At 69.7% G+C, this 56,662-nt stretch carries 55 protein-coding genes and 1 pseudogene (2 of these 56 only partly in view); 25 read left to right on the plus strand and 31 right to left on the minus strand.

Translation table 11 applies throughout. From position 1 onward, the window contains the following. The 4 genes in view from Q9R39_RS04640 to Q9R39_RS04655 are tightly spaced (at most 31 nt apart) and all read right to left on the minus strand, a layout consistent with a single transcriptional unit that may run on beyond the window. Window positions 1-885, minus strand: the 5' portion of a protein-coding gene (locus Q9R39_RS04640; RefSeq protein WP_058252733.1) for a glycosyltransferase. Its footprint begins 414 nt before the window's first position; the window shows 885 of its 1,299 coding nt (coding positions 1-885); it begins with the start codon at window positions 883-885; its stop codon lies off the left edge, out of view. After that, complete coding sequence (locus Q9R39_RS04645; RefSeq protein WP_058252732.1) at window positions 882-2,264, minus strand: hypothetical protein; 1,383 nt, start codon at window positions 2,262-2,264, stop codon at window positions 882-884. Before Q9R39_RS04645 ends, Q9R39_RS04640 begins: the two co-directional genes overlap by 4 nt. A 31-nt stretch (window positions 2,265-2,295) precedes the next feature. Next, window positions 2,296-3,765 (minus strand): hypothetical protein, encoded by a 1,470-nt coding sequence (locus tag Q9R39_RS04650; RefSeq protein WP_058252731.1) that lies wholly within the window; start codon window positions 3,763-3,765, stop codon window positions 2,296-2,298. Beyond that, window positions 3,762-5,114 (minus strand): glycosyltransferase, encoded by a 1,353-nt coding sequence (locus tag Q9R39_RS04655; RefSeq protein WP_254859556.1) that lies wholly within the window; start codon window positions 5,112-5,114, stop codon window positions 3,762-3,764. Before Q9R39_RS04655 ends, Q9R39_RS04650 begins: the two co-directional genes overlap by 4 nt. A gap of 179 nt (window positions 5,115-5,293) precedes the next feature. Between Q9R39_RS04655 and Q9R39_RS04660 the strand changes: the two genes are divergently transcribed. Beyond that, window positions 5,294-6,625 (plus strand): glycosyltransferase, encoded by a 1,332-nt coding sequence (locus Q9R39_RS04660; RefSeq protein WP_231742518.1) that lies wholly within the window; start codon window positions 5,294-5,296, stop codon window positions 6,623-6,625. A 28-nt stretch (window positions 6,626-6,653) separates the two neighbouring features. Here Q9R39_RS04660 and Q9R39_RS04665 read toward each other — a convergent pair whose 3' ends face one another. From Q9R39_RS04665 to Q9R39_RS04675, 3 genes are read right to left on the minus strand one after another with little or no spacing between them, the layout of a single operon-like run. Beyond that, entirely contained in the window at window positions 6,654-7,532 is an 879-nt protein-coding gene (locus Q9R39_RS04665) for a glycosyltransferase family 2 protein (RefSeq protein ID WP_058252728.1), read from the minus strand. A 39-nt stretch (window positions 7,533-7,571) separates the two neighbouring features. Beyond that, entirely contained in the window at window positions 7,572-8,402 is an 831-nt protein-coding gene (locus Q9R39_RS04670; protein WP_269554203.1) for an ABC transporter permease, read from the minus strand. Continuing rightward, entirely contained in the window at window positions 8,399-9,400 is a 1,002-nt protein-coding gene (locus tag Q9R39_RS04675) for an ATP-binding cassette domain-containing protein (protein WP_065632819.1), read from the minus strand. Before Q9R39_RS04675 ends, Q9R39_RS04670 begins: the two co-directional genes overlap by 4 nt. 600 nt (window positions 9,401-10,000) lie before the next feature. Here Q9R39_RS04675 and Q9R39_RS04680 point away from each other — a divergent pair. From Q9R39_RS04680 to Q9R39_RS04690, 3 genes are read left to right on the plus strand one after another with little or no spacing between them, the layout of a single operon-like run. Beyond that, entirely contained in the window at window positions 10,001-11,458 is a 1,458-nt protein-coding gene (locus Q9R39_RS04680) for a condensation domain-containing protein (protein WP_247451892.1), read from the plus strand. A gap of 16 nt (window positions 11,459-11,474) precedes the next feature. Next, complete coding sequence (locus Q9R39_RS04685; protein WP_211538103.1) at window positions 11,475-12,971, plus strand: condensation domain-containing protein; 1,497 nt, start codon at window positions 11,475-11,477, stop codon at window positions 12,969-12,971. 6 nt (window positions 12,972-12,977) lie between these two features. Further along, on the plus strand, window positions 12,978-14,396 hold the full coding sequence (locus Q9R39_RS04690) for a condensation domain-containing protein (protein ID WP_211538105.1): 1,419 nt from the start codon (window positions 12,978-12,980) through the stop codon (window positions 14,394-14,396). 150 nt (window positions 14,397-14,546) lie between these two features. Here Q9R39_RS04690 and Q9R39_RS04695 read toward each other — a convergent pair. Next, window positions 14,547-15,110 (minus strand): annotated as a pseudogene (locus Q9R39_RS04695) (TetR/AcrR family transcriptional regulator); the annotation flags it as partial. Window positions 15,111-15,301: 191 nt separating this feature from the next. On the opposite strand from Q9R39_RS04695, the gene Q9R39_RS04700 reads away from it, so the two are divergent. Beyond that, on the plus strand, window positions 15,302-16,864 hold the full coding sequence (locus tag Q9R39_RS04700; RefSeq protein ID WP_058252722.1) for an NAD(P)/FAD-dependent oxidoreductase: 1,563 nt from the start codon (window positions 15,302-15,304) through the stop codon (window positions 16,862-16,864). Between the two features lie 26 nt (window positions 16,865-16,890). Beyond that, window positions 16,891-17,721: an SDR family oxidoreductase gene (locus tag Q9R39_RS04705; RefSeq protein WP_058252721.1), complete on the plus strand. Its 831-nt coding sequence runs from the start codon at window positions 16,891-16,893 to the stop codon at window positions 17,719-17,721. A gap of 257 nt (window positions 17,722-17,978) precedes the next feature. Here the strand turns inward: Q9R39_RS04705 and Q9R39_RS04710 are convergent, their stop codons facing one another. Next, window positions 17,979-18,929, minus strand: coding sequence for a glycine betaine ABC transporter substrate-binding protein (locus Q9R39_RS04710; protein ID WP_058252720.1), 951 nt, complete (start codon window positions 18,927-18,929; stop codon window positions 17,979-17,981). A 58-nt stretch (window positions 18,930-18,987) separates the two neighbouring features. Beyond that, window positions 18,988-19,608, minus strand: a complete 621-nt coding sequence (locus tag Q9R39_RS04715; protein ID WP_058252719.1) for a MarC family protein — start codon at window positions 19,606-19,608, stop codon at window positions 18,988-18,990. 42 nt (window positions 19,609-19,650) lie between these two features. Between Q9R39_RS04715 and Q9R39_RS04720 the strand changes: the two genes are divergently transcribed. The 3 genes from Q9R39_RS04720 (at window position 19,651) to Q9R39_RS04730 (ending at window position 22,649) form a co-directional block, all read left to right on the plus strand. Continuing rightward, window positions 19,651-20,736: a magnesium and cobalt transport protein CorA gene (locus Q9R39_RS04720; protein ID WP_058252770.1), complete on the plus strand. Its 1,086-nt coding sequence runs from the start codon at window positions 19,651-19,653 to the stop codon at window positions 20,734-20,736. Between the two features lie 49 nt (window positions 20,737-20,785). Further along, a complete protein-coding gene (locus Q9R39_RS04725) occupies window positions 20,786-21,445 on the plus strand; it encodes an endonuclease (RefSeq protein WP_311277149.1) in 660 nt (219 codons plus the stop codon). 166 nt (window positions 21,446-21,611) lie between these two features. Further along, window positions 21,612-22,649 carry an iron-containing redox enzyme family protein gene (locus Q9R39_RS04730; protein WP_058252717.1) on the plus strand — a complete coding sequence of 346 codons (1,038 nt, stop codon included), beginning with the start codon at window positions 21,612-21,614 and terminating at the stop codon, window positions 22,647-22,649. 39 nt (window positions 22,650-22,688) lie between these two features. Here Q9R39_RS04730 and Q9R39_RS04735 read toward each other — a convergent pair whose 3' ends face one another. From Q9R39_RS04735 to Q9R39_RS04745, 3 genes are all read right to left on the minus strand, one after another. After that, window positions 22,689-22,892 carry a CDGSH iron-sulfur domain-containing protein gene (locus Q9R39_RS04735; RefSeq protein ID WP_058252716.1) on the minus strand — a complete coding sequence of 68 codons (204 nt, stop codon included), beginning with the start codon at window positions 22,890-22,892 and terminating at the stop codon, window positions 22,689-22,691. After that, a complete protein-coding gene (locus tag Q9R39_RS04740; protein WP_091344408.1) occupies window positions 22,889-23,605 on the minus strand; it encodes a HemK2/MTQ2 family protein methyltransferase in 717 nt (238 codons plus the stop codon). The genes Q9R39_RS04735 and Q9R39_RS04740 overlap by 4 nt, the downstream gene beginning before the upstream one ends. A gap of 159 nt (window positions 23,606-23,764) precedes the next feature. Then, a complete protein-coding gene (locus Q9R39_RS04745) occupies window positions 23,765-24,358 on the minus strand; it encodes a suppressor of fused domain protein (RefSeq protein ID WP_068969931.1) in 594 nt (197 codons plus the stop codon). A gap of 58 nt (window positions 24,359-24,416) precedes the next feature. Here Q9R39_RS04745 and Q9R39_RS04750 point away from each other — a divergent pair, with 58 nt between their 5' ends. Continuing rightward, window positions 24,417-25,106, plus strand: coding sequence for a metallophosphoesterase (locus Q9R39_RS04750; protein ID WP_311277150.1), 690 nt, complete (start codon window positions 24,417-24,419; stop codon window positions 25,104-25,106). Beyond that, window positions 25,096-25,953 (plus strand): hypothetical protein, encoded by an 858-nt coding sequence (locus Q9R39_RS04755; protein WP_055475023.1) that lies wholly within the window; start codon window positions 25,096-25,098, stop codon window positions 25,951-25,953. Before Q9R39_RS04750 ends, Q9R39_RS04755 begins: the two co-directional genes overlap by 11 nt. Before the next feature lie 28 nt (window positions 25,954-25,981). Here Q9R39_RS04755 and Q9R39_RS04760 read toward each other — a convergent pair whose 3' ends face one another. From Q9R39_RS04760 to Q9R39_RS04780, 5 genes are all read right to left on the minus strand, one after another. Next, window positions 25,982-27,157 (minus strand): ABC transporter ATP-binding protein, encoded by a 1,176-nt coding sequence (locus Q9R39_RS04760; protein WP_058252713.1) that lies wholly within the window; start codon window positions 27,155-27,157, stop codon window positions 25,982-25,984. Window positions 27,158-27,160: 3 nt separating this feature from the next. Then, window positions 27,161-27,991, minus strand: coding sequence for a carbohydrate ABC transporter permease (locus tag Q9R39_RS04765; protein WP_055475025.1), 831 nt, complete (start codon window positions 27,989-27,991; stop codon window positions 27,161-27,163). Window positions 27,992-27,995: 4 nt separating this feature from the next. Continuing rightward, window positions 27,996-29,216 carry a sugar ABC transporter permease gene (locus Q9R39_RS04770; protein WP_082652962.1) on the minus strand — a complete coding sequence of 407 codons (1,221 nt, stop codon included), beginning with the start codon at window positions 29,214-29,216 and terminating at the stop codon, window positions 27,996-27,998. Continuing rightward, window positions 29,213-30,625, minus strand: a complete 1,413-nt coding sequence (locus tag Q9R39_RS04775) for an extracellular solute-binding protein (protein ID WP_175404349.1) — start codon at window positions 30,623-30,625, stop codon at window positions 29,213-29,215. The genes Q9R39_RS04770 and Q9R39_RS04775 overlap by 4 nt, the downstream gene beginning before the upstream one ends. A 220-nt stretch (window positions 30,626-30,845) precedes the next feature. Next, a complete protein-coding gene (locus Q9R39_RS04780; RefSeq protein WP_311277151.1) occupies window positions 30,846-31,334 on the minus strand; it encodes a general stress protein in 489 nt (162 codons plus the stop codon). 135 nt (window positions 31,335-31,469) lie between these two features. Here Q9R39_RS04780 and Q9R39_RS04785 point away from each other — a divergent pair, with 135 nt between their 5' ends. The 4 genes from Q9R39_RS04785 to Q9R39_RS04800 all read left to right on the plus strand — a co-directional run bounded on the left by Q9R39_RS04785 (window position 31,470) and on the right by Q9R39_RS04800 (window position 35,898). Then, window positions 31,470-32,816, plus strand: coding sequence for a magnesium transporter MgtE N-terminal domain-containing protein (locus Q9R39_RS04785; RefSeq protein ID WP_226512981.1), 1,347 nt, complete (start codon window positions 31,470-31,472; stop codon window positions 32,814-32,816). Then, on the plus strand, window positions 32,813-33,328 hold the full coding sequence (locus tag Q9R39_RS04790; protein ID WP_055475028.1) for a DUF1003 domain-containing protein: 516 nt from the start codon (window positions 32,813-32,815) through the stop codon (window positions 33,326-33,328). The genes Q9R39_RS04785 and Q9R39_RS04790 overlap by 4 nt, the downstream gene beginning before the upstream one ends. A gap of 241 nt (window positions 33,329-33,569) precedes the next feature. Further along, complete coding sequence (locus Q9R39_RS04795) at window positions 33,570-34,694, plus strand: lytic murein transglycosylase (RefSeq protein ID WP_311277152.1); 1,125 nt, start codon at window positions 33,570-33,572, stop codon at window positions 34,692-34,694. Between the two features lie 58 nt (window positions 34,695-34,752). Then, on the plus strand, window positions 34,753-35,898 hold the full coding sequence (locus tag Q9R39_RS04800) for an Mrp/NBP35 family ATP-binding protein (protein WP_055475030.1): 1,146 nt from the start codon (window positions 34,753-34,755) through the stop codon (window positions 35,896-35,898). Window positions 35,899-35,902: 4 nt separating this feature from the next. Here the strand turns inward: Q9R39_RS04800 and tatB are convergent, their stop codons facing one another. The 4 genes from tatB to sigE form a co-directional block, all read right to left on the minus strand. Then, window positions 35,903-36,382, minus strand: a complete 480-nt coding sequence (tatB, locus tag Q9R39_RS04805; RefSeq protein WP_247451887.1) for a Sec-independent protein translocase protein TatB — start codon at window positions 36,380-36,382, stop codon at window positions 35,903-35,905. Window positions 36,383-36,413: 31 nt separating this feature from the next. Next, on the minus strand, window positions 36,414-37,934 hold the full coding sequence (locus Q9R39_RS04810) for a trypsin-like peptidase domain-containing protein (protein ID WP_311277153.1): 1,521 nt from the start codon (window positions 37,932-37,934) through the stop codon (window positions 36,414-36,416). Then, complete coding sequence (locus tag Q9R39_RS04815; protein ID WP_055475033.1) at window positions 37,931-38,461, minus strand: hypothetical protein; 531 nt, start codon at window positions 38,459-38,461, stop codon at window positions 37,931-37,933. Before Q9R39_RS04815 ends, Q9R39_RS04810 begins: the two co-directional genes overlap by 4 nt. Window positions 38,462-38,694: 233 nt before the next feature. Then, window positions 38,695-39,315 carry an RNA polymerase sigma factor SigE gene (gene sigE / locus Q9R39_RS04820; protein ID WP_055475034.1) on the minus strand — a complete coding sequence of 207 codons (621 nt, stop codon included), beginning with the start codon at window positions 39,313-39,315 and terminating at the stop codon, window positions 38,695-38,697. 292 nt (window positions 39,316-39,607) lie between these two features. Between sigE and Q9R39_RS04825 the strand changes: the two genes are divergently transcribed. Continuing rightward, on the plus strand, window positions 39,608-40,255 hold the full coding sequence (locus Q9R39_RS04825) for an O-methyltransferase (RefSeq protein WP_055475035.1): 648 nt from the start codon (window positions 39,608-39,610) through the stop codon (window positions 40,253-40,255). An 18-nt stretch (window positions 40,256-40,273) separates the two neighbouring features. On the opposite strand, the gene Q9R39_RS04830 is transcribed toward Q9R39_RS04825, so the two are convergent. Genes Q9R39_RS04830 through rfbD form a run of 3 tightly spaced genes read right to left on the minus strand, consistent with a single transcriptional unit; the run spans window position 40,274 to window position 43,286 of the window. Beyond that, complete coding sequence (locus Q9R39_RS04830; RefSeq protein ID WP_055475036.1) at window positions 40,274-41,407, minus strand: sugar phosphate nucleotidyltransferase; 1,134 nt, start codon at window positions 41,405-41,407, stop codon at window positions 40,274-40,276. Window positions 41,408-41,451: 44 nt separating this feature from the next. Next, window positions 41,452-42,330, minus strand: coding sequence for a glycosyltransferase family 2 protein (locus tag Q9R39_RS04835; protein WP_311277154.1), 879 nt, complete (start codon window positions 42,328-42,330; stop codon window positions 41,452-41,454). 5 nt (window positions 42,331-42,335) lie between these two features. Next, window positions 42,336-43,286, minus strand: a complete 951-nt coding sequence (gene rfbD, locus Q9R39_RS04840; protein ID WP_311277155.1) for a dTDP-4-dehydrorhamnose reductase — start codon at window positions 43,284-43,286, stop codon at window positions 42,336-42,338. A 593-nt stretch (window positions 43,287-43,879) separates the two neighbouring features. Here rfbD and Q9R39_RS04845 point away from each other — a divergent pair. From Q9R39_RS04845 to Q9R39_RS04860, 4 genes are read left to right on the plus strand one after another with little or no spacing between them, the layout of a single operon-like run. Next, window positions 43,880-45,646, plus strand: a complete 1,767-nt coding sequence (locus tag Q9R39_RS04845) for an LCP family protein (protein WP_396275641.1) — start codon at window positions 43,880-43,882, stop codon at window positions 45,644-45,646. After that, complete coding sequence (locus tag Q9R39_RS04850; protein ID WP_311277157.1) at window positions 45,634-46,350, plus strand: TIGR03089 family protein; 717 nt, start codon at window positions 45,634-45,636, stop codon at window positions 46,348-46,350. Before Q9R39_RS04845 ends, Q9R39_RS04850 begins: the two co-directional genes overlap by 13 nt. A gap of 40 nt (window positions 46,351-46,390) precedes the next feature. Next, complete coding sequence (locus tag Q9R39_RS04855) at window positions 46,391-46,765, plus strand: nitroreductase family deazaflavin-dependent oxidoreductase (RefSeq protein ID WP_068971137.1); 375 nt, start codon at window positions 46,391-46,393, stop codon at window positions 46,763-46,765. 4 nt (window positions 46,766-46,769) lie between these two features. Beyond that, complete coding sequence (locus tag Q9R39_RS04860; RefSeq protein WP_159370541.1) at window positions 46,770-47,600, plus strand: dienelactone hydrolase family protein; 831 nt, start codon at window positions 46,770-46,772, stop codon at window positions 47,598-47,600. A 12-nt stretch (window positions 47,601-47,612) separates the two neighbouring features. Here the strand turns inward: Q9R39_RS04860 and purE are convergent, their stop codons facing one another. Then, window positions 47,613-48,125, minus strand: a complete 513-nt coding sequence (purE, locus tag Q9R39_RS04865) for a 5-(carboxyamino)imidazole ribonucleotide mutase (protein ID WP_055475043.1) — start codon at window positions 48,123-48,125, stop codon at window positions 47,613-47,615. Further along, entirely contained in the window at window positions 48,122-49,318 is a 1,197-nt protein-coding gene (locus Q9R39_RS04870) for a 5-(carboxyamino)imidazole ribonucleotide synthase (protein WP_311277195.1), read from the minus strand. Before Q9R39_RS04870 ends, purE begins: the two co-directional genes overlap by 4 nt. Window positions 49,319-49,500: 182 nt before the next feature. On the opposite strand from Q9R39_RS04870, the gene Q9R39_RS04875 reads away from it, so the two are divergent. Then, complete coding sequence (locus Q9R39_RS04875; protein WP_197282748.1) at window positions 49,501-50,061, plus strand: GtrA family protein; 561 nt, start codon at window positions 49,501-49,503, stop codon at window positions 50,059-50,061. Here Q9R39_RS04875 and Q9R39_RS04880 read toward each other — a convergent pair. From Q9R39_RS04880 to Q9R39_RS04890, 3 genes are read right to left on the minus strand one after another with little or no spacing between them, the layout of a single operon-like run. Continuing rightward, window positions 50,033-51,430: a HAMP domain-containing sensor histidine kinase gene (locus Q9R39_RS04880; RefSeq protein WP_311277158.1), complete on the minus strand. Its 1,398-nt coding sequence runs from the start codon at window positions 51,428-51,430 to the stop codon at window positions 50,033-50,035. The genes Q9R39_RS04875 and Q9R39_RS04880 overlap by 29 nt on opposite strands. Before the next feature lie 7 nt (window positions 51,431-51,437). After that, window positions 51,438-52,112 (minus strand): response regulator transcription factor, encoded by a 675-nt coding sequence (locus tag Q9R39_RS04885; protein ID WP_004572230.1) that lies wholly within the window; start codon window positions 52,110-52,112, stop codon window positions 51,438-51,440. Next, window positions 52,109-52,717: a PH domain-containing protein gene (locus tag Q9R39_RS04890; RefSeq protein ID WP_231742513.1), complete on the minus strand. Its 609-nt coding sequence runs from the start codon at window positions 52,715-52,717 to the stop codon at window positions 52,109-52,111. Before Q9R39_RS04890 ends, Q9R39_RS04885 begins: the two co-directional genes overlap by 4 nt. Window positions 52,718-52,870: 153 nt before the next feature. Between Q9R39_RS04890 and Q9R39_RS04895 the strand changes: the two genes are divergently transcribed. Further along, window positions 52,871-53,491, plus strand: a complete 621-nt coding sequence (locus Q9R39_RS04895) for a hypothetical protein (RefSeq protein ID WP_055475047.1) — start codon at window positions 52,871-52,873, stop codon at window positions 53,489-53,491. Window positions 53,492-53,526: 35 nt separating this feature from the next. On the opposite strand, the gene Q9R39_RS04900 is transcribed toward Q9R39_RS04895, so the two are convergent. Beyond that, entirely contained in the window at window positions 53,527-54,318 is a 792-nt protein-coding gene (locus Q9R39_RS04900) for a biotin--[acetyl-CoA-carboxylase] ligase (protein ID WP_247451877.1), read from the minus strand. A 158-nt stretch (window positions 54,319-54,476) separates the two neighbouring features. On the opposite strand from Q9R39_RS04900, the gene Q9R39_RS04905 reads away from it, so the two are divergent. The 3 genes in view from Q9R39_RS04905 to Q9R39_RS04915 are tightly spaced (at most 32 nt apart) and all read left to right on the plus strand, a layout consistent with a single transcriptional unit that may run on beyond the window. Continuing rightward, a complete protein-coding gene (locus Q9R39_RS04905; RefSeq protein WP_055475049.1) occupies window positions 54,477-56,105 on the plus strand; it encodes an acyl-CoA carboxylase subunit beta in 1,629 nt (542 codons plus the stop codon). A 32-nt stretch (window positions 56,106-56,137) separates the two neighbouring features. Next, window positions 56,138-56,356: an acyl-CoA carboxylase subunit epsilon gene (locus tag Q9R39_RS04910; protein ID WP_171011626.1), complete on the plus strand. Its 219-nt coding sequence runs from the start codon at window positions 56,138-56,140 to the stop codon at window positions 56,354-56,356. A gap of 2 nt (window positions 56,357-56,358) precedes the next feature. Then, on the plus strand, window positions 56,359-56,662 hold the beginning of the coding sequence (locus Q9R39_RS04915; protein ID WP_311277159.1) for a Maf family nucleotide pyrophosphatase. The gene runs 365 nt beyond the window's last position; only the first 304 of its 669 coding nucleotides appear in the window; the start codon lies at window positions 56,359-56,361; its stop codon lies off the right edge, out of view.

Below are 56,662 nucleotides of genomic sequence, written 5' to 3' on the forward strand. Positions count from 1 at the left end.
ACGGGCGGCTGTCCGCCAGCGGGCGATCAGAGCCTCCGGGTCGAGGATCGGCATGCTGCCGAACGTCACGAACAGCGGAGCTTCGCCGGCGGCCAGCCATCGGCCGAGATCGGTTGCCCCGGCGTCGATCTCGGAGATACCCGCCCGGCTTCCCGCGGGCAGGTCGAAGAATCCGACGACGGGTTTGCGATCGTCCCACTCCGCGGCGAGGCCCGGAACCATCTCCGCATCGTAGGCCTGGATCTGGGGGATCCCGGAGGCGTTCAGCCGCACCGGCAGCGGTCGCCGAGCCCGGTCGAGCCCGAGTCGGCGCCGGAACCGATTCTCGTTCCATGCGGTCGCGGCCCAGGTCAACCGGTCGGCGAGGCGCCAGGAGCGCCGCTTCCACTCCGGCGACCATCTGTCGGTGAGTCCCGGTACGGCGCCGAGGAGTCCGTTCTCCGACATCGGGCCGTATCTCAGCACGGTCAGCGGGATGCCCAGATGTTCGGCGACCGCCAGCCCGCGGTCCTGGCACAGCGGCGCGACGACGAGGAGGTCGGTGTCGTGCAGCGGCGCCGTACCCGCGATGAAGAGTCGCTCGAGCGCGGCGTCCAGGGCGTCGAATCCGCCGCGGACCGTCCGCAACGCAAACGCCATCCGCGCCAATGGGTTACGACTGTTGCGCGCCGACCGCGCGTCCTCCGACGACCACGCGGTGTCGGAGTCCAGACCGATCTCGTGGACGTCGCGGACGCCGGTGGCCCGCGCGAGGCCGGCCAGGTTCGGCGGGACGAGGGCGCTCACGCGGTGGCCGCGCACCTGGAGTTCGAGGGCGAGGCAGATACCGGGCTGGATGTCGCCCCGGCTGCCGTACAGAATGATCGCGATGTGTGCCGGCGTCACCAGAATCGATGTCCGATCCGCCAGGCGGTCAACTCGTCGGCGATCAGTGTGCGCAGCCGGACGGGATCGCCGAAATCGTCGGGGTCGATGCCGAAGAACGTGAGCGTGACGGTGTCGCCGTAGGTGACCGCCCAGGCGGCGACCGCCGGGCCGCGTTCGCGCCGCTCCTGGGCGGGCATCCCCTGCATCACCGCGCGGATGGCGAACCGGGACGCCGTATGACCGCCGATCCGCATCGCCGAGTCGGGCGTGGCCCCGAGATTCGACACGGTGGTGTCGGGTCCGGGGATTCCGCGCATCAACCGACCGATGAGTCGTCTCGGCAGGATGCGCACGATCGGCTGCAGGTTGTCGGCGGCCTGATCGGCCCCGGACTCGGCGTAGTCGACGAAGGCCCGTTTGCTCGATGACCGGATGGCGGTGAGGTCGGTGTCCGGTTCGACGGGGTCGGCAAGGCGGATCCACACCCCGCCCGACGCATTGGCGCGGTTGTCGTCGTCGCCGTCCCGCTTGCTGACCGCTATGCACACCTTCATCGGACCGTCGAGCGGGCGACCCGAACGGTGCACGATACCGGCGAGCAAGGCGGTGAACAGGGAGTTGCCGGTACCGCCGTGCTCGGTGGCGCGCGCGGCCCATTCGGTTGCCGAGACGTCGACCGTCGCCAGCGTCGTGTCCGGCTCGGGCGCGGACCGTGGTCTCGCCGGACGCGTGGTACGCGACGATTCCGGCGCGGATCGGGTGTCGGCGGACCCGGTGTCGGTGCCTCGCGCCGCCCGGGCCTCGCGGATCAGGATTCGCGCTGATCGGGCGGCTGCGCGCACCGACTCGGCGGCGTCGGCGGCGTCGGCGCGGACCGCCTCCCAAGAGTGTCCGCTGACGGGAGCGGGCAGACCGGCGGTGCGGCCCGCCGCGGCGTCGGCCACCAGCCGGTAGAGGCCGTGACCGTCGGTGATCATGTGGGAGGCGAGCAGGGACACCGCGCGCCCGCCGCCGCGGATCCGAGCCGAGTCGAGCTGCCAACCGGTTCCCCGCACGGGATCGAGACGGCTCGCGCGGAGGACGGCGTCGGCCCACTCCCCGACGGCGTCGGCCTCGACGACCGCCACCGGCCCGGGTCGGACCGGCATCGTCGATCGCACCCAGCGGTGCCGGGCGAACGGGACCCGACGGCGCGACACCGCACGATGCAGCGGCCCGGCCGCGAGTCCGGCGCACAACGACTCGATCGCCGCGTCCCCCGGGTCGTCGTCGAAGACCCAGGTGATCTGGATGGGCGCACCCATCCCGAACAGTTCCGCGACGAGCAGGTACGACTCGTCGGGGCCGGTCACGCGGAGTACCTCGGCGGGACGGGTGTCGGTTGCCGTTGCCGTCACGTGTGCTCCTCAGCTTCACGAGGTGTCATGATCACCAGATCTCATGGGGCAGACCCCAGGCCGTCAGTTCCCGGTCGAGCAGGTCCGCGACCACGGCATCGGAGGGAAAACTCGTCTCGTCGCAACCGAGCACGGTGAAGGTCACCTGATCACGGGTGCGGACCAGCCACGACTGGACGCCGTCACCGAAGCGCTGGCCGACCGAGGCGTCGACGCCCTGAGCCATGCCGCGGAATGCGACCTTGCGCGCCGACCGCCCGCCGAGCACCGTTGCCTCCGGGGGGATGTCGCCGAGGTTGGAGATCACCGCGTCGGGGATCCCGTTGCCCGCGCTGACCAGCTTCACGATGACCGCGGGCGGCAGGAACCAGGCCAACGGCCGCAGGTGGATGTGCGGTGCCCGGCGACCCTCCGACAGCCGGACGAAAGCCGCCTTGCACGCCGCCCGGATGCCGCCGAGATCGCCACCGGCGACCGGCTCGTCGGTGAGGTACACCGACACACCGGCGATCGGGTTGGACCGGGTGTCCGCCTCGCTCTCACGACGGTCGACGGGGACCCCGACCTTGATCGGATTCGGCAGCGGCGCATGGCCACTGGAGCGCAGCAAGCCGGTGACCACCGCGATGAACAGCGTGTTCGCGGTGCCGTCGTGCTCGGCGGCGACCCGGTCGAAGTCCGTCGCGGGGACCGTCGCGGTCGCCCAGGTGAAGTCGGCGGCCGGCGACCGTTCGGCTATCGGCGCGCGGACCGGACGCGGGTCGGGTTCGGGGCCACCGGCCTTGCGCTGCTCGAGTGCCGCCCGCACGAGCCCGGCGAGGACCGCGCCGGCCTGCGACCCGGCGTCGGCGAGGTCGCCGATCCGCTGCCGCCGCCACGAGACCGGCGGACGCGTCGTCGCCGCCGGATCGGCCCCGGACGCCCGGTCCGCGTCGCGAGCCAGTGGCACCTCCGACGCCGAGGCGGCCTCGGCGGCCGCCGCGAGCATGCCGCGACCGTCGGTGACGACGTGCAGGGCACAGAGGGACACCACCGTTCCACCCGACGCGGTGGGCGCCGACCGCAGGCGCCAGCACCGCCCGCCCTCGGCGTCGAGGGGAACCGAGGACATCTCGGCGGTCGCCCAGTCGTCGATCTCCGCCTCCGGCACCGGTCGGCTGTCGGCGGCCAGCCCGGGTGCGTCGGGCGCGGCAACCCACCGCGGGCGGGCTCCGACGACATCCGGTACGACGAGCATGCGGTTGAGGCGCCCTCGCGCGAACGCGGCGTTCATCGCGGTCAGCGTCTCGATCGAGACCTCCTCGTCGAACACCCACACGAGCTGGAGCACCACCGACCAGCCGAGTGCCGGCGTGACGAACCAGAACGGGGCGTCCTCGGAGGTCAGGCGCTCGCCTCGGATCGCCGCCCGCTCGTCGCGGAGCCGGGCTGCGAGGCCACGCAGACCCGGTGCCCGCCCGGCGTCGGGTTGTTCGGCCATGGGCGACTTCGTCGTCGTCATACGTCCACCTTCGTTGCGCTGTGACTGTGTGGTCCCTGTGGGAGCCGTGGCCCCGTGCTCGAGCTTGTCACCGAACGCTCGATCTCGCGCACGGCGTCCCCGAGCGCCACATCCTCGGCCACCAGGGCGTCGCGGAGCCGTCCGGACCGCTCGGCGGCTGCGGGATCGAGCATCGACGCGACGGCGTCGGTCAACCGGTCCACGTCCAGGTCCCGTCCCGCGCGGGCCATGGGCATCGCCACGCCGACCCCCAGGCGTTCGAGTTCGGCGCCCCAGAACGGCTGATCCGCGCCGTACCAGCAGACGACCGACGGCCGGCCCGCGCGCAGAACGGCCGCCGTGGTTCCGGCGCCGCCGTGGTGGACCACCACCGCGCATCGGCCGAAGACCGTGCGGTGATCGACCTGGGACTCGATCCGCACCGCCTCGGATGCGATCTCGGCCCGGACCTCGGCGTCCATTTCGGTCCAGCCGGCGCACACCAGGACTCGTCGACCGAGCCGCCGACCGAGTTCGGTGACGACGCGTAAGGTGGCCGCCTCTCCCCGCAGCGGCATGCTCCCGAATCCGACATAGATCGGGGCGTCCGCGGCGTCGAGCCAGGACGTGAGCGCGTCGGACCCGGCGACGGGCTGGTCTGCCGGCGATCCGAGGAAACCGACCGTCGGACGACGACGAACCGCGGAGTCGGCGGTCCACCTGCGTTCGTGCTCCACGCCGAACATCGGGTCGTAGGCCTGCAATTCGAGGCCGGGCGCTGCCCGCAGTCGGGCGGCGTAGGACGCCGACGACCCGGGCGACCCGAGGTGCATGCGCAGCCGGCGCTCTCGCCGTCGGGTGAGGACGGCGAACGCGGCGTCGTAGGCGACCCATTGCGTCCGGACGGCACGCGGTCCGCCCGGGAGGTGACCGGGCACCGGTGCGACCCGACTGTTACGCCGCACCGGCGCGTGATGAAGGGAGATCAGGGGGACGCCGGCGGACTCGGCGAAGGCGAGAGCGGGCTGTTCGGTGATCAATCCCGTGACGATGACATCGGCACCGTCGACGACCTCGGCCATGTCGGAGACGAGCTGGTCCCACCCGGCGTTCCGGAGCGACAGCAGCACGCGCAGCCGTCGCAGCGGATGACGGCCGGCCTGCTTCCGGGCTCGCGCCACCGACTCGAGGTGGGCCCGGGTGTCCAAGCCGAGACGCACGACCTCGAGCCCGGTGATGCCGTCTGCCCAATCGAGAGCCGGCCCGATCATGTTGGGCGGCACCCCGAGACGGACGTCGTGTCCGCGCCGCGCGAGCGCGCAGGCCAGCACCGTCGCCGGTTGGACGTCCCCGCGGGTTCCGTTGATCACGAACGAGATCCTCATGCCGACCGCCCGGTGATCCTGGTTCCCGGCCGGGTGGTGATCCCGGTCTCCGGCCGCGCGCCGCGGTGGCCGACCGTGTTTAGAATCGGTCCCGATCCGCCACCGCCGGGCACGGGTCGCCCATCCGACCGCACCCAGACGTGAGGGGTTCGACGTTGAGGTTCGTGATCGCAGTCAACGGCAGTCGCGGCGATGCCCAGCCGGCCGTCGCCCTGGCCGCCGAGCTCGTGGGCCGGGGCCACACGGCGACTCTCGCGCTGCCACCCGACCTGGTCGACTTCGGCAGCGGCGCAGGGGTTCCCACCGAGTCGTACGGGTCGAGCACCCGTGCCCTGCTCGACTCGGAGATGGTCCGGGAGGACATGCGGTCGAAGAACCCCCGGACCCGGTTGCGTGCGGTGTCGGCGATGTCGGTGCGGGACGGCCGGGCGATGCAGCAGCGGTTGCTCGAACTCGCCGACGGCGCGGATGCGATCATCGCGAGCAGCGCCGGTCAGGAACGCGCCCACAATGTCTCGGCGGTCCTCGGCATCCCCCACATCCCGTTGCACTACTGCCCCATCCGGCGCAACAGCTCGGTGTCGTTGCTCGCGCACCTGGGCATCGACGCCCCGGCGATCGTCAACGACCTGAGCTGGCGCGTCGCCGAACGCGCCCTGTGGCTCGCCACCCGCTCGGCGGAGACCACGCTGCGGGCCGATCTCGGACTGTCGCCGCTGAACCACCCGTATTCCGAACTCATCGGCCGTACCGGCGTTCCCGAGATCCAGGCCTACGATCCGGCCCTCTTCGACGGACTCGCGACCCAGTGGGGCCGGCGCCGGCCGCTGGTCGGGTTCTTCACCCTTGCGGCCGCGCAACGCGCCGGGGTGGGCGACGCCGGACTCGACGGGGCCTCGGGAGCGGGGACGCTGGCCGACTGGCTCGACGCCGGCGACGCCCCGGTGTACGTCGGCTTCGGCAGCATGCTGCCCGCCGACCCCGACGGTCTGGCCGATGCATTCCGGACCGCAGCGCGGCGACTCGGGATCCGCCTGCTGGTGTCGGGCGGCTGGAGCGGTTTCATGTCGACCGAATCCGGCTCTGCCACATCTGAATCCGAGGCATCGGGACTCACGGATGCGATCCGCGTCGTCGGACACGTCGATCACGACACCGTGCTGCCGCGGTGTCGGGCCGCGGTCCACCACGGCGGCGCGGGTTCGGTGGCCGCCGGGTTGCGTGCCGGCCTGCCGACGCTGATCACGTGGGTCGGCGCCGATCAGCCGATCTGGGGCCGGGCGGTGAGCAAGGCCGCGGTCGGGGCCACGCTGCCGATGGCTCGGGTGACAGCGGAGTCGCTGATCGGCGCCCTCGACACGATCCTGGACACCGAGGTCCGGGGACGGTCCGCCGAGCTCCGCAGTCGACTCATCGCCCCCGACGAGGCCGTACACACGGCGGCCGACATCGTCGAGGACACGGTGCGCGTCACGACGGTGCGCGGCGCCGGCTGATCCCGGAACGCCGACCGACCGCCCGACCCTACGGGAGGACTCGATCGGAACCACCGCCCCGCAACAGGTTTCGCGGGTCGACGCGCCCGGTCCGGGAGTCGTAGGACCGCAACACGACAAGTCGTAGCGCATGCGCGACCGTGATAGCGGGCACGTACACCGCCGCCGAACCCGCTGCCAACCCGAAGCGACGGTGCAGCAGGAACGTTCGCGGCAGGAAACTCATGTAGCGGACGAACGGCACCATGCCGGTCTCCATCCGGCGCGGTGACACCCCGACGGTCAGCGAGCGGAGAAACGCGTTACGGCCCCCGGCGTCACCGACACACAGTCCCATGTCGACGTCTTCGAAGATGTTGCGTCGCATGCTGACACGGTCCCGGATCCGCACCCAGGTCGCACGGCGCAGCACCATGTTCGAGCCGTACAGGACAGGCACCTCGGACACGGACTTCTCGCTCCGCAACTTGTTCAGCGGGTGCAGCCGGGTCTTCCACCGGTCGAACCTGCCGGCGAGCGGCACGTCGTAGGCCTCCCCGCGCCCGCACAGGGCCGCCCAGTCACCGCGGACATCCGCGGTGAAGAACTCCACGATCGTCCGCGCCCAGTCCGGCGGCACCCGGGTGTCGGCGTCGATGCGGGCGATGAGATCACCGGTCGCGGCGTCGAGTCCGGCGTTGCGCGCGTAGACCAACCCCTGTCGTGCTTCGTCGATCACCCGGACACGGGGATCAGCCGAACACCAGGCATCGATCACCGCCCGGCCGCCGTCGGTCGAGTTGTTGTCCACCACCACGATCTCGGTGATCTGGTCGAACTGTGCGGCCAGGCGGGTCAAACAGTCGCCGATCGTGTCCTCCTCGTCGAAGACCGGGACGACCACCGAGAAGGTGAGCGGCGTGCCCATGATGGCTACTCCTTGCGCTGATCGGTTCGGTGCGGACACTCAGGTCCGCCGCATGTAGGTCCGCAGGGTCACCGGCACCACGACGGCGAGGACGGCCGCCGCGCCCACGAGCGTGTAGGCGATGTCGGTTCCCACGTCTTCGCCCGCGGCCAGTCCGCGCGCTGCCGTGACGAGATGGGACACCGGATTCGCCGACGCACAGGCCTGCATCCATCCGGGCATGGTGTCGATCGGGACGAGGGCGTTCGACACGAAGGTGATCGGCATCAGCACGAGCATCGAGACGCCCTGGACGGTCGACGCCTTGTCGAGCAGGACGCCGAGCAGCGCGAAGATCCAGCTCAGCGAGAATGCCACCACCACGATCAGGACGCAGGCGACCGCGACCCCCACGGGGCTCGCCGGCCGGTACCCCATGATCACCCCGACGCAGACCGTGATGGCCGAGGCCACCACGTACCGCAACGTGTTGGCCACCAGTGCGCCGGCCAGCGGCGCGATGCGCGCGATCGGCAGCGACTTGAACCGGTCGAACACCCCGCGATCGAGGTCCTCGCGCAGCTGGACGCCGGTGACCACCGACGCCGCGACACACACCTGGACCAGTACGCCGGGAATGAGCAGCGGCAGGTAGCCCACCACGTTCCCGGCGATCGCGCCGCCGAAGATCGAGGAGAACATGACCGTGAACACGATGGGAAGCACGATGACGTCGAACAGCTGCTGCGGGTTGTGTTTGATCTTCAGCAGGCCACGATGGGTCATGGTGAGTGACTGCATCACCGCGGCGGTCGGCCGAACCCGGTCGTGGGGTTCGGCCGGGGCGTCGCCGGCGGCGAGTGCGCTCGGCTGCAGGGAACCGGTGGTCATGCGCGGGCTCCCGCCGAATCCGCCTGTGCCGCCATCGGTGCCGATCGCGTGGGGTCGCCCCCGTCGGTCAGCGCGAAGAACACCTCGTCGAGGGTCGGGCGTACGACGTTGACCGAGGTCAGCCCGAGCCCGCGCGCGCGGAGCGCACCGAGGATGTCGGCGAGGGGATCGATGTCGGACATGGGCAGTACGAGGATGCCCTCGCCGCGCGCGATCGTCGCCTCGCCGTTCGCGGTGAACGGCGCGCACACCTCTGCCGCGGCGATCAGATCGTCCGCATCGGCCAATTCGAGTTTCACACTCATGTCGCCGACTCCGGCTTTCAATTCGTCGGCGGTCCCGTCGGCGACCACCCGGCCGCGATCCATGACCGCGATGTGATCGGCGAGTTCATCGGCCTCGTCGAGATATTGGGTGGTCAGCAATACGGTCGAACCGCGCGACACCATCTCACGAACCGTCTGCCACATCTGCGCCCGCGTCCGTGGGTCGAGTCCGGTGGTCGGCTCGTCGAGGAACAGCAGGCGAGGCCGGGTGATCAGCGAAGCCGCGAGATCGAGGCGCCGGCGCATCCCGCCGGAGAAGTGCCCCACCCGGCGGGTGGCGACCGCACCCAGCCCGAATTCCTCGAGCAGTTCGTCGGCACGGACCCGGGCGCGGCGACGCGACGAACCGATCAGGCGACCGAAGATCATCAGGTTCTCGCGGGCGGTGAGATCCTCGTCGACCGAGGCATACTGCCCCGTGACCCCGATCAGCGATCGAACCGCCGTCGCCTCCGCGACGACGTCGTGCCCGAAGATCCGGGCGCCCCCGGCATCCGGGCGCAGCAAGGTCGCGAGCATGCGCACGGTGGTGGTCTTGCCCGCACCGTTGGTTCCGAGCAGGGCGAACACCCCGCCCGCGGGTACGTGGAGGTCGACGGCGTCGACAGCACGCGTCCCGCCGTACTGCTTGGTCAGACCGTGGGCCTCGATGGCCGGGACGGTCGTGGACATGGCACCCCCGATGCGTGTATTTGACTTCGAGTGGGCCCGCTCGCTCCGCTGCCGGCACCCTTCTCGGCCCACGGTAGGTGAGCTCTCCGGACGCCGCAACGTGACCTGTCCCGGCATACCGTGCTGCCCGGCAATGCATTTCGGCGCAACGCGGCCTGACCGCGCATTCCCTCCGATGCCACCCCTGTGCGGCAGCCGCTCGTCATGAGTTCTTTACATGAACGCAACGAAACGCCCTTGACCGCAAGGCCGAACACCCAATTCGGATCAAAAACCTCTGTCTCGCAGCGCGATTCCGACACCGACGGTGCGTCCGTGCACACCTGGACACCGTCCCCGTGATCAAGCTCACGGACTCCTGCCGCTGCACGTGTCCGATGTGACCGCTTAGGCTCGGTTCAGACACAGGCGACCGTGATGCGGTCCGTTCGACCGGAGAGACCTCCGGGACGTCGTCGGACAAGGTCGTGCGCGTGCATCGGGGTACGGGCGATTCCTGTTGTCTCAGATCAGAACTCATGGGCCGGGGGGCCATGCCGGCGAAGGCATGGCATGGCGTCGCGGCCCGAGAACGGATGACCGACGCATGGACGACCGCGAATGAAGTTCACCGAACTGTCCGACTATCCCGTCCCGCCCGGGACGGTGACGATCTGGACACCGACCACACGCGCGGATTCCGCGGGCTGGCACACCGATCCGCGACCGTTCACCTACGACCAGACCGCCTCGATACGACGATCGACCGCCTACGACTCCGACGAGACCTCCTGGCTCGGGGCGGTTTTCGAGATCGACGACGATCTCGACGACGAGCACTTCGATGCCTGCCTGCGCGGGTGGATCACCAGGCACGAAGCCCTCCGCTCGACCTCGGACCCGACAGCCGACGACCCGCACCACGGCCGCCGCACCTACGGCGGAGCGCATCTCGGCGTCGACGCCGAGGCGGTCGGCGGATTCGACTCCGGGGACGACGTCCGCGAGCTGCTCACCGCGGTCTTCGACACCAGGCTCGCGCCGACGCGGTGGCCGCACTGCATCGTGGCCACGATCGAATCCGAGCGCGGCTTCACCGTCGCCTTCGCCGCCGACCACGTGGTGATGGATGCGTACTCGATCCTGTTGAGCATGAGCGAGATCCGCCGGCTCTACCTCTCCCCACGGCGCGGCTCGTCCACCGAGATGGCGGAGGTCGGCAGCCACCTCGACTTCAGCGTCCACGATCGGGCGGTGGGACTCGGACTCACCGTCGATCACCCCGTCGTCGCACAATGGCGCACCTTTCTGGACAGCTCCGCCGAGACCCCGGGCTTCGACCTCCCGCTGGTCCGTCCGCACCTGCAGACCCGGGACCGTGCGCGCACCCCGCGCCAGCGCGGCATCTCCGAGTATGTCGCCACCGACAACCAGGCGACCTTCATGACCTCGACGGCGCGTGCGCGCGGACACGGTACTCAGACCGCGGTGTTCGCCGCCCTCGCGGTCACCCTCCGCGCACTCACCGGCCGGGCCACGCTGCGGCTCACGATGCCGATGCACACCCGATCCGAGGCACGGTATGCCGGGTCGGTCGGCTGGTATGTCGGTCTGGCGCCGCTCGAGGTCGACCTCACCGCCGCCCACACGTTCGACGACGCGCTCGACGCGACCGCGGCCGCCATCGACGCCGTGCGCCATCTGCCGTCCTTCCCCTATCAGCGCATCGTCGAACTGCTCGGTAGCGGCGGCGAACCCGAGTTCGTGGTGTCGTATCTCGACATCCGCCACGTCCCCGGGGCGGCCGAATGGGAGGCGGCCCGCGCGCAGATCCTGCGGGGCGGCTCACGGTCGGACCGCGAGGTCTACCTCTGGATCGCGCGTGTACCCGGCGGGATCACCCTGTCCGCCCGGCATCCCGGCCATGACCCCGCCGACGCGAGCATGCGCGACCTCGTCACGACCTACGCGACAGTGCTGCGAGTGCTCGCCACCACCGGCACCGGACTGGCCCTGTCCTCCTACACCCACGCGAACTTCGCCGGCGCCACCGCGATCGACGGCGCCCGCCCCGCATGACCGACGAGAGGACCCGATGAGAATCACGGCCATGGGCAACTGGCGCCCACAACCGGGGACCGCCGTGCGATTCGATCCGACCGAGGCGTGCCGCGAGGCCGCGGCGGCCACTCCCGCCCACACCGCACCGGTGACCTTCCTGGCCCAGAACCACGTCCGCGGTGCTGCGGTGGCCCGGGCCGCGGGCCGTACTCATCGCGGGTACCTGGGATCGGGCACGGAGATCGACGGCGACCTCGACACCGTGGCACTCGGGACCGCCCTGACGCTCTTCGTCCGGCGACACGAGGTGCTGCGCACCTGGTTCGAATGCCGCGACGGAGAGGTCACCGCCCATGTCGTCGAGCCGTCCGACATCGAGTTCGAGGCACACGTCGACGGCGAACTGGCGAGCACCGAGGACATCCACCCCTATCTCGTCGACCGATTCGACCGCGAGACCCCGAGCGACTCCTTCCCCGGTTTCTCCTTCGGAGCCATCCGCCGCCCGGGCGGCTTCGCCATCTTCCTGGCGTGCGATCACGCGCTCTCCGACGGCGCCTCACAGGCCCTCGCCCTCGACGAGATCGCGCAGATCTACGCCGAACTGATCCGGCCGGACGGGCACGGCCACCCCGAGTCGGACCCCGCGACGCCCGCCGCCGGGAGTTACTTCGCCTATGCGGCCGCGGAAGCGGAGGTGACCGCCGTGCATCTGGCCGGATCGCCCCAGACCAGGGCATGGCAGGACATCTTCCGACGCCACGACCTCCAGATGCCGCGTTTCCCACTGGACCTCGGCCTGGGGCCGGGAGAGACAGCGCAGGTGGCCGGGGTCGAGGTCTCACTGCTCGATCGTGCCGGCATCGTCGCCTTCGACGCCGTCTGCCGGGCGGCGGGGGGTCGGTTCGTCGACGGCATCTACGCCGCCATCGCCGTCGCGGACCGGGAACTGGCCGGCGCCGACGACTACTACGGCATGACGGTGTTCAACACCCGGGCCGCGCTCGACGGGTACGCGACGTCGCAGGGATGGTTCTGCAACTTCGCCCCGGTCGAGTTCTCCCTCGCCGGTGCGTCGACGTTCTCCGAACTCATCCCGGCGGCTCATGCGGCCCGTCGCCGCGCTCGTGACCTGGCCGCCGTCCCGGTCGCCGCCGCACTGGCCGCCATCGCCGCCGCCGGGGCCACCCCGGACGCGATCATCACCGCACCGAACCTGTTGTCGTACATAGACTTCCGCTGGTTCCCCGGCACCTCGCGCGAGGCCTTCCGGCGCGGTGCGCTGTTCACCGGGGAGGGGCGCACGGCCAACGCGTCGGCGTGGATCAATCGCGACCACGACGAGCTCTACCTGGGTAGCCAGATCCCGGGCACGCGCTTCGCCGAGTCGGTGGCCCGCCCCTACTACGAGCGGCTACGCGACATCATGACCGACATCGCCGCCATCGGCGACCGGCGGATCCAGGCGCCGGCGGCCGGTTCCGGGCGATCTGCCCCGCCCACCGACACGGCGCTACGCAGAGGAGCGTGAGCGGGCGTGCACGTCACCACCATCGATCGCTACTGCCCGCCCGCCGGCGAGCTGTTGACCTGGACCGTGGACGTCTCGGCCGCCCGGCCCGAGATGTCCGACGTACCACCGTCGTTCAACCAGACCGTGCACCTGGCCACGGCCGGTGACTCGAGTACGTGGCTGGCCGCCGCGTTCACCGTCCGCGGGCGCGTGGACCGTGCGGCGCTCGGGTCCGCCTACCGGGCGCTCATCGCCCGGCACGGCACCCTGCGGTCGTCGTTCTCGGCGGGCCCCGCGGGAATCCGGCGACACGCATACGATCCGGACGACCTGGTCCTGCACCTCGGCAGCGTGGTCGACACGACCGCCGACACCGTCCTGCGCGACCGGCTTCGTGACACCCTCGATCACGCGTGTCACCCCTTCGGTTACCCCGCGTTCCTGTTCGCGGCGATCGACCGCGACGACGCGTCGACGATCATCTGCGGATTCGACCACTCCCATGTGGATGCCTACTCGATCTCCATCGTCATCGACGACCTGCACCGGTTGTACGACGGATTCCGTTGCCACGGCGAGCTTTTCGATCCCACCGCCCTGGCGATGAGCGGGAGTTTCGTCGACTTCTGCGCCGCGGAGTCACAGGCGCCCCCGGTCGCACTGTCCGACCCGCGGATGCGCCGGTGGCTTCGGTTCTTCGACGACCGGGACGGCACACTGCCCACCTTCCCGCTGGATCTCGGGGTCGAACCCGGCGCCACCGCGCCACAGGCCACCGAGGTGCGCGCACTCCTCGACCGGCGGGCGACGGAGCAGTTCGCCGAGTTGTGCCGGCGCAGCGGCGCGAGCGTGTTCGGCGGGACGCTGGCCGCGATGGCCGACGCCGTGCGCCGCTGCGGCGGCGGACCCGAACTGCCCCTTCTGTTCCCGATGCACACGCGACGGGAAGAGAGGTGGCGCAACGCGGTCGGATGGTTCACCACCAATGCCCCGCTGCGGGTCGTGGGCACCGGCGACCTGCTGAAGACGATCCGGCGTACCGGGCCCGAGCTCCGTCGCGCGGTCGCGCTCGGCGAGGTTCCCGTCCCACAGGTGATCGAGGCGATGGGCGGACTCCGTCGCACCCGTTCGGACATCTTCATGGTGTCCTATGTCGACTACCGGCTGCTCCCCGGCGCCGACCGGCACCGGACCATCGACGCCCACCACATCTCGAACGCGACCACCGCCGACGACGCGCAGTTCTGGATCTCGCGCACCGACGACGGACTCGCGCTGCGCGCCCGGCACCCCGACACGCTGACCGCGCATCGCACCATCCGCCGGTTCACCGACGAGCTGATCCGCACCCTGCGGGCGGGCGTCGAACTGGCGGCGGCCGGCGACACCGACATCGAGGAGCTGGACGGAGGCGCGGACACCGCGCACGTGGTCGGTCTCTGATCACCAGGTTTGAGAGGTCGCGAGGGGATGGTCGGTCTCGGCCTGCTCCTGCGCGGTCGTTCGGTCCCAACCGGCACCCGCCGCACGGGACCGGTCGGCGGTCAGCGGATCTGAACCCGGTCCCCGGCCTTTACTGGATCGTCGCCGCCGCAGGGCGGGAAGCGCGGCGGTGATCAGGGCGAGCAGTTCGTCCCGGGTGAGCGCTTCGGCGTCGATCGGTTCGGCGGTGAGCCAGCGGATCGTGGTCTCCTCGACGAACGCGATCCAACCGTGCACGCTCATCTCGACGATCGGCGTCACCTCGACCCCGAACACGGGGGCATGGTCGAGAACCCGGCCGACCATCACCTCGCGGGTGCGGTCGACGACCTCCCGCATCGCCGCGTCCGAACTCGACGCGCCGCGGATCAGCGCGGTGTAGGCGGTCCGGTTCTCGCTCACGTAGTCGACGAAGGCCGCCATCGACGCGGCCAGGATCGCGATCGGGTCGCCGAGGGACTCGTCCGGCTCGGTGCGGGCGAGCATCCGGTCGGCCTGGGCCTGTGCGATCGCGACGTGGAACTCCTGCTTCGACGCGAAGTAGTGGAACAGCAGGGCGCGCGACACCCCGGCGGCATCGGCGATTGCGTCGATCGTGATCTCCTCCAACGGCCGGTCCCTGACCATCGCGAGCCCGTAGTCGATGAGCTGGTCACGACGTGCCTCGGGACTCATGCGCGTGCGCTTGTGCGGCGCGCGCCGGTGGTCACCTCCGTCGTCGCCGGTCGTCTCGCCGCTGATCGTCTTGCCGTTGATCACCGACACCGCGCACATCCTCGTCTACTGGCCACGCGGCCAGCCTACCCTCTATTGAGGGTTGTTCAATAGCTATTGACACGTGTTCAGTACCACCTTATGGTGACACCATGACAACGAACGATGTAGAGATCGCCATCATCGGTGCCGGCTTCTCGGGTCTGGGCGCCGCGGTCCGTCTCAAGCAGAACGGTTTCGACGACTTCGTCCTCCTCGATCGCGGCAGCGACTTCGGCGGGACCTGGCGCGACAACACCTACCCGGGCGCGGCCTGCGACGTCCCCTCGCAGCTCTACTCCTTCTCGTTCGCGAAGAACCCCACCTGGTCGCGGTCCTACTCTCACCAGCCCGAGATCCACGACTACATCAACGGGGTCGCCGACCGGTTCGGAATCGGCGCGAAGGCGCGCTTCGGCACCGAGGTGACGCGGACCGCATGGAACGAGGACGAGGGCCGTTGGATCATCGACACCCTGCAGGACGGCAAGACCGATCAAGTGCGGGCACGAGTCCTGGTCGGCGGTGTCGGCCCGCTCTGCGAGCCCAACCTCCCCGACATCGAGGGCATCGAGTCCTTCGAGGGCAAGATCGTGCACTCCGCGCGCTGGGACAACGACCACGACTTCGGCGGGCAGCGCGTCGCGGTGATCGGGACCGGCGCGTCGGCGATCCAGCTCGTTCCCGAGGTCGCGAAGGTCGCCGGGCGCCTCGACGTGTACCAGCGGACCGCACCGTGGATCGTCCCCCGCACCGAGCGCGCCTACAGCTCCGTCGAGCACTGGGCCTACAAGAACATCCCCGGGTACCAATCCGCGGTCCGCGGTGGCATCTACGCCGCCAACGAGGTCGTCGCGTTCGGTCTGACCTACTCCCCCAAGGCCCTCAAGCCGGTCGAGTTGCTCTGCCGCGCCAACATCCTGCGCGGCATCGGCCGCGACGCCGAGCTGCGGCGCAAGGCCACCCCGACCTTCCAGGTGGGCTGCAAGCGCATCCTGCGGTCCAACGACTGGTACCCGGCCCTCGCCCGCCCGAACGTCGATCTCGTGACCGACGGCATCGACCGCATCACCCCGACCGGGATCGTGTCGAAGGACGGCACCGTCCGCGAGGTGGACGTGATCGTCGTCGCCACCGGATTCCACGTCACCGACTCCCCCGTGTTCGAGAAGATCATCGGCAAGGACGGCCGCAGCCTCGCGCAGGTGTGGAACGAGATCGGTATGCAGGGCTACAAGGGCTCGTTCGTCCACGGCTTCCCGAACATGATGCTGATGGTGGGCCCGTCGACCGGGCTGGGCCACACCTCGATGGTGTACATGATCGAGTCGCAGCTGAACTACCTCGTCGATTACCTGAAAACCTCTCGCGCGCTGGGGATCACCCGGACCGAGGTGAAGCTGTCCGCCCAGCAGGAGTTCAACGCCGGAATCCAGCACAAGCTGCGCAACAGCGTGTGGGTGAACGGCGGGTGTGCCTCCTGGTACAAGGACGCCAACGGCAACATCACCACGCTGTGGCCGGGCTTCACCTTCGCGTTCCGGCAGACGACCCGTTCCTTCGACGTCGCCGCCTACGATGTGACCCGCGGTGCCCGGCGATCCGCCGCACCCGCGGTGCCGGCCGCTTCCGCCACCGGCGACGACATCGCGTCGCCCGCCACCGCCAACGCCTGACCGAACCCACCCACAGGAGACAAGACATGAAGGACTTTCGCGGCAAGGTCGTCGTGATCACCGGCGCCGGTTCGGGAATGGGCCGTGACATCGCCGTCAAGCTCGCGCGTCGCGGTGCGCGGCTGGCCATCTCCGACGTCACCCCCGACGGCCTGGCCGTCACCGAGAAGCTGGTGACAGAGGCCGGCGCCGAGGTGCATTCGCAGCTGCTGAACGTCGCCGAGCGCGAAGCGGTACTCACCTACGCCGACACCGTCGCCGAGCACTTCGGCGTGGTCAATGTCGTGTTCAACAACGCCGGCATCGCCCACCACGGTGAGATCGAGCGCACCGAGTTCAAGGACATCGAACGGGTGATGGACGTCGACTACTGGGGAGTCGTCAACGGCACCAAGGCGTTTCTGCCGCACGTGATCGCGTCCGGGGACGGGCACATCGTGAACACCTCGTCGTTGTTCGGCTTGCTGGCCGAACCGGGCCAGGCCGCCTACAACTCCGCCAAGTTCGCGGTGCGCGGATTCACCGAGGCGCTGCGGCAGGAGATGATCATCGCCAAGCACCCGGTGGAGGTGTCGTGTGTGCATCCCGGCGGGATCAAGACCGCGATCGCCCGGAACGCCACCGTGTCCGGGGATCACGACCAGAAGGCCACGGCCGCGTTCTTCGACCGCTACCTCGCCCGGATGACGAGTGAGGATGCGGCCGAGGTGATCATCGAGGGCGTCCGGAAGAACAAGGCACGCATCTTGGTCGGCACCGACGCCAAGATCCTGGACCTCTCGGTGCGCCTCGTCGCCTCGAAGTACCAGTGGGTGTCGGCGAAGCTCACGGGCTGGGCGCTGTCGAAGGCGCGCTAGGCGCCGGGGTCACACACGGGTCGTGACACCGACACGCGGTCGGGGCGTGTCGGTGTCACGGCGCCGGGAGCGAAGCGAGCGGGCCGAATGAGCACGGCGCCGGGAGCGAAGCGAGCGGGCCGAATGAGCACGGCGCCGGGAGCGAAGCGAGCGGGCCGAATGAGCACGGCGCCGGGAGCGAAGCGAGCGGGCCGAATGAGCACGGCGCCGGGAGCGAAGCGAGCGGGCCGAATGAGCACGGCGTTGTCGTGTCTTCCCTACAGCCCGTGTTCGCCCAGCCAGGCCAGCGCGACGTCGCGCGGGTCCGCACCGCCGTCGACCTCGGCCGCCATGGTGGCGAGATCGGCGGTCGTGATCTCGCCCGCCACCTTGTTCATGGCCTTCACCTGATCGCGGTTCAGCGCCGCGGAACGGAACACCGGGACCAGCACCTCCGCCCGCGGACCCGACTCGTCCGCGGGTTCGGCAGCCGCGGCACCGTCCGCGGTGTCGCCGCCACCCGGTGATGTGCGGAGCGCCTGGACCTCCGACGACGCCCCGTCGGCGTCCTCGCCGGCGATCTCGAGGGGGGTCAGCAGTCCGACCGCGCCGCCGTCGGCGGCACGTCGGAGCACCTCCTCTCCGGTGGCGGTGACCTCGACCGGACCGAAGGCACAACCGGCGTCGGCGAAGGCACGCATCGTCGAGTCATCGGGTTCGGCGACGGCCACGATCGGCAGGCCCGCCGGCAGTCGGCCGCAGTCCTCGAGTCCGGTGGCGCCGACGTCCCCGGCGAGGGCCGTCGACACGAAGATCTGCGGCGCCGCCGATACCGGCGTCTCATCGCCGACCGAAACCCCCTGCGGGAGTGAGCGGTTCAGGTCGTTGTAGACGTCCTCGGCGCCGATCGCGGTAGACGACGGGGACAACAACGTCAGCAGTTCCCCGGTGAAAGCCGGGAAGAGATCGAGCGCAGCGCGGTCCATCTCGTCCAGCAGCGCCGGCGCGTCGCCACGGAGCTGGTCACCGGACACCACCGATCCGGAATTGCGCAACGCACCCGCGTACACCTCGGCCATCACGCGCATCGCCGGATCCTCCGACGAGCCGATCACCACCCCGCGTGGTGGGGACGACGAGTCGTCGGCGCACCCGGCGATGACCACCGCCAGGACGACGATCAGACCGGCCACCGTGATGAGACGTTTGCGGACACGACGTTCAGTCACCCCGCCACCGTATCCGCAGCACGTCCCACGTCCGAACGAGGCGGGTCCCCGGGTCGGCTCACGCTCCCTCGGCAATGAATCCCATGACGGAGTCGGCGATGAGCTGCACGGCGATCGCGGCGAGGAGCAGGCCCGCGATCTTGGCGAGCAGCGTGATGCCGCCGATGCCCAGGATGCGGATGAGCGCCGTCGAATAGCGCAGGACCAGCATCACCACCAGGTGAACACTGACGATGGCTGCCGCGATGGCCAGATAACCACCCGATCCGGCGTCGACGCCGCTCACACCGACGATGACCGCGGCGATGGCACCCGGTCCGGCGAGCAGCGGGGTGCCGAGCGGCACCAGCGCGACGTTGACGTCGTCGGCGGCCGTGGGCTTGCCGGCGTTGCCGAGGCCGGTGAGCAATTGCAGCGCCACGAGCAGCAACAACAAACCGCCGGCGCCCTGCAGCGCCGGGATCCCGATGTGGAGATAGTTCAGGATGGCTTTGCCGGCGACGGCGAACACACTGATCACCAGGAGGCTGACGAGCGGCGCCTGCCAGGCCGCGCGCCGCCGGTACTCCGGCGAGCGTTGACCGACCAGGCTGAGGAACAGCGGGATCTGGCCAGGCGGGTCCATGATGACGAGCAGCGTGATCAACGTCGTCGTGTACACCGTGACGTCGAAGGACACGTTCGGAGAGTGTACGGGGCCCGCCGGGTAGCATCGGCACTCGTGCCCTCGATCCCCCGGCCTGGTCCGCGCGGGTTGTCACCGCGCCGCGAGCGCCGCCCGCTCCCCGAGATCCGCGTCCCCGTGGCGCGGGCGATCGTCGATTGCGCGGTGTACGTCGACGGCCACCGGCAACCGGGACGGGTGAGCTACACCGAAGGTCTCGCCCGGGTGCGGGCCGCCGGCGAGGGCTTCGTATGGGTCGGACTCCACGCCCCCGACGACGCTCAGATGGCCGACGTCGGCGCCACGTTCGGCCTTCACGAACTCGTCGTCGAAGACGCGGTACACGCGCACCAGCGGCCGAAGCTCGAGGTCTACGACGACACCCAGTTCCTCGTCCTGCGCACCGTGCAGTACATCGAGCACGAGACGATGGCCAAGGCGAGCGAGGTCGTCGAGACCGGCGAGATCATGGTCTTCGCGGGGCCGGACTTCGTACTGACCGTGCGCCACGGCGAGCACACCGAACTGTCGGAACTGCGCCGTCGCCTGGAGACGCACCCCGAGCGTCTGGCCCTCGGCCCGACCGCGGTGCTGCACGCCGTCGCCGACAAGGTCGTCGACAGCTACCTCGCCGTCACCGACCGGATGGACGCCGATGTCGCGGCGATCGAGGAGGTCGTGTTCGGTCGGCAGGGTCACGCACTCGACATCGATCCCGTCTATCTCCTACGGCGCGAGGTGCTCGAACTCCGTCGTGCGGTGACACCGCTGGCGGCCCCGCTGCAGAGTCTCACGGCAAGCGGTAACCCGCTGGTGCCCAAGGAGATCCGACGCCAGTTCCGCGACGTCGCCGACCACCTCACGACCGTCATCGACCGGGTCCTCGAGTACGACGAACTGCTCACCTCCCTCCTGCAGGCCGCGGCGGCGAAGGTCGGTATCCAGCAGTCGACCGACATGCGCAAGATCTCGGCATGGGTCGCGATCGCCGCGGTGCCGACCATGGTCGCCGGGATCTACGGCATGAACTTCGACCACATGCCCGAACTGCACCAGGAGTGGGGTTATCCCGTCGTGCTGGGCTGTCTGGTGGCCCTCTGCGCGACGCTGTTCGTCGTGTTCCGGCGCAGTCACTGGTTGTGACCGGCGGCGGCGGTGATTGCCCGCGCACCGGCGTGGGTAACCGGCTTCGATGACCCGCACGGACCACGCCGAGGACACGGCGCGACAACTGATCGACCGCGCCGGCCGCACCTACGCGCAGGACGCCGGCATCACGCTGAAGAACACGCCGTCACCGCTCTTCGAACTGTTGGTGCTCGCCCTGCTCCTCAGTACGCGGATCTCTGCGGACATCGCGGTGGCCGCCGCGCGCGAACTGTTCGCCGCCGGTTACCGGACCCCGGAGAAGATGGCCCGCGCCGACTGGCAGAAGCTGGTCGACGCGCTCGGCCGCGGCCACTACGTCCGCTACGACGAGAGCACCGCCACCCGCCTCGGCGAGGCGGCGCAGAAGGTCCTCGACGACTACCACGGCGATCTCCGTCGGCTCGCCGACGACGCCGACTCCGACCCCACCCGCGCGGCGGAACTGCTCCAGGATTTCACCGGCATCGGTCCGGTCGGGGCCGACATCTTCCTGCGAGAGGTGCAATCGGTGTGGGAGTGGGTCGCGCCGCGTTTCGACAAACGCGCGCTCGCCGCCGCCCGCGACCTCGGACTACCCGAGGACCCGGCACGGCTCGCCGATCTCGCCGACGGCCGGCCCGAGGTGCTGGCAGCGGCGCTGGTGCGTGTCTCGCTCGACAAGCAGTTGCGCGCGGAGATCGCCGGATCCGACAACCGGGCCTAGGCTGGGACGACGGTCACTACCACCCGGTGATGGTTTGTGCCGTCCCCGATCCGGTTACCCAGGAGAGCCGGCGTCCGCCGCGCACCGCGGTGCCCGACGCCCGTACCCGACGCCCGTACCCGACGCCCGTACCCGACAGGAGGACTCCCAGGTGTCAGCTGACCCGATGGTCGACGATCCGACGGCGCACGACACGGCCTTCCGACGCCCCCTGTTGCCCGGTGCGCGCGGACCGCTCTCGGCCATGGTGATCGACCTCCTCCGCGGTGACCCTGCGTCCGCGTCGGTCCTCGACCTGCCGGCCGACGACCCGAGGGTCGTCGACGCCGACCCCTACGGCGACGATCTGCAGCTCGCGCTGTACCTCTGCTACGAGATGCACTACGTCGGGTTCGTCGACGCCGACGCCGGTTGGGAATGGAGTCCGGCCCTGCTCACGGTTCGGGCCGCCCTCGAGCAGCGATTCCTCGCCGCCCTGCACCGCGACGTCCCGGCGATGACCGCCGACGATTCCGCCGAGCACGAGATGGAAGAACTGTGCATCGAGAACCCCGACGGTGACGGCGCCTCCTACCGGCTCCGCGACGCCGGGACGTGGGAGCAGTACCGGCAGCTGTTCGCTCTGCGCTCGCTGTACCACCTCAAGGAGGCCGACCCGCACGCCTTCGCGATCCCACGTCTGCGCGGGCACGCCAAGGCCGCCTACGTCGCCGTCGAGTTCGACGAATTCGGCGGCGGACGCGGCGACGCCGTGCATCAGGAGCTGTTCGCCGATCTGCTTCGCGCTTCCGATCTCAGCGCCGACTACCTCGGCTACCTCGACACCGTTCCCGGCGTCGCCCTCACGCCGGTCAATCTGATGTCGCTGTTCGGACTACACCGGCGCTACCGGGGCGCGGCGGTCGGACATCTGGCGGCCACCGAGATCACCTCGCCGCCCGGTTCGCAGCGCCTGCTGGCCGGTTTGGAGCAGCTCGACGCACCGGAGGCGTGCCGGCGGTTCTATCGCGAACACGTCGAGGCCGATGCCGTGCACGAGCAGATCCTGCGTACCGATGTCGTCGGCGATCTCATCCGCACCGAGCCGGACACCGAGGCCGATGTGATCTTCGGGATCCGCGCCTTCCTGTTCGTCGAGGACGCCCTCGACCGGCATGTGCTGTCCGCGTGGGACGACGGAAAGAGCGCCTTCCCGGGTATCTGACCCGGGCAAGGCGCTCGTTCGGGCGGCGCTCGTGAGCCGTCAGGTCGCGCGGCGGCGCTTCTTGCGATGGCTGGTGTCGCACAGGGGGTAGTTCTTGCTCCGACCGCACGCACACACCGCGACCATGAACCGATCCGACTGCACCCGGGCGCCGTCGGGGAGTTCGATGTCGACCGGACCGGACACCAGGACGGGTCCGCCTCGGATCACTCGCACCGCATTCGGCTTCTTGTCCCCGCTCACCGCGACGCTCCGGCCGGGGCGGGACCACCCGGGGCGACGGCGACGATCGCGACGAGACGCTCGATGCGACGGTTGCTTTCTAGCATGCCGCACTCTTCCATCCAGCCCGCGCGTGCGGTGAGGACCGGACCGAACGGGATGACCCGCTCGGCCACCACCTCTGCGGTCAGTCCCCCGGCGCGCAGGGCGCGCAGCGAGGCGTCGGAGTCCGCGAATTCCGAGTGGACCAGCACGAAAGCTCCGCCGGGCACCAGCAACTCGGGAACGCGTGCGCACAGCGGGTCGAGGACGGCTCGGCCGTCGGGTCCCGCGTCCCACGCATGAGACGGGCCGGCCGGGTGCAGCTCCGACTCGGACTCCGGTGGGGTCGGAACATACGGGGGGTTGCAGGTGACGACGTCGTAGCGACCCTGATGGCGCCGGAGATCACCGTGCGCCACCTCGATCCGGACGCCGGTGTCGGCTGCCGCGCGCCGAGCGTAGGCAACCGCGTCCGCCGATGCGTCCACCGCGGTCACGTGCGACGCACCCGACCTTGCGGCCGCTATCGCGATGGCGCCGCTGCCGGTGCAGAGATCGAGCACGCGGGCCCCGGAGACGCCGCGGGATCGGAGAGTGTCGATCAACAGCTGAGTGTCCTGCTGTGGCAGGTAGACATCGAGCTCGGGTAGCGCTGCGGTCGCTGTGGGAAGCGACGATGAGGTGATGGTCACGCCGGGCACCGCCCGTTCGTCGTGCCGATGGTCCCTGCTCCCCGTGACTCCATGCACCCTCACTTCTCAGACGGACCGTGCTCAGTTGGTCAGATGTTCCCTCTGTCATACGTTCCGAAACCTCGATGCGGATGAGTGCGCCGGGAATCCGCCGGCCGGTCAGGCCGGTGTTGCCGAGGCCCGATCCGGCCGCCGTACATCGATACCCGCCTCACGCCAGGCCTCGCGGAGTGCGTCGGCACCCTTCAGTCGGACCCACGCGGCCTCGTTGGCGGTGATCGGCACCGCCCGGAGCATGCTGACCGGGTCCATGGGCGTGGGCAGCTCGACCGTCCCGAGTTCGTCCGCCTCGAGCAGGACCGCGGTGAACGGCGAACCGTCCCACAGGGGTTCGCCGAGGTCGACGAGTGCATCGGCGGCGATGACGAGGCCCTCGACCGCCGGCGCGGCCGCCAGCGTCGCCATGCGCTTGTGCAGACCGGGCAGCGGCGTTCCCGACGACACGCGCACGACGAGTTCGGCACGGGGTCCGCGGACCGGATCGGCGTGCAGGTCGGTGGGATCGGACATCGGGTGCCGTGCGCACCCCGACGTCACGTAGACCACCTCGTCCCGATCGCCGGCTTCGTCGGGCACGAACCGCAGGACGTCGATCGGTTCGACACCGAGGAACGTCACCGACGCACGTTGGGGGGTCGCCCCCAGCCGGTCTTCGAGAAATCGTCCGACGACCTCAGTCACGGCTTCGCTCACATCCGACAGGCTACCGACTCCGGCGCACGGACCCGGGGTGCTCCTCTAGCCTGGAGCAATGGTCCGGGTTCTGGCGGTCGCCGACGAGGTGGTGGACTCCCTCACCTTCGGGGTGGGGATCGAGTCCCGGCCCGACCTCATCCTCGGTGCGGGTGACCTCCCGTTCGAGTACCTCGAGATCCTGTCGTCGCTGTGCGACGCGCCGTGCGTGTTCGTGCCCGGCAATCACGACCGGGACCTGCGCGGGTACCGCCGCGGCCGCACCGGCTGGACGCGCGCCGGGCTCCCCGTCGAGGACCCCGGACCGTGCGGTGCGGTCAACGCCGACGGCCGGACCGTGACGGTCGCCGGACTCCGTATCAGCGGCCTCGGCGGCAGCCGCCGCTACAACGACGGCACCAACCAGTACACCGACACCCAGCAGCGGTTGCGGTCCCTCCGGTTGCGATGCACCACCGCGCTGTCACCTCCCCGCGGCGCCGACATCCTGCTCACGCACAGCCCGGCCCGCGGCGTCGGCGACCGCGACGATCTGCCGCACCGGGGTTTCGACTGCTTCCACCCGCTGGTCCGGTCGCTGCAACCGGCGCTGCTGGTCCATGGCCACGTCCATCCGTACGGCGAACGACCGGCTGATCTGCCCATCGGCTCCTCGACGACCTCGATGAACGTCGTCGGCTACTGCCAGTTCGACTTCGATCCCGCCACCCGGGAGGTCGAGATCGTGAGGCGCAGACATGGCGCGTGACACCGGATTTCCCGACGCCGACGCGGAGAACGACTTCGCCCGGATGCGACGCCAGGCCGAACGCGCGCGGCTCGCGCAGTGGTTCATGCGTCAGCCCGCCGACGTGAACACCATCCTCCCGTTCGACGAGGTCGTCGCCGCGCTCGGACGGACCGGGGAGACCTCCCTCGGACTGCAGGTCGTCGAGGTGTCCTCGATCGTCGGAAGTGTCGACCGCACCAAGGATTTCGACCGCTACTTCCGGCCCACCTCGTCGCGCGGCCGGGAGCGCTGGCAGCGGCTGGCGGCCGCGCAACGCCGCGGCGAATCCGTCCCTCCGGTACAGCTGTACCGGATCGGATCGATGCACTTCGTCATCGACGGCCATCACCGCGTGTCCATCGCGATCGCGCGGAACTGGGTCACGATCGACGCCTACGTCACCCTGATCCACACGCGCATCTCCCCCGAGGGCATCACCGCGACCTCCGACCTGGTCCTCAAGGACCATCGTCGGATCTTCCTGTCACGCGTGCCGCTCGAGGGCTCCCAGGCCGAGGCCATCCGACTCAGCTTCCCGTTCGACTACGCCGAACTCGCCGAGAACGTCGAGGCGTGGGGATTCCGCCTGAGCCAGGAGATCGGCGAGTTCCTCAACCGCACCGAGACCGCTCGGCGCTGGTTCGGTGAGGAGTTCCTGCCGGTCGTGCGGATGGCGCGCCGGGCGGGCATCCGGCCCGACCTCGACAGCGACGCCGAGCTGTACATGTGGGTGGCCTGCGAACGGTATCGGCTTGTGCGCAGGCACATCTGGGACGAACACGTCTTCGACGAACTGCTCGACCACTCCCGCAGGCGCCGGCGCTGAGCCGACGCCTGCAGGGACAGGCGGGACACTAGCGGACGCGCAGGGACTGCCCCGAGCTCTGGTCGAACACCGCGATCTTCGACGCGTCGTAGAACAGCTCCGCCGAACCGCCGCGGCTCACCTTCGAGTCCGGGGACAGTCGCGCGATGAACTGATTGCCGCCGAGATCGGTTCCGGAATCGGCGGACAACTCCGCGAGGGCGTCGCTCGACGCCCGGCTCGACCCGACGCCGAAGTAGGCGTAGATGTCGGAACCCATCGACTCGAGCACGTCGATGTTCGCGGTGAAGGTCCCGCCGTGTCCACGGGTCGTCGAGTCGACGAGCGACGCGTCTTCGAGGTGCTCGGGCCGGATGCCGATGAGCACGTCGCCGCCACTGCCGACGTCTCCGGCACGGGAGACCACCGCACGATGGTCGTCGAGGACGATGGTGCCGATCGCGGTCTCGATACCCTCGCTGCCGAGGCGACCGGACAGGAAGTTCATCGCCGGGGAGCCGATGAAACCGGCCACGAACACGTTGGTCGGATTGTTGTACAGCTCCTGCGGCGTACCGATCTGCTGCACATACCCGTTGCGCAGCACGACGACCCGGTCACCGAGGGTCATCGCCTCGGTCTGGTCGTGGGTCACGTAGACCGTGGTGGTCCCCAGGCGCTGCTGCAGCTGTGAGATCTCCGTACGCATCTGCACGCGCAGCTTCGCATCGAGGTTCGACAGCGGCTCGTCCATCAGGAACGCCTTCGGGGAGCGCACGATCGCCCGGCCCATCGCCACGCGCTGCCGCTGACCGCCGGAGAGATTGGCCGGCTTGCGGTCGAGGTACTGCCCGAGGTCGAGGATGCGCGCGGCCTCGTCGACCTTCGCGGCCACCTGATCCTTCGGCATCTTCGCGAGAGTCAGTGGGAAGGCGATGTTCTCGCGCACCGACATGTGCGGGTAGAGCGCGTAACTCTGGAACACCATCGCGATGTCGCGGTCCTTGGGTGCGCGCTCGTTGACCCGCTCCCCGCCGATCCGCAGCTCGCCGCCGGAGATGTCCTCGAGTCCGGCGATCATGTTGAGCGTCGTCGACTTACCGCATCCCGACGGGCCCACCAGGATCACGAACTCGCCGTCGGCGATCTCGATGTCGACCCCGTGTACGGCGGTGGAGCCGTCGGGATACTGCTTGGAGACGTTGTCCAGAACGATGTCTGCCATGGGTTATCCCTTCACGGCGCCGGAGGTCAGGCCGGCCACGATTCGACGTTGGAAGAAGAGCACGAAGATGATGATGGGGATGGTGATGACCACCGCGGCGGCCGAGATCGACCCGGTCGGTTCCTCGAACTGCGAACTGCCGGTGAAGTTCGCGATCGCCACCGGCGCGGTGATCGCCCGTTCGGTCGACGTCAGCGACAGTGCCAGGAGCAGGTCGTTCCAGGCGAAGATGAACACCAGGATCGCCGCCGTCACGACGCCCGGGGCGGCGAGCGGGGCGATGACCTTGCGGAAGGCCTGCCACGGGGTGGCGCCGTCCATCTTGGCGGCCTTCTCCAGCTCCCACGGGATCTCGCGGAAGAACGCGGACAAGGTGTAGATCGCCAGCGGCAGCGCGAAGGTGATGTAGGGCAGGATCAAGCCGGGCCAGGTGTCGAACAACCCGATGGCCCGCTCGATGTTGAACAACGGTGTCACCAGCGAGATCTGGGGGAACATCGCGATCAGCAGCGCGGCACCGATCAGGAGCTTCTTGCCCGGGAAGTCCAGGCGGGCCACCGCATAGGCCGCCATCGTCCCCAGGAGCACCGCGATCACCGTGGTGATCAGACCCACGCCGATCGAGTTGATCAGCGCCGAGGTGAAGGCGCTGGTCTCGAAGATGCTCTTGTAGTTGTCGAGGGTGAACTCACTCGGCCAGAACTTCCCGTCGGTCACGCTGCTCGCCGGCTTGAAGGACAGGCTGATGATCCACAGCAGCGGGATGAGTGCATACAGGATCACCAGGATGTTGGCGATCGACCACCAGGCCTTGGACTTTCCGCTCGCATTCAACGGCTTACCTCCCCTCGTCGTCGGAACCCGGTGCGGCGGTGCCGAACCCCTTGATGAACACGAACGCGATGATCGCGACACAGATGAAGATCAGAATCGAGATCGCCGAGCCGACGCCGAGATTGAAGGCGCCGAACAGATTGTCGTAACCCAGCATCGACACCGAGTAGGTGTTGTTGGACCCGCTGGTGAGGACGTAGATGTTGTCGAACACGCGGAACGCGTCGAGTGTGCGGAACAGCAGCGCCACCAGGATCGCCGGCTTCATCAGCGGAAGGATGATGCGCCACAGTCTCGTCCACGCCCCGGCACCGTCGACCTGGGCCGCTTTGAGCAGATCGTCCGGGACGAGCGCGAGGCCGGCCAGCAGGAGCAGGGCCATGAACGGCGTCGTCTTCCAGACCTCGGCGAGGACGATGATCGCCAGCGACGGCCATTGCTCGGTGAGCGGTGCGGTGCCGTCGGGTAGCAGGTTGGCGAGATATCCGGTGCCCGGCGTCCACGCGTAGTACCAGGAGAACGCCGCCGCCACGGTGACGATGCCGTAGGGGATCAGGACCACGGTGCGGATGGTGCCCCGCCCGAAGATCGTCCGGTGCATGACGAGCGCGATCGCCATGCCCAGCACGAGTTCGATGAGTACCGACACGACCGTGATGCCGACCGTGACGGCAAAGGCCGTCCACCAATAGTTGTCGGTGAGGACGGTGGCGTAGTTGGCGAACCAGACGAACTCGCGTTCCCCCGGCGCCGAGAGGCTCATCTTGTTCAGCGAGAGCCAGACCGCGTACACGATCGGATATCCGGTGACCAAGAGCATCATCAGTGCGGCCGGCGCCACGAGCCAGAAGGCCAGCCGGCGCTCGGCGGTTTTGCCCTCGCTGCGCTTGCGCGGGGCGGCCGGCGGCGTGTCGGCCCGAGGCCGATCGATCACCGCGGTACCCCCGCCCGTCCCGGTCGCCGGCTTCGACAGCGAGGCGGGCGCGGGATCCGGAGTGGGCCGGTCGGTGTGCGACGACGCCGCGGTCACCTCGTGCCGACCTCCCGGCGGAGCGGTCCACACCTGATCGGACTGCACCGGAGGTGTGTCGCCGACGATCGGGATCGGACCGGTTTGGGGTGGGGCATCATCCGGGAGGGCGTGTCGCCCGGCTCGGAACCCCGCGTCGTCGGGGTTGCCGCCCGCGTTCTCGGCGTCGTTGCGCGGAGTGTCGTTGTCGCTCACGGGACCAACCCTTCCCCGTCGATGGCCTTCTGGACCGCTTCGGCGAGCTCGTCGACCAGGGCCTCCGGCTCCCAGGCGCCGACCGGGCTCAACTTGGCCTGCAGCAGCGTCGAGATTGCTTGATAGTCGGGCGATTTCGGCCGCAGAGCAGCGTGCTCGGGTTCGAGCTGCCGCTTGATCTCGTCGGCCATCGGGTACGCGAGGCGGAAATCGGCGTCGTCGTAGATGGACTCGATGACCGGCGGCGGACCCGCACTGAACGAGAACGCCTTCTGCGATGCCTCACTGGTGATGCACTCGGCGGCCTGGTAGGCGAGGTCCTGCTGTTGCGAGGTGCTCGCGACGGCGATGTTGATGCCGCCCAGGGTCGTCTTGGTGGGAAGTCCCTCGAAGCCGGGATAAGGCGCGAAGTCGAAGACCCGCCGCATCTCGCGGTTGAGCGGGACCACCTGCGCCGGGGTCGGCGGATTCGCGGTGTCCGCGTACAGGTTCGCGTATTCGGTGAGGTCGAGGAAGGCGACGCTGCCCGCCACGGCGTTCTCGCGCATCCCGGCGAAGACGAACGGCCAGTTCACCTGGTACAGGGCCTCACCGCTCTCCATGCCGAGCCGCGCGGCGCCCTCGTCGGAGTTGGTCAGCGACGGATCGGCACCGGGCGCGGTGGCGACCCGCTTCAGCGTCTCCAGGGCGCGGACCGTCGCGGCGCGGTGTTCGGGGGTGTCGTTGAGGGTGACCTTGTCGGGGTCGTCCGGGTCGACGATCTGCCCACCGGCGCTGGCGAGTACCGAGTTGAACCACACCATCAGGCCTTCGTACTGCCTGCCCTGCACCATGATGTAGGTCGGTCCGCCGTTGCGACCGCTGACGAGCGCGTCCTCGAGCATGCCGTTCCACGTCGACGCCGGGCGCCGGCGGTCGACGTCCTCGACGAGCACATCCGGTCGGTACCAGAGCAATTGGGTGTTCGTGGAGAACGGGATGGCGTAGAGCCGTTCCCGCTCGTCGTCGTCGGTCTTCCAGACCGCGGTGTCGAGCGGACCACCCAGGGTGCGCGCCGACACCTCGGCGGCCATGGCGTCGGGCACCGGCACCATCCAACCCGCGTCGGCGAATTCGGCCGTCCACACCACGTCCATGCCCATCAGGTCCAGCCCGCTGTCGTTGCCCGCGAGGCGCCGCGCGAGCTGCAAACGCTGATCGTCGGCGCCCTTGGGCAACGGGGTGGTCACGACCTTGTACGCACCACCGGAATCCGCCGAGCACTTGTCGCCGATCTCGGCGAAGGTGTCCGCGCCGTCGGCCGGCGGATAGAAATTGAGTACGCCCGCTTCATATCCCGAGCCACATGCGGACAGCACGGGCAGCATGGCCACCGCTGCCACCGCCGCGGCGAGGACCTTTCGTCTCACGCGCCTGGTAGATCCGTCGGTGCTGATGGATCCGTCCGTGCTGACCCTGCTCCGCACGCAGCCTCCTCGATGTCGTACGCGGCGCCGCAGCGGTGCTCCGCCGTGAGCGTCCGAAGAGCAACGCTATACGTGAGGATTCGTGACATGCAACACATTCGGCATGGGCGTGCCATTCCGCGGGCGATTGTGATCGCTCCGTGTCCGACCGCGGGAGGCGACGTCAGAAGGTGAGACGGGCGAGCGTGTCGCGCGCCTTCTCTGCGCTTTTCGGGTCGCACAGCACGTCATAGCGGCCGGCGACCAGCTGCATGGTCGACGCGAAATCCCGCTGGCCCCGGGTCGCCGCGTACGGAATGGTCGCGGAGATCACACCGAAGACCATGCCGCCGACGATGCCCACCAGGATGGGCGCAATGGGCGAGCCGGCGAAGACGAGCGCCACCAGACATCCGAAGAAGAAGCCGAGCCAGGCACCCGAGACCAGCCCGCCGCCGATCACCTTGCCCCACGTCAGCCGGCCGATGACCCGCTCGACCTGCATCAGATCGACGCCCACGATGGTGACGTCCTGGACGGTGAAGTTCTCGTCGGAGAGGAAGTCCACCGCGCGCTGGGCCTCGGCGTAGGTTCCGTACGAACCGATCGGCCAGCCCTTGGGCGGGGTGGGGAGTCCCGGCGTCTCGCGGCTCGGGCGCATGGGATTGGTCATATCGGGGCCTTCCCTGTTGTCAGACTCCAGTGCTGAACGTCGCGGTGAGACCCGACAGTGGGACTGGTCTCCCACCGGTGGGCGTTCGTGTCTGCCGTCGGCCTCCGCTGCACCGATTACACTACCCTTACTCCCATGTCGTCGGTGAGCAAGGTGTTCGTGGCCAGATTAGTCGGGTTGGCCGTCCTTGGTCCCGACGGCGAGTCCATCGGACGCGTCCGCGACGTGGTGATCTCGATCCGCATGTCCGGGCAGCAACCGCGCGTCCTCGGTCTCGCGGTCGAATTGACCACTCGGCGTAGAATTTTCGTGCCGATGCTGCGGGTGACCGCGATCGAGCCCCAGGCCGTGGCCCTCAACACCGGCACCGTGAGCCTCCGCCGGCTCCACCTGCGGCCCGGCGAGGCGCTCGCCATCGGACAGGTCCTCGACACCCACGTCCGGGTCGTCGATCCGGATCTCCCCGAGCTCGCCGACGCCGACGTGACGGTGATCGACCTCGGGATCGAGAAGACCCGGACCCGCGATTGGGTCGTCTCCCGCGTCGCGATCCGGGCGGGACGTCGCGGCCTGCGCCGGCGCCACGAGACACAGGTCGTGGAGTGGTCCAGCGTGCAGGGCATCACCCAGAGCTCGCTGAACCTGCCCGGACAAGGAGTCGCGCAGGCCCTCCTGCAGTTCGAGGGCATGCGCCCGGCCGACGTCGCCAACGCCCTGCGCGAACTGCCCGCGAAACGTCGCGACGAGATCGCAGCGGCCCTGGACGACGAACGGCTCGCCGACGTGCTGCAGGAGTTGCCGCCCGACGACCAGAAAGAGGTGCTGGCCGCGCTCGGACGCGACCGCGCCGTCGACATCCTCGAGGCGATGGACCCCGACGACGCCGCCGACCTTCTCGGCGAACTGCCCGACACCGAGGCCGAGGCCTTCCTCGAGGAGATGGACCCCGTGGAGTCCGAGCCCCTCCGCCGACTCCTGCTGCACTCCCCCGACACCGCGGGCGGCGTGATGACCTCGGAGCCGATCGTGGTCACCGCATCGACCACCATCGCCGAGGCCCTCGCCCGGGTCCGCAACCCCGACCTGACGCCGGCCGCGGCGAGTCTGGTGTTCGTCGTCCGCCCGCCCACTTCGACACCGACCGGCAAGTATCTCGGATGCGTGCATCTGCAGGCCCTGCTCCGGGAACCGCCCGCGCACCTGGTCGGCGGCATCCTGGACACCGACCTCGCCCAACTCCATCCCGAGGACTCCCTGGAGACGATGACGAGATATTTCGCGACCTACAACCTGGTGTGCGGCCCCGTCGTGGACGAGGCCGGCCACCTGCTCGGCGCGGTGAGCGTCGACGACCTGCTCGACGAGATCCTGCCGCGCGACTGGCGTGAGACCGAACCCGAGGACGTCGTCGAGGCCGACGGGTACGGCGTCGGGAGTGGCCCGGAACCGGCATCGGGCGGCCCCCAGGTGCGGATCCGATGAGCGAACCGGGACGCAAGCTCGACACCCCCAGCACCCGCCGCACGATCTCGTTCAATCTCGACTCCGACGTCGTCGGGATGTACAGCGAGCGGATCGCCCGGTTCCTGGGCACCGGACGATATCTGGCGATCCAGACGGTCATCGTCATCGTGTGGATCGTGCTGAACCTGGTCGCGGTGTCGATCCAGTGGGACCCGTACCCGTTCATCCTGCTGAACCTCGCGTTCTCGACGCAGGCGGCGTACGCGGCGCCGCTGATCCTGCTGGCCCAGAACCGGCAGGAGAACCGCGACCGGGTGTCGCTGGAAGAGGACCGGATGCGGTCCGCCCAGACGAAGGCCGACACCGAGTTCCTGGCCCGGGAGCTCGCCGCGGTCCGTCTCGCGGTGGGCGACACCGTCACGCGCGACTACCTGCGCAAAGAACTGGACGACCTGCTCGACGAACTCACCGAACGGCTCGGCGCCCCCGCCGGCGACGAATCCGGCCGCCGCGGTTCCAAGGATCACTGACACCAAAAGCCGGGTTCGTGTCTGGGACGTCAGACCCATATGTATGGTGGGTCACAGTTCGGACCGGATCCCGGCGTCTGTCACGGCGCGACGAGATTCTCCGACACATCCATGTGAGCGGCTCTGGACCTGGGCCGCGGGTGAGCATCGCCGCGTTCTCGGGGGCAGAAGTGTGTGTTGACAACGGAGTGAAGAGGACCGGGCAGCGGCCCGGGGCCGCACGATGTGCAGGAGGCCTCCGGTGAGGCCACTCGACCTCGTCCGCCGTCGCCGTGGTCCGCGCCGTCCGTCCTCGTTCCCACGACGCGCCGCGACGCTGGTCGTCGGCGGCGGTCTGGTCGGTGCACTGGTCCTGGGGACCGCGACGTCGAGCGCCTCCGGCGGCAACGTCGCGTCGGCCGTCGTCGAGCCCGATGCCCCCGTGATGGTGGCCGAACTCGTCGCGGGTTCGCCGGGCGCACTCCTCGGCTTCGCGCCGCCGCCGGAGAAGCCCGCGACCGCGCTGCCGGCGCCGCAGTTCCGGCTCGCGAGCGACCTCCCCTCGGGCCCGCTGGGGATCCCGGGCGTCGTACTCCAGGCCTACAAGCTGGCCGCCAACCGCGTCGCCGCCGAGAGCGCGGCCTGCAAACTGCCGTGGTTCCTGCTGGCCGGCATCGGACGCATCGAGTCCAATCATGCGAGCAACGGCTCGGTCGATCAGTACGGCACGACGATCAACCCGATCGCCGGGCCGGTCCTCGACGGCTCGCTGGCCGGCAACGCGGTCATCAAGGACACCGACGGCGGACGCATCGACGGCGACGCCGGACACGACCGGGCGATGGGCCCGATGCAGTTCATCCCGAGCACGTGGGCAGCGTGGGGCTCCGACGCCAACGGCGACGGGAAACCCGACCCCAACAACATCTTCGACGCCACGTACTCGGCCGGCCGGTATCTCTGCGCCGGCGTCACCGACATCATGAACGAGCGCACTCGCGTGTCGGCGGTGCTGCGGTACAACCGCTCGATGGAGTATGTCGCCAACGTCCTCGGCTGGGCCGGGGCCTACGCGACGGGCGTGATGCCGACCGACCCCATCCCGGAGATGAAGCGCAAGCCGTCGAGCAGCTCGAGCTCGTCCAGCAAACCCAGGCGGCCGGAGTCCGGGTCGTCCTCGTCGTCGTCGTCCTCCACCACGCGGCGGCCGAGCCCTCCGCCGCCGCCGTGCATCATCGTCTGCCTGCCGTCGATTCCGCCGCTGTTCCCGGGCCAGCCCGCTCCCCCGCCCACCAAGAGGGAGGCCCCGGCGGTACAACAGGCACCGGCGGGGAACGCCGGCCCGAACAGGCCGGGAGGGGCGAGCACCCCGGTTCCCGTCCGCTGACGGCGCCACCGGAGGACCTGCGCCCGGAACCGTCGGCGCCGCCGGTAGTCTGGGCCAGATGACAACAGGAGTCGCGCCCACGGAATCGGCAGTTCGCGCCGCTCTGGGCAAGGTCAAGGATCCCGAGATCGGCAAGCCCATCACCGACATCGGGATGGTCAAGTCGGTCACGATCAACGACGACGCGAGCGTCGACGTCGGGGTGTACCTCACGACATCGGGGTGCCCGATGCGCACCGAGATCTCGCAGCGCGTGGAAACAGCAGTCGCCGACGTCCCGGGCGTCGGCGCGATCCGCGTCGAACTCGACGTCATGGACGACGAGCAGCGCACCGAGCTGCGCAAGAAGCTCCGCGGGGACAAGGCCGAGCCGGTCATCCCGTTCGCGCAGCCCGGCTCACTGACCCGCGTCTACGCCGTCGCGTCGGGTAAGGGCGGCGTCGGCAAGTCGAGCGTCACCGTCAACCTCGCCACGGCGCTCGCCGAACGCGGGCTCACCGTCGGCGTTCTCGACGCCGACATCTACGGCCACTCGGTCCCCCGCATGCTCGGGAGCGACGCCAAACCCACCCAGGTCGAGCGCATGATCATGCCGCCGAGCAACCACGGCGTCCGCTTCATCTCGATCGGACAGTTCACCGACGGCAACACGCCGGTGACCTGGCGCGGTCCCATGCTGCACCGAGCCCTGCAGCAGTTCCTCGCGGACGTCTACTGGGGCGATCTCGACGTCTTGCTCCTCGACCTCCCGCCGGGCACCGGTGACGTCGCGATCTCGATCGCGCAGCTCATCCCGGGCGCGGAGATCCTGGTGGTGACGACACCCCAGCAGGCCGCGGCGGAGGTCGCCGAGCGCGCCGGGGCCATCGCCCTGCAGACGCGGCAGAAGATCCTCGGCGTCGTCGAGAACATGTCGTGGCTGGAGCTGCCCGACGGCAGCCGCATGGAACCGTTCGGGTCCGGCGGCGGCGAGCAGGTGGCGCAACGCCTGACGCGCGCGGTGGGCGCCCAGGTCGACCTGCTGGGTCAGGTACCGCTCGAGACGGCCTTACGCGAAGGCGGCGACGCCGGTGTCCCGGTGGTGCTGTCGGCACCCGAATCTGCGTCCGGTTCCGCCCTGCGCGCCATCGCGGGCAAGCTCGCGGCGCGTAAGCGCGGCCTGGCGGGTATGAGTCTGGGACTCGACACCATCCGGAATTCCTGACCGGTCAGGTCGCGTCCCAGTCGGCCGCTGCGGGACGCGACCCCGACCGCGACGGGCGGTCCGACGCCGCGGACCCCGCCGGGCCGGCGGAGTCCTGATTGCCGGTCTCCTGCTTCTCGAACGACAGGGGCGCCGACACGGGCTTGATCTCCGGCGCCGCCGGGGTGGTCTTCCGGTCGACCGTGGTGGCGCTCTCGTTCAGCCGGAACAGTGAATCATCGCCGTCGAGAAGGTGTTTCGTGACGATCGACCGCGGCGTCATACCCCGCAGTTCGTTGAGGTCGGCGAGCGGCTTGCGCAGGTCGTCGAATTCGGGACCCAGCTCGTCCTTCAGCTGATTGCTCGCACCGGTCGCGTAATCACGAACCTTCTTGGCCGACTGCATCGTCCAGGAGACGGCACCGGGGAGACGTTCGGGGCCGAGGATGACGAGTGCCGCGACCACCAGGATCGCTATCTCGCCCCATCCGATGCTGCTGAACATGTGCCTCGTCCTGACCTGTGCGGTGGTGTGGTTAGTCGCTCGCCGGAGTGATGGTACCGCTGAACGTGCGACCCGCCCGCCAGTACTGGAACGGGACCGACTCGCCGATGCTCGCGGTCCGGATCGCGACGTTCAGCTCGTCGGCGCTCTCGATCGGGCGATTGTTGAACGAGGTGATCACGTCGTTCTCCCGGATGCCCGCGCGTTCGGCGGGGCTGCCGGCGACGACGTTGCGGACCTGTGCGCCCAGCACGCGCTCGTTGCGCACCGAACTGGCGTTGACGCCGATCTGCGGGTGGTTCACGCGGCCGTCGCGGATCAGCGCCTCCGCGATGGGCTTGGCCTCGTCGATGGGAATCGCGAATCCGAGACCGATGTTGCCGCCCCCGGCGCCGAGGCGCCCGGCGGTGTTGATGCCGACCACCTGGGCTTCGCCGTTGACCAGCGGACCGCCCGAGTTGCCCGGGTTGATCGCGGCATCGGTCTGGATCGCGTCGATCACCGCGTCGGTGTCGGACTCTGCGTCGGGCGTCAGCGCCACGGCTCGGTCGGTCGCGCTGACGATGCCGCTGGTCACGGTTCGGTTGAGCCCCAATGGAGATCCGAAGGCGACCACCTCTTCGCCGATCTGCAGGTCGCCCGAGCTACCGAGCACCGAGACCGTCGGGTTCTCGACATTGTCGACCTTCAACACGGCGAGATCGGTCTTGGGATCGCGACCGACGATGCGCGCCGGGACCCGCTGACGGTCGAAGAACACGACCTCCAGTTTGGCGCTCTTGTCGTTCGCGGCCATCGAGATGACGTGGTTGTTGGTGAGGATGTAACCCTCTTTGTCGATGACGAATCCCGACCCGGTGGCGTAGGCGCCCGCCGCGCGGACGTCGATGGCGACGACCGACTTCTCCACCGCCCGGGCCACCTCCGCCACGGACGACCGCGGTCCGGCGTCGCCGCCGGTGTCCTCGGTGGACAACTCGACCGTGTCACTGGTGAGCGGCGCGGCCACCTCCGCGGTGTACCGGCCCATCAGCCCGCCGACGAGCCCGATCAGCAACGCGATCACCGCGAGCGTGGCCAGGGCGACCCAGCTCAGGCGATTGCCGAGCAGGATGTCGCGGACACCGAGCTTGGGGCCGGTCTCGGTCGGGATGTCCGACGATGCGGATGCCAGCGCGGGTGCGTCCAGCCGCGCCGGGCTCTCCGGGTCGCGCCACGGGTCCTCCGGCGCCTGCGGCTGCTCGGTGTGGCCGTAGGTCGCGAGCGGATCCCGCTGCAGGGTGTCGCTCGATCCGGCCGGCCGGCCGAAGGCCTCGGCGAGCACCGGGTCCGGAGGTGCGATCTGCGGCTCGGGCGGCCGCTTGTCGCCATCCGAGGTGGCGAACGAGCCGCGCACACCCGACGGGCGGCCGAACACCTGCGCGGTCGACGGCGACACGGGCGAGTGTCGGGTCCGCGACGGCGTCAGACGTTGTGGCTCGGGCGGTTCGGCGCGCCGCGCGAACTGTGCGTCACCGGTATCGGGAGAATCGGCGTCGGGGGCCACGGTCACCGGCCCCGGCGACGGAAGGCGCGGCCGCGGGCCGCGGGGATGCCGTCGGTCGGCGCATCGGGCGACACCGTCGGCCCGAACCCTGCCGGGCGGGGTGGCTCGGAGCTCAGATCGATCTCACGCGTGGGGATCTGGGAGAGCTGACCGAGGAGGGAGTCCGGGATCGACACGCGGCCGGACTCGCGGAGTCGGGTGCGGGCCAACGACTGCGCCTCGACCGCGGTGACGCACTCGGGGCACAGCGCCAGATGATGAGCGGCCCGCGCATGCGCGGACATCCCGAGCTCGCCGTCGACGAAGGCGGCAACCGCCTCAGGGGCCAGGTGCTCAGTGGGTGCGAAGCCGCGTCCGCCGGCCGTACCCGGCGCGCGGTAGCCGCGGTTGGGCAGGAACGACGAGGGAGCCGGACTCCAGGTGTTCGTATTCCACCTGGCTGGGGTCCAGGAGGACCGCCGGCGACGAAGGTTGGGAGTCGGCGGTTCGACACCGCCGCTTCCGGTCGGACGCCCGCGATCGCCGTCCATCATCGTCGTTCACCCCTCTCCACGACGAAACCGCCGCACGATGAATCCTGTGTTGCCACTGGGCTCTGCTGCTGTCTGCCACGGTACCGACCGGCGGCATCCGATGCCGTCCCCCGAACGCGCGGCGTCCGCGGGCTGCGGATTCCGATCGCATCGTGTCCCGTGACACAGGCAACGTCTCAGCGTATCCGAGACTCCCAACGATGCTCGGCGGAGCAGGGTTCCCGGCAGCGACCTCAGGCGTGCGAGCCGAGCGCGACCGAACGGCTGCTGGTGTGGCCCTGGGCCGCGAGGGCGTCGCGGATGCTCTGCCGACCGCGATGGATGCGGCTGCGGACGGTACCCAGCTTGACACCGAGGGTCGCGGAGATCTCCTCGTAGGACAGGCCCTCGATGTCACACAGCACCACGGCCGCGCGGAAGTCGGGAGCCAGCGAGTCCAGGGCGCGCTGCAGGTCGGGGTCGAGGTTCGTCGCGTCGAAGACCTGCTGCGGATCCGGGGTGTCGGCCGGCACCCGGTCGTACTCCTCGGGCAGGGCTTCCATCCGGATCTTGCTGCGGCGACGGACCATGTCGAGGAACAGGTTGGTGGTGATGCGGTGCAACCAGCCCTCGAAGGTGCCGGGACGGTAGTTCGACAGCGAGCGGAAGACCCGGATGAACGTCTCCTGCGTGAGGTCCTCGGCGTCGTGCTGATTCCCCGACAGACGGTAGGCCAGACGGTAGACGCGGTCGGCGTGTTCGCGGACCAGGTCGTCCCAGGACGGCATGAGCAGTTCGTCGCCGGTGGCGTCGAAACCTGCGGTGCCCGCCGGAACGGCGGGCACGGCGTCGGCGGGATCGCGGGGATCGGTCATGGTCGGTGGTCGGTTCCTCTCTCGTGAAACACGCACCCGGTGACCCAAGCACTCACCGAAGACGAACGGATGATTCCGGCTGGGTATTCCCGAGCTGCCAGGGAGTTCACACCGACCTCCCGGGACCTGTCCCAACCGGAACAGCTCTCACCCTCTCCTATCGGAGTGTGGCCGCCGTATGAGGCGCCTGAGTGTTGCCTGAGGATGCATCGGCCGTCTCGCCGCGAGCGGATTCGCCCAGGTCTGGCGTGCCGGATCGGGTTCCGCCGCGGGGCCGGACTAACCTCGACGCGTGACCGAGTCAACGCCGTCCACACGCCCCGACCTGATCGCCTACGCCGAGTCGGCCATCGTCGAGGACGACGCCGTCATCGCCGCCCGCGCTCGCGCCGAGGAGCTCGGCGCGACACCGGTCAGCCCGGCGGTCGGCGCGCTACTGGCTCTGCTGGCCCGCGCGGCCGATGCGCGCGCCGTCGTGGAGATCGGGACCGGCACCGGGGTGAGCGGCCTCTGGCTGCTCAACGGCATGTCGGCCGACGGCGTGCTGACCACGATCGATCCCGAGCCCGAACATCACCGGGCCGCGAGGGCGTCGTTCGCCGGCGCCGACATCGCCCCCGGCCGCACCCGGCTCATCAACGGCACGCCGGTCGAGGTGCTGCCGCGGTTGTCCGACGCGTCCTATGACCTGGTCTTCGTGGACGGACCACTGCTGGACCTGCCCCGGTTCGTGCGTGAGGCCGTCCGGATGTTGCGACCGGGAGGTGTCGTGGTCGTCCACAACGCGACCGCGCACGGAACGGTCGGCGACCCGGCCCGCACCGAACCGCCGACGGCGGCGGCCCGCGAGGCGGCCCTGCTGATCGCCGACGACGAGCAGCTGCTTCCCGTGGTCATCCCGCTCGGGCCCGGCGTGCTCGCCGCCGCGAAGATCCGCTAGGCGGCCGCCCCGACCGGACTAGACGTCCGTCGAGAACCGGATCCCGTTGTCGGGGATCTCGATTCCCGGCCACACCCGGGCGCCGCGCAGCAACTCGCAGCGGGCGCCGATGTCGGCGCCGTCGCCGATGACCGTGTCCCGGACCAGCGCACGCGGCCCGATGCGGGCACCGAAGCCGATGATCGACCGTTCCACGACCGCGCCGGCCTCGATCACGGCACCGTCGAAGACGACCGCGCCGTCGAGACGGGCGCGCGGGCCGACCTCGGCGCCACGGCCGACCACCGTGCCGCCGATCAGGAGAGCACCCGGGCCCACTCCCGCGCCTTCGTGCACGAGGGACTCGCCGCGACGGTCCCCCAGGGCGGGCGACGGCGCGATTCCGCGGACGAGGTCGGCCGAGCCGCGGACGAAGTCCTCGGGCGTACCCATGTCCCGCCAGTACGCGTGATCGACGTGTGCGTGGACGTGACTGCCCTCGGCGAGCAGCCGGGGGAACACCTCACGCTCGACCGACACCGGCAGGCCGGCCGGGATGGATTCGATGACCTCGCGCTTGAACACATAGGTGCCGGCATTGATCTGGTCGGTCGGCGGGTCCTGGGTCTTCTCCAGGAACGCGGTGACCCGGCCGTCGGCGTCGGTCGGGACGCAGCCGAACGCGCGGGGGTCGCTGACCCGCACGAGGTGGATGGTGACGTCGGCGTCGGCGGCGCGGTGACTGTCGATGACGTCGCCGACATCGGTGCCACCGAGGACGTCGCCGTTGAACACCACGATCGTGCTCGCGGTCAGTTCGTCGAGGACGTTGCGGATACCGCCGCCGGTACCCAGCGGCTCGTCCTCGGTGACGTAGCGCATGCGCAGGCCCAGCTTCGAACCGTCGCCGTAGTACTCGCTGAAGACCTCGGCCTTGAACGAGGTGCTGAGCACGATGTCGCGGATACCGGCCGCCCGGATACGGGACAGCAGATGGGTCAGGAACGGCAGCCCGGCGGTGGGCAGCATCGGTTTCGGCGCCGACAGGGTGAGTGGGCGCAGGCGGGTTCCCTTCCCGCCGACGAGGACGACGGCCTCGACGTCCTCCCTGATGTTGTCCGATCCCCCCACGGACGGTCTTTCCACCGACTCACGCACGGTGTAGTTGTCCACTGGATCGGGTCCTTCCTCGAGGTGACTGGTGTTCACTTCAGCATTCATCGGGAGTTCTCGCTCGCCGACGCGCGTCGCGCCGCGCGCACGGCGAGCCGGGATCGGACCTCCAGGCCGATGCGCAACGCCAGGCGCAGCGGCGCCCGCCACGGTCCCGGATTGCGGTCGGCCTGGAACCGGTAGGCACTGCGGTGGTGGGCGGGCAGCATCTTCTCCGGATGCCGACCGGCGCTGTGCCCCTTGGTGTGCACGACCTCCGCGCTCGGCACGTAGACGTTCTGCCAGCCGGCCTTGCCGAGTCGGTCGCCGAGATCGACGTCCTCCATGTACATGAAGTAGCGGGCATCGAAGCCGCCGATGGCGTCGAAGGCCTCGCGCCGCACGAGCAGGCACGAGCCCGACAGCCACCCCACCGGGCGTTCCGACGGTGTCTCGTCGCCCGCGCGGTAGGCCGCGGTCCACGGATTGGACTTCCACACCGTGCCGAGGATCGCGTGTCCGGTGCCCGACACGAGGTCGGGAACGCGCCGCGCCGAGGGGTAGATCGAGCCGTCGGGTTCGCGGATCAGCGGGCCGAGCGAACCCGCTCGCGGCCAGCGCTGCGCGGCGGCCATCAGCTCGTCGATGGCACCGGGCTTCCATTCGACATCCGGATTGGAGATGAGCACGAACTCGACATCCGGGTCGAGTTCGGCGACACCGCGGTTCATCGCACCGCCGTAGCCGATGTTGCCGCCGGTGCGGACCAGCGTGACCGTGTCGTACTCCTGCTCGGCCCGCTCGGGCGCGCCGTCGTCGGACCCGTTGTCGGCGATGATGACCTGCGGCATGACGTCGGTGACGGCGTCGAGGCTGCGCAGGAAGGTCACGAGGTGATCGCCCGAGAAATAGGTCACCGTCACCACGGCTGGCTGAACTGGCACGCCGCTCAGGGTAACGAACCGGGCTCGGCGTCCGACGCGGCGATCGCCGCGTGCAGCGCGGGTCGCCACGGCCGGAGCGGGGTGAGACCGGCGGCCTCCCAGGAGTGGCCGGAGAGCACCGAGAACGCCGGCCGCGGGGCCGGGCGCGGGAACTCGGCGGTCGTCGTGGGCAGGACCCGGTCGGGCTGCGCCCCGACCTCTTCGAAGACCCCGCGGGCGACGTCGAACCAGGTGGCGGTGCCCGAGTTCGTCGCATGCAGGACCGCGCCACAGACCTCGTCGCGCGGGCCCGCGACGACGAGTTCCCAGAGCCCGTCGGCGAGGTCGTACGAGTAGGTCGGGGACCCGAGCTGGTCGTCGACGACCGACACCGTCTCCCGCGACTGTTCGAGCCGCCGCATCGTGCCGACGAAGTCGCGGCTGTCGGGTCCGCCCGTGTAGACCCATGCCGTCCGGACGACGGTGGCTCGCCGATCCGCCGACAGCGCGGCGCGTTCGCCGTCGAGTTTGGTGCGGCCGTACACGGTCGCGGGCGTTCCGCTCACGTCGTCGGGTTCGTATCCGTTCCGCTCGACCGGCCGGGAACCCTCCGCGGCGGCACCGGGGAACACGTAGTCGGTCGACACGTGCACGAACCACGCGCCGGCGTCGGCGGTCCGGCGCGCAAGCACCTCGGGCCCGGTGGTGTTGACCCGCCGCGAGCCTTCCGCATCGGCCTCGGCTCCGTCGACGTCGGTGTAGGCCGCGCAGTTCACCACGATGTCGTCGGGGCCGAGGTCGCCCAGCGCGGCGGCCACCGAGGTCGGGTCGGCGATGTCGACGTCGGCTGAGGTGAGCGGCCGCACGACGACGTCGGGAACCTCGGTCGACCGTGCTTGCAGGGCAGTTCCCAGCTGCCCGCCGGCGCCGACGATGTACACGGTGGGGTTGCTCGGCGTCACACGCATGAGCACCATCGTGCCGGAGTCCGGCGGTACCCACGCGGCGACGCGCTCGCCGGCACACGTGACGACGGCTACTCACACGACCGGCGTTGCGTTCTCGAATTCGCGAATCACTTCAGTAGCCTGGCGACAGCACACAACAGCCGACCCGCCTTGCACATCAGCATCGACATCCTCAGGCGTAACGCTCGCCGCGTCGACCCCGGACCCGATGTGCCGACCTCGAAAGGGACCGCTCACCAGTGGATTCACCATCCGACGGCCCGCGTCGGCGCGCGCAGCCGCGCCGTCCGGCACGGCCGGGTCCGGACGGGCGTCAGCCGATGTCCGGCGATCGGCGCGCCCCGGAGCCCGGCGCGCGCAGGCGCCCGGCCCGGCCCCCGTACGACGGTGGACCAGATGGACGCGAATCCCCGCGCCGCGCGGCACCGCTCCCCGGTGAACCGGGCAATCCCCCACCCCGAGCGCGACGCCAGCCCCCGCCGGACCCGCGACGTCGCGCTGCCGATCCACGCGAACCCCGCGACCCCCGGCGTCGGCCGGCCGCCGACCCCCGTAACTCCGAACGTCGCGACCCCGGCAATCGACGAGCCACGCCAGAAGCCGTGGAACCCACCCCGACCCGGCAGCGCCGCCCCGGCGAGCCGCGGCCGGTCCGACGCACCTCCGGCGAGATCCACACCCGCCCGGTCACGGCCGTGAAGCGGACGTCCGAGCGGAAGCCGGGCGACCCCAAGACGAGCCCGCGGAAGCCGACCGCACGTCAGTCCACCGACCCGAAGCCGACCGGACCCAAGCAGACCGGACCCAAGCAGACCGGACCGAAATCGGCCGGACCGAAGCAGACCGGACCGAAGTCCGGCGACCGGCGCACGGCGGCGACGTCGTCGGCACCCGAACCACCGTCGAAGCCGCCGGCGGACAGCCGACGCAAAGGTGCCCGCATCCCGGGGGCCGGCTGGGGTCGTGCGCTCATCGCGGTCGCCTCGGTGGCGGTGCTGTTGTGCACCGGATACGCCTGGAACACGATGTCGGATCTGCAGACCCGCATCACGCAGCTCGGCGGACTCGATCTCGGCGGTGGCGCCGAAGACGGGGCCGTCGACATCCTCCTCGTGGGCACCGATTCGCGGACCGACGCCAAGGGCAATCCGCTGTCGCCGGAGGAACTCCGACTCCTGCGGTCGGGCGACGAGGTCGCGACCAACACCGACACCATCCTGCTGATCCGCATCCCCGACGACGGCTCGTCGGCGACCGCGATCTCGATCCCCCGCGACTCGTATGTCGACGTACCCGGTGTCGGGATGAGCAAGATCAACGCCGCCTACGGCACGACGCGCGAAACCGTTCGCGCGCAAGCGGTCACCGATGGCAAATCCGAGAGCGAGGCCGAGTCCGAGGGCACCCTGGCGGGCCGGAAGGCGTTGGTGGACACCGTCGCCAACCTGACCGGCGTGCAGGTCGACCACTACGCGGAGGTGGGCCTGCTGGGGTTCGTGCTGCTGACGAACGCGGCCGGGGGCATCGACGTCTGCCTGAACGACGCGGTCCGGGATCCCTTCACGGGCGCGCGGTTCCGCGCCGGCCGTCAGACTCTCGACGGGCCCAAGGCGCTCAGCTTCGTGCGCCAGCGCCACGGCCTCCCCCGCGGCGATCTCGACCGCATCACCCGTCAGCAGGCGTTCATGGCGTCGCTGACGCAGAAGATCATCTCGGCGAACACCCTGACCGATCCGGGTAAGCTGTCGGAGCTGCAGGACGCGGTGTCGCGGTCGGTGGTCATCGACGACGACTGGGACATCATCCGGTTCGCCGAACAGCTCAAGGATCTCAGCGGCGGCCGGGTGAAGTTCGCGACCATCCCGATCGTGACCGAGCAGGGCTGGAGCGAGGACGGTCAGCAGAGCGTCGTCCAGGTGGACCCGCGCGAGGTCCAGGCCTTCACCGGTGACCTGCTGGCACCGAAGCAGACGCAGGGCATCCAGCGCGGCGACTACACGGTCGACGTGGTCAACGCCGGCACCATCGACGGGCTCGCCTCGAACGTCGCGAACATCCTGACCAACAAGGGTTTCCGGGTCGGAGCAACCTCCAGCGGCAAGGCCGACACGAAGGACTCGATCGTGTACGCCAAGGAGGAGAGCGACGCCGCTCGGCTCCTCGCCAAGGATCTCGGCGGCGCCCAGGTCGTCGCCGATCCCGCCCTCGGCGACGATCAGTTGAAGGTGGTGCTCACCAACACCTACGCCGGTCCGGGCTCGATCAGCGACACCGGCGACCAGACCGACAACACGCCGGCGAGCGAGCGCGTCGGCAACAAGCGCCCGCCGATCACCGCGGGCAACGAGGGGCCCATGTGCGTGAACTGACTCCGAACACTCTCACCGACGCGATCTTCGCCGCGGTCGCCGATCATTCGCGTCCGCTGCTGACCTACTACGACGACGCGACCGGTGAGCGCACCGAGCTCTCGGCGGCGACCCTCGGCAACTGGGCGGCCAAGACCGCGAACTACCTACGCGACGAGATCGGGGTCGCCGAAGGCGATGTCGTCGCGGTCGATCTCCCGGAGCACTGGCAGACGGCCGGCATCCTGCTGGGCGCGCTCTGGGCAGGCGCCGAGGTGCACTTCGACTCCACCGAAGACCCGATGGTCGTGTTCACCAGCCGTGATCGCCTGAACAGCCATCCCGACGTCGACGAGATCGTGGTCGCCTCGCTCGATCCGTTCGCGCTGCCGCTGCGCGACCTGCCGCCCGGCGTCGGCGACTACGGCAGCGTCGTCCGCGTCCACGGCGATCAGTTCTCGTCTCGGTACCCTGCATCGGCCACCCTGGAGGGCGCCCCCATCGGCGAGGTGCTCGACGACGCCCGGGCGACGGCCGAGCGCCAGGGAATCGGACCGGGCGCCCGCGTGGTGTCCACCCGGCCGTGGTACTCCGGCGACCGGGTGATCGCCCATCTCCTGACACCATTGTTGATGGGGGGCAGCCTCGTTCACGTCTCCGCGGCCACCCCGGAACGGGTCGCGGCCATCGCCGAGATGGAGAAGGCCACGTTGGTCCTGTCGTGAACCCCCGGCGGGCTCGCCGCCGATCGGGCACAGTGGGGACATGCGAATCCCCCGCGCGGTGGCCCGTCTGAACAAGCGAGTGACCAACCCCATCCAGCGACAATGGGCGCCCCGCCTGGCCCCGTACGCGATGGTCGAGCACGTCGGACGCAAGTCCGGCAAGCACTACTCGATCCCGGTGATGGCGTGGGTCGACGGCGATCGGCTCACCATCATCCTCACGTACGGGCGGCACACCGACTGGGTCCGCAATGTGCAGGCCGCCGGGACCTTCGGCCTGATCCGCAAGAACCGGCACTACCGGGTGACCGGTCCGCGGGTGGTGCCGTCGGACTCGCCGGACATCGCCCGGGGTGCCCGCATCCCGGCGCGACTCTTCGACTCCGCGCTCCTCGGCACACTGCACGCGGCGTGATCTGATGGCCGACGACCCGCTCGACGACTTCGACGCCGAGGACGTGACCCTGTACGGGACCACCCGCCGGGTGCATCGCCTCGGCAGTGGTCCCGCCGTCATCGTCATCGCCGAGATGCCGGGGATCAGCCCCAAGGTCGCCGACGTCGCGCGCCGGGTGGCCGGGGCGGGCGCCACCGCGGTGCTGCCGTCGTTGTTCGGCGTCGACGGCCGTGATCCTCGACCCGACAACCTCGGCGCGGTCGGCTCGGCGACGAACATGCTCGGCACCATCGCACGGGCATGCATCACCCGCGAGTTCACGATCCTGGCCACCGGCAAGACGTCACCGGTCGCGTCGTGGCTGCGGGCGTTGGCCGCCCGCGAACACGACCGGTGTGGCGGGCCCGGGGTCGGTGCCGTCGGGATGTGTTTCACCGGCGGGTTCGCACTCGCGATGGCCACCGACGAGCGGATGCTCGCCCCGGTGCTGTCCCAGCCCTCACTGCCGTTCGCGGTGTTGCCGGGACGCGCGCGGGCCATCGACGTGAGCGAGTCGGATCTCGCTCTGGTGCAGGCGCGGTGCGCACGCGGCCTCGAGGTGATGGGTCTGCGTTTCCAGGGCGACCGTCTGGTGCCGGGAGCCCGATTCGCGTATCTCCGGGAGATCCTCGGCGACGCCTTCATCGGCATCGAGCTACCCGACGAGTCCGCGAACCCGGATTCGATGCTGCCGCGGCCACATTCGGTGCTCACCGAGGACCTCCGCGACGAGCCCGGGCAGCCGACCCGCGAGGCCTACGATCGGGTCATCGACTTCTTCACCGCGAAGCTCGGCCTGCAGCCGACGATCTGATCGACGGAAGTGCTACTCCCCCAACAGTTCCTGCTGGAGTGCCGCGTCCTTGTCGAGAACCATCTGTTCGAGCCCCTGCTGGAATTCGACCATCCGGGCGCGCAGGTCGGCGTCGGCGGCGGCGAGGATGCGGACCGCGAGCAGCCCGGCGTTGCGGGCGCCGCCGACCGACACCGTGGCCACCGGGACCCCGGCGGGCATCTGCACGATCGACAGCAGCGAATCCAGTCCGTCGAGATGCCGCAGCGGGACCGGTACCCCGATCACCGGCAGCGGGGTCGCCGACGCGACCATGCCCGGAAGATGCGCGGCGCCACCGGCTCCCGCGATGATCACCTCGATGCCGTGGCCCGCCGCCCCTGCCGCGTAGTCGAGCATGCGCTGCGGTGTGCGGTGAGCCGAGACGACACCCACCTGGAACGGCACGTCGAACTCGGCGAGGGCCTCGGCGGCCGCCTTCATCGTCGGCCAGTCCGAATCACTGCCCATGATCAGGCCCACCCGCGGGCCGTGCGTCTCACTCATGAATGTTCATCCCATCCGTCGGTCCACGTCGCCCGCGACATCCACTGGGCCGCGCGTTCGGCACGCTCCCGTACCGACTCCGGCGAATCCCCTTCGCGCCCGACGATGTTCACATGCCCGATCTTGCGATCGGGTCGCTCGCCCTTGCCGTAGAGATGCACCTTGGCCTCGGGCATCCGGGCCATGAGGTGGTGCAGCCGCTCGTCCATCGACATCGCCGGTGCGTCCGCCGCACCGAGGATGTTGGCCATCACCGTCACCGGCGCACTCGGTGCCGTGCTGCCCAGCGGATAGTCGAGGACGGCGCGCAGGTGCTGCTCGAACTGCGAGGTCACCGCGCCGTCCATCGTCCAGTGCCCGCTGTTGTGCGGACGCATCGCCAGTTCGTTGACGACCAGCTCGCCGTCGACGGTCTCGAAGAGTTCCATCGCCATCACACCGACCACGCCGAGCTCGTCGGCGAGCCGCAAGGCCATCTGCTGTGCGTGCGCGGCGACCTCGTCGTCGAGCCCGGGAGCCGGTGCCAGGACGACCGCGCACTGCCCGTGGCGCTGGATGGTCTCGACCACCGGCCACGCCCCACCCTGGCCGAACGGCGACCGCGCGATCATCGCCGACAACTCTCGTCGCATCGGCACCTTCTGTTCGGCGAGCAGCGCCGGTGCGTCGTCGGGGTACTCGTCGAAGACCGCGAGAGCGTCGTCCGCGCCGTCGACGAGCCACACCCCGCGGCCGTCGTAACCGCCGCGCACCGCCTTGACGACGATGGCCCAGTCGTTGGCCTCACCGAACTCGATCAGACGAGACCTGGCCGCGGCCCGGTCCCCGGCCAGGTCGGCGAAGTCGGGCACGGGCAGTCCGAGCTCGGCAAGCCGGACCCGCATGGCGAGCTTGTCCTGCGCGAAATGCAGTGCCTTCGACGGCGGCAGCACCGCGACGCCGTCGGCTTCGAGTGCCTGCAGGTGCGCCAGCGGGACACCCTCGTGGTCGAAGGTCACCGCGACCGACCCGGACGCGGCGCGCCGCAGATCGTCGAGGTCGTCGTGCGACCCCAGGACGATGTCGGCGCTCACCTGGGCGGCCGGGTCCGATTCGGACGCGGCGAGCACTCGCAGGCACTGGCCCAGGGCGATGGCGGCCTGGTGGGTCATCCGAGCGAGCTGCCCACCGCCGATCATCGTCACGGTCGGCATCCCCGACGCCCGGCCGCCCGGGCGCCCCGACTCAGGGACCGGCGGCACCTGCGACGACGGGGCCACGGCACCGCCGACCTGCTCGCGTGAATTCACGCGCACCATCGTGGCATGTACGCGGCATCATTCGCACAACCGCCCGGCACGTGTCCCGGCGGTTTCGTTTCGTACACTCGGATCTTGTGCCATTGATCGACGAGATGATCGCCCGCCTCCCAGCGCCGGTCCGTCGGCTCGTGATGCGGCACCACGAACTGATCAAGTTCGCGATGGTCGGCGGGACCACCTTCGTCTTCGACCTCGCCATCTTCTACAGCCTGAGCCTCACGGTCCTGGAGACCAAGCCGGTCATCGCCAAGGTCATCGCCGGCGTCCTGGCCACCATCCTGAGCTACATCCTCAATCGCGAGTGGGCGTTCAAGAACCGCGGCGGCCGCGAACGTCACCACGAGGCGATGCTGTTCTTCGCCATCAGCGGGATCGGCGTCATCCTCCAGGCCGCCCCGCTGTTCGTCGCCAACAACATCTTCGACATGCGCTCCAACCTGAGCGTGTCCGAGATCGTGGTCATCGACTTCGTGCTCGGCTACATCATCGGCAACCTCATGCAGATGGCGTTCCGGTTCTGGGCACTGCGCAAGTTCGCCTTCCCCGAAGAACAGTTGCGCGGCGGGGACGCCGGATCGACCGACCTGCACCCCTCGCTCGCCGAGCTCAACGATGAGGAACTCGGTCACGCCTGACGCCCGATCGCGGGGGCCGACCGGAGTTCTCGTCGATCTCGTCGGCGAGTTCGGAGTCGCCCCGGTCGGTGCCGAGCTGATCGCGTCCGGTGACCAGCCGCGCGGGCACGACGATCGCGAACACCGGCGGTCGCCGGACGGTCAGTTCGAGTCGGCCACCGTCGGATTCGATCAGTGCCCGCGCGAGTGACAGGCCGACCCCGCTCCGGCCCGCGCCGGGCCGTCGGCCGGCCGAGAAACCCCGACGGAAGATGTGTGCGGCGATCTCGTCGGCGACCCCGTCACCCTCGTCGGCGACGGTGATGCGCACCAGGTCCCCCGCGGGCAGGGTGCCGACGTGGATCCGGCAGGTCCCGCGGCCGTGCTGCAGGGCATTGTCGACCAGCACACTGACCGCCTCCCGGAGACGACCCGGGTTCGCGGTCAGCGCGTGCGGGACGCCGTCGAAGGTCGCCAGCAGTTCGCGGCCCCTCGCCTCGAAGGCGTGCCGGAAATCCCCGACCAGCGTCGTCAGCATGTCCGACACGTCGACGAACTCGGGCGCGGGTTCGTCGGCCCGGGACGCCTCGACCAGCTCGTCGAGTTCGGCGGAGAGCCGCTCGATCTGATCGAGGGCGGCCTCGGCCTCGGTGACGACCGCGGGGTCATCGTGCAGGGAGAGTTCCTCCAGGCGTAGCTGGATCGCGGTGAGGCGGCTGCGCAGCTGGTGGGAGGCGTCGCCGGCGACCTCCCGCTCGCGCTCGAGGCGCAGGGCGAGTTCGGCGTTCGCGTCGGCCAGTGCACGCGACACCCGATCGAGTTCGGCGATGCCGTACATCTTCCACTGGGTCCGGAAGTCGCCCCGGCCCATGGTCGCGGCCCGATCGGCGAGATCGGTCAGCGGATCGACGATCCGACCCGCGGTGACCGCGGCTACCAGCGTGCCGCCGATGACGGACGCGACGACGATGACGGCCACGATCGAGGCGGCGGTGAACTGGTCGTTGCGCACCTCGTCGCGCGGGATGGACAGGGTCAGCGTCCCGGCTGCGCCGAGAGCGATGGACTCCGAGAGCCGGGGCTCGCTGATGTCCGCCCCGACCACCGTGCGCTGCAGGGTGCCGGTGGGGTCGGGGAAGGTGACGATCAGGCTGCCGTTCGGCGGCAGCAGCAGCTGGAACGCCTCACGGTCGAGGGACTCCGGCGGGATCCGGCCGTCGGCCCCCTCCTGCCGGATCAGTTGGTCTGCGATGACCTTCAGCCGATTGTCGAGGTCCTGATGCGCGTTGTCGGCGACCCACCACCACGCGACGACACTCAGCGGGATGCCCAGCAGCCCACCGACCGCCAGCAGGACGGCGATCATGGTCGTGAGCAGGCGACGGCGCATGAGACGACTAGGGGTCGAACCGGAATCCGACGCCGCGCACGGTCACGATGTGGCGGGGACGGTCGTGGCGGTCGTCGCCGATCTTCCGGCGCAGCCACGAGATGTGCATGTCCAGGGTCTTCGACGACCGCAGGTCGGCCGAACCCCACACCTCGGTGAGGATCTCCTCGCGCGTCACCACCTCGCCCGCGCGTTCCATGAGGAAGCGCAGCAGGTCGAACTCGCGGTTGGCCAGGGTGAGGTCGTGTCCGTTCACCAGGACGCGGCGTGCCCGCGCGTCCAGGCGCAGGGCACCGCCCTCGAGGACGACGTCACCGGGCTGGCGACGCCGCAGGAGGGCACGCACCCGCGCCAGCAGCTCGGCCAGGCGGAACGGCTTGCCGACGTAGTCGTCGGCGCCGGCGTCGAGGCCGACCACGAAATCCACCTCGTCGGTGCGTGCGGTCAGCATCAGCACCGCGAGCGCGGGTCGCTGGGCACGTACCCGCCGGCACACCTCCAGACCGTCGAGCACCGGTAGCCCGAGGTCGAGGATGAGTAGTTCATAGCGGGTGTCGAGGGCTTTCTCCAGGGCATCCGCCCCGGTCGAGACCACCTCGCAGCCGTAACCCTCACGCGACAGCGCCCGCGCGAGCGGTTCGGCGATCGCGGCGTCGTCCTCGGCGAGCAGCACTGTCGTCATCGGTCGCGGACCCCCCGGTTCTCCGCCCGGTCACCGGGGTGCACGGGACCGTCCGCTGTCTGGTCGTAGGAATCGCGCCGGTGTCCGTCCCACGGATGATCTTCGTCGTCGTGGACGTCGAGCACCTCGTGGTACAGCAGCGCGTGCACCCTCTCCACCTGCGGGATGTCGTCGAAGGACAGCGGTTCGTCGGAGGCCGACTCGATGACCAGCGTGCCGGTGCGCAGCATCCGGTCGACGAGGCCGTGCCGGAACTCGACGGTGTTGATCCGGCGGATCGGGATGTCGATGCCCGACCGGGTGATGATTCCGTTGCGGAACATCACCCGCCGGTCGGTGAGCACGAAATGCGTTGTCTTCCACGACATCAGCGGGCGGACGAAGTACCAGCAGAAGCCGATGGCCCAGACCGCCGCGACCGCGATGAGCAGCACGGTCTGCGGTGTCGACCGCAGCCCCGACGACGTGATGACGCCGAGGAGTACGCCGGCGGCGGCGGTGAGGAGCCCGAACAAAAGGAACGGCCCGAGCAGGCATTTCCAGTGCGGGTGCCGATGGAGGACGACGCGTTCCCCCGACGCCAGGTTCTCCCGCGGATAGGCCATGCGGCTCAGCATAAACGGCCGGGTGCCGCAGTAGACTGCCAATCACGCCGACCGCCGTCCTCGTGCCGTGAGCATGCCAGGGCCCTGACACCAGATCCGACCGACACCAGATCCGACCATCGGCTCCCACGACCGGTCGGGGAGGAGAACGCCATGAGCTACCAGGATCCCCGCGACCCGCGGACCGCGCGCTACGAGTCCGGTTACACACCCGAGTCGCGTGCCTACAGCAGCCAGAACGACCCGTATGCGCGCGATCCATACGCGGCCGATCCCTATGCGGGGGATCCGTACGGGGGCCAGGGCGCCTACGGCCGGCCCGGCCAGCCCGCCAAGCCCCGTCGTGGCCCGGACATCAATCCCGTCACGTTCGCCGGCGGTGTGGTCATGACCGGCGTGGTGACCGGTCTCGCGGCATGGCTCGTCGCGTGGATCATCTCCGCATTCGTGGAGAAGGTGAACGAGTCGGGCAAGTTCGGCGTGTGGAACCCGGTCGCCGCCAGCGAGCTCTGGTTCGGCGTCGTCGGCTTCCTGTGCGCGCTCGCCGCGGGTGCGCTCTGGTACGTGCTGCACCTGGTCACGCCGTCACCCGATCAGTTCTACCGGTGGATCGTCGGCCTGCTGCTGGTGGCGGCCGTGCTGATCCCGATCCTGACCTACAACCAGATCTCGGTGGGCATCGAGACCGCGATCGTGCACCTGGTGATTGGTCTGCCCTCGCTGACGATCATCCCGGCGATGGCCGGCAAGAGCGTCCAGCGCCCCGCCGGCTGAGCCGGCGAGGAGCGGAGCGACGAGCCGAGTCGAAGTCACTCCGGCCGCAGGTGGGTGACGTCCCCCGCGGCGGCCACGACCTGCTCACCGTCGGCGTCGACGACGATCCGGCCGGAGGAGTCGACACCGGTCGCGGTGCCGACGACCTCACGATCGCCGGGCAGGACCAGCCGTACGCGACGGCCGATGGTGTCGCTGTCGTCGCGGTACCGCGCCGCGAGCCCGTCCAGGTCGTGCGGCCACAGGTCGAGCAGCTCGGAGAGCGCCCGCAGGTACGACGCGGCGAGCTCGGTCAGCGGGACGTCGCGGCCGGTGGCGAGCCGGAGCGAGGTGGCGGTCGGGACCGGCAGCTGCTCCTCCGCCATCGTGGTGTTGAGCCCGGTGCCGATCACCGCCACGCCTCCCGGGCCCCCTGCGGCATGCTCGCTGCGGGTGTATTCCGAGAGGATGCCCGCGACCTTCTTGCCGTCGATGAGCACGTCGTTCGGCCATTTGAGCGTCGGACGGATCCCCATCGCGTCGTCGACACCCTGCACGGCGGCGAGTCCGGCCAGCAGCGACAGCCAGCCCAGGTCCTCGGTGTGGTCGGCGACGTCGAGCGCGGCCGACATGGCCAGCTGCGTGCCGGCCGGCGCGGTCCAGGTGCGGGCGTGGCGGCCACGTCCGGCGGTCTGGTCGGTGGTGATCCGCACGGTGCCCCCGACGGATTCGCCCGCGGCGCGCGACACGAGGTCGGCGTTGGTCGAACCGGTCGCCTCGACCACCTCGATCCGGTGCCAGCGGGTGCCGGTGAGACGGGTGCGGAGCAGATCGGCGTCGAGACTCATACCTGACGAAACTACTGGCCGCCGCCTCCGCACGAACGGATACCACCGGTTTCACGGTCGACCCGCCAGCCCACCGACCGATCGCTCGTAAACCTGAGGGATATCTCACGTTGATCCGGTTGACGTGGCTCACACTCGGGTAGTTAGCATCGTCAGTCATGACCACTGCTTCGCGCGACGACGCCGCCGCTCCCGACATCCACACGACGGCGGGAAAGCTCGCCGATCTGCGCAATCGTCTCGAGGAGACCAAGCATCCGGTGGGTGAGGCCGCCGTCGAGAAGACCCACGCCAAGGGCAAGCTCACCGCGCGGGAACGGATCACCCACCTGCTCGACGAGGGGTCCTTCGTCGAACTCGACGCCCTCGCCCGGCACCGCAGCACCAACTTCGGACTCGCCGAGCGCCGCCCGCTCGGTGACGGCGTCGTCTCGGGTTACGGCACCATCGACGGTCGCGAGGTCTGCGTCTTCTCGCAGGATTCCACCGTCTTCGGCGGCAGCCTCGGCGAGGTCTACGGCGAGAAGATCGTCAAGGTCATGGACCTCGCGATCAAGACCGGTCGCCCCCTGATCGGCATCAACGACGGCGCCGGCGCCCGCATCCAGGAGGGCGTGGTCTCGCTCGGCCTCTACGGCGAGATCTTCCACCGCAACGTGCGTGCTTCCGGTGTCATCCCGCAGATCTCGCTGATCATGGGCGCCGCGGCCGGTGGTCACGTGTACTCCCCCGCGCTCACCGACTTCGTGGTCATGGTCGACCAGACCAGCCAGATGTTCATCACCGGTCCGGACGTCATCAAGACGGTCACCGGTGAAGAGGTGACGATGGAGGAGCTCGGCGGCGCCCACACGCACATGTCGAAGTCGGGCACCGCGCACTACGTCGCCTCCGACGAAGAGGACGCCCTGGAGTACGTCAAGGAACTCCTGAGCTACCTGCCGAGCAACAACCGCGCCGATGCCCCGCGTCTGCCCGTCGCGCAGCCGGCCGCCGGTTCCATCGAGGACACCCTCACCGAAGAAGACCTCGAGCTCGACACCCTGATCCCGGATTCGCCGAACCAACCCTATGACATGCACGAGGTCATCCGTCGCATCCTCGACGACGACGAGTTCCTCGAGGTGCAGGCCGAGTACGCGACGAACATCATCATCGGCTACGGCCGGGTGGACGGCCGCAGCGTCGGCATCGTCGCCAACCAGCCGACGCAGTTCGCCGGCTGCCTCGACATCGACGCCTCGGAGAAGGCCGCCCGGTTCGTGCGCACCTGCGACGCCTTCAACATCCCCATCGTCACCCTGGTCGACGTCCCGGGCTTCCTTCCCGGCACCGATCAGGAGTACCGCGGCATCATCCGTCGCGGTGCGAAGCTGCTCTACGCCTACGGCGAGGCGACGGTCGGCAAGATCACCGTCATCACCCGGAAGGCCTACGGCGGCGCGTACGACGTCATGGGCTCCAAGCACATGGGTGCCGACGTGAACCTGGCGTGGCCCACCGCCCAGATCGCCGTCATGGGCGCCTCGGGTGCGGTCGGGTTCGTGTATCGCAGCCAGCTCAAGGACGCGGCCGCCAAGGGCGAGGACGTCGACGCACTGCGTCTGCAGCTGCAGGAGGAGTACGAGGACACCCTCGTCAACCCGTATGTCGCGGCCGCCCGCGGATACGTGGACGCGGTGATCCCGCCGAGCCACACCCGCGGTCAGATCGCCACCGCGCTCAAGCTGCTCGAGCGCAAGATGGTCAACCTGCCGCCGAAGAAGCACGGCAACATCCCCCTGTGACACCAGCGGTCAGTTCCGAGAGCGAGAATCCCGTGAGCGAAGACTCCACGAAGTCCGAGCGTCCGTTCCTGACGGTCGTCGGCGGCAATCCGACCGACGAGGACCTCGCCGTGCTGGTGACCGTCCTCGCCGGTGCCGGTTCGGGCGGCGGTTCGGCCGAGCCCGAGACCCGGAACGACTGGGGCCACCCGATCGACCGGCTGCGTCCGCAGTGGGGCGGCCCGGGAAGCTTCACCAACCTGCGTTACTGACGATGACATCCGAATCCGAGATCGGGCCGGGTACTCCCGGCCCGATCTTCGTACTCGGTTCGGCCTCCCCTGCCCGGCTCCGCATCCTTCGGGCGGCAGGCGTCGAGCCGGTCGTGCGGGTGTCGGATGTCGACGAGGATGCGCTCCTCGCCGCGCTCCCCGATTCCACACCGGCCGATGTGGTGGTCGCCGAACTCGCCCGCGCGAAGGCGGAAGCCGTTGCGGCACTTCCGGAGATCGCCGAACTCGCCGGGTCCGGCACCCCCGTGGCCGTCATCGGCTGCGACTCGATGCTCCATCTAGGCG

The sequence above is a fragment of the Gordonia sp. AC31 genome (assembly GCF_031844505.1).
In the GTDB taxonomy this organism is placed as follows: domain Bacteria; phylum Actinomycetota; class Actinomycetes; order Mycobacteriales; family Mycobacteriaceae; genus Gordonia; species Gordonia hongkongensis.

What these genes read in the sequence shown, in the direction of transcription:
- Q9R39_RS04890 (WP_231742513.1), bottom strand. Translation starts at nt 52,717, where the DNA reads ATGGCCTATCCGCGGGAGAACCTGGCGTCGGGGGAACGCGTCGTCCTC.
- Q9R39_RS04750 (WP_311277150.1), top strand. Translation starts at nt 24,417, where the DNA reads ATGGTCCGGGTTCTGGCGGTCGCCGACGAGGTGGTGGACTCCCTCACC.
- Q9R39_RS04650 (WP_058252731.1), bottom strand. Translation starts at nt 3,765, where the DNA reads ATGACGACGACGAAGTCGCCCATGGCCGAACAACCCGACGCCGGGCGG.
- Q9R39_RS04760 (WP_058252713.1), bottom strand. Translation starts at nt 27,157, where the DNA reads ATGGCAGACATCGTTCTGGACAACGTCTCCAAGCAGTATCCCGACGGC.
- Q9R39_RS04800 (WP_055475030.1), top strand. Translation starts at nt 34,753, where the DNA reads ATGACAACAGGAGTCGCGCCCACGGAATCGGCAGTTCGCGCCGCTCTG.
- Q9R39_RS04670 (WP_269554203.1), bottom strand. Translation starts at nt 8,402, where the DNA reads ATGACCACCGGTTCCCTGCAGCCGAGCGCACTCGCCGCCGGCGACGCC.
- rfbD (WP_311277155.1), bottom strand. Translation starts at nt 43,286, where the DNA reads ATGGTGCTCATGCGTGTGACGCCGAGCAACCCCACCGTGTACATCGTC.
- Q9R39_RS04755 (WP_055475023.1), top strand. Translation starts at nt 25,096, where the DNA reads ATGGCGCGTGACACCGGATTTCCCGACGCCGACGCGGAGAACGACTTC.
- Q9R39_RS04725 (WP_311277149.1), top strand. Translation starts at nt 20,786, where the DNA reads ATGACCCGCACGGACCACGCCGAGGACACGGCGCGACAACTGATCGAC.
- Q9R39_RS04685 (WP_211538103.1), top strand. Translation starts at nt 11,475, where the DNA reads ATGAGAATCACGGCCATGGGCAACTGGCGCCCACAACCGGGGACCGCC.
- Q9R39_RS04855 (WP_068971137.1), top strand. Translation starts at nt 46,391, where the DNA reads ATGCGAATCCCCCGCGCGGTGGCCCGTCTGAACAAGCGAGTGACCAAC.
- Q9R39_RS04905 (WP_055475049.1), top strand. Translation starts at nt 54,477, where the DNA reads ATGACCACTGCTTCGCGCGACGACGCCGCCGCTCCCGACATCCACACG.
- Q9R39_RS04885 (WP_004572230.1), bottom strand. Translation starts at nt 52,112, where the DNA reads ATGACGACAGTGCTGCTCGCCGAGGACGACGCCGCGATCGCCGAACCG.
- purE (WP_055475043.1), bottom strand. Translation starts at nt 48,125, where the DNA reads ATGAGTGAGACGCACGGCCCGCGGGTGGGCCTGATCATGGGCAGTGAT.
- Q9R39_RS04700 (WP_058252722.1), top strand. Translation starts at nt 15,302, where the DNA reads ATGACAACGAACGATGTAGAGATCGCCATCATCGGTGCCGGCTTCTCG.
- Q9R39_RS04870 (WP_311277195.1), bottom strand. Translation starts at nt 49,318, where the DNA reads ATGCCGACCGTGACGATGATCGGCGGTGGGCAGCTCGCTCGGATGACC.
- Q9R39_RS04860 (WP_159370541.1), top strand. Translation starts at nt 46,770, where the DNA reads ATGGCCGACGACCCGCTCGACGACTTCGACGCCGAGGACGTGACCCTG.
- Q9R39_RS04785 (WP_226512981.1), top strand. Translation starts at nt 31,470, where the DNA reads ATGTCGTCGGTGAGCAAGGTGTTCGTGGCCAGATTAGTCGGGTTGGCC.
- Q9R39_RS04880 (WP_311277158.1), bottom strand. Translation starts at nt 51,430, where the DNA reads ATGCGCCGTCGCCTGCTCACGACCATGATCGCCGTCCTGCTGGCGGTC.
- Q9R39_RS04790 (WP_055475028.1), top strand. Translation starts at nt 32,813, where the DNA reads ATGAGCGAACCGGGACGCAAGCTCGACACCCCCAGCACCCGCCGCACG.
- Q9R39_RS04895 (WP_055475047.1), top strand. Translation starts at nt 52,871, where the DNA reads ATGAGCTACCAGGATCCCCGCGACCCGCGGACCGCGCGCTACGAGTCC.
- sigE (WP_055475034.1), bottom strand. Translation starts at nt 39,315, where the DNA reads ATGACCGATCCCCGCGATCCCGCCGACGCCGTGCCCGCCGTTCCGGCG.
- Q9R39_RS04815 (WP_055475033.1), bottom strand. Translation starts at nt 38,461, where the DNA reads ATGATGGACGGCGATCGCGGGCGTCCGACCGGAAGCGGCGGTGTCGAA.
- Q9R39_RS04680 (WP_247451892.1), top strand. Translation starts at nt 10,001, where the DNA reads ATGAAGTTCACCGAACTGTCCGACTATCCCGTCCCGCCCGGGACGGTG.
- Q9R39_RS04675 (WP_065632819.1), bottom strand. Translation starts at nt 9,400, where the DNA reads ATGTCCACGACCGTCCCGGCCATCGAGGCCCACGGTCTGACCAAGCAG.
- Q9R39_RS04730 (WP_058252717.1), top strand. Translation starts at nt 21,612, where the DNA reads ATGGTCGACGATCCGACGGCGCACGACACGGCCTTCCGACGCCCCCTG.
- Q9R39_RS04705 (WP_058252721.1), top strand. Translation starts at nt 16,891, where the DNA reads ATGAAGGACTTTCGCGGCAAGGTCGTCGTGATCACCGGCGCCGGTTCG.
- Q9R39_RS04780 (WP_311277151.1), bottom strand. Translation starts at nt 31,334, where the DNA reads ATGACCAATCCCATGCGCCCGAGCCGCGAGACGCCGGGACTCCCCACC.
- Q9R39_RS04900 (WP_247451877.1), bottom strand. Translation starts at nt 54,318, where the DNA reads ATGAGTCTCGACGCCGATCTGCTCCGCACCCGTCTCACCGGCACCCGC.
- tatB (WP_247451887.1), bottom strand. Translation starts at nt 36,382, where the DNA reads ATGTTCAGCAGCATCGGATGGGGCGAGATAGCGATCCTGGTGGTCGCG.
- Q9R39_RS04665 (WP_058252728.1), bottom strand. Translation starts at nt 7,532, where the DNA reads ATGGGCACGCCGCTCACCTTCTCGGTGGTCGTCCCGGTCTTCGACGAG.